General features: G+C 40.7%; 53 protein-coding genes and 1 riboswitch (2 of these 54 only partly in view). Of the genes, 41 read left to right on the top strand and 12 right to left on the bottom strand.

Translation table 11 applies throughout. The annotated features are described in order from the left end of the window. Together AC5WOE_RS14190 and AC5WOE_RS14185 are read right to left on the bottom strand one after the other, a co-directional pair. Nucleotides 1-1,392: the 5' portion of a spore germination protein gene (locus AC5WOE_RS14190; RefSeq protein ID WP_496049217.1), read on the bottom strand. Its footprint begins 177 nt before the window's first position; 1,392 of the gene's 1,569 nt are visible here — the first part of the coding sequence; the start codon lies at nt 1,390-1,392; its stop codon lies off the left edge, out of view. A 33-nt stretch (nt 1,393-1,425) separates the two neighbouring features. Then, nucleotides 1,426-1,563, bottom strand: coding sequence for a hypothetical protein (locus AC5WOE_RS14185; RefSeq protein WP_496049216.1), 138 nt, complete (start codon nt 1,561-1,563; stop codon nt 1,426-1,428). Nucleotides 1,564-2,103: 540 nt separating this feature from the next. Here AC5WOE_RS14185 and tig point away from each other — a divergent pair. The 10 genes from tig (at nt 2,104) to AC5WOE_RS14135 (ending at nt 14,584) form a co-directional block, all read left to right on the top strand. Beyond that, nucleotides 2,104-3,396: a trigger factor gene (gene tig / locus AC5WOE_RS14180; protein ID WP_496049215.1), complete on the top strand. Its 1,293-nt coding sequence runs from the start codon at nt 2,104-2,106 to the stop codon at nt 3,394-3,396. A 106-nt stretch (nt 3,397-3,502) separates the two neighbouring features. Then, nucleotides 3,503-4,069 (top strand): ATP-dependent Clp endopeptidase proteolytic subunit ClpP, encoded by a 567-nt coding sequence (gene clpP / locus AC5WOE_RS14175; RefSeq protein WP_496049441.1) that lies wholly within the window; start codon nt 3,503-3,505, stop codon nt 4,067-4,069. A 22-nt stretch (nt 4,070-4,091) separates the two neighbouring features. Then, complete coding sequence (gene clpX / locus AC5WOE_RS14170; RefSeq protein ID WP_496049214.1) at nt 4,092-5,357, top strand: ATP-dependent protease ATP-binding subunit ClpX; 1,266 nt, start codon at nt 4,092-4,094, stop codon at nt 5,355-5,357. 433 nt (nt 5,358-5,790) lie between these two features. Next, nucleotides 5,791-6,927 carry a lipid II:glycine glycyltransferase FemX gene (locus AC5WOE_RS14165; protein WP_496049213.1) on the top strand — a complete coding sequence of 379 codons (1,137 nt, stop codon included), beginning with the start codon at nt 5,791-5,793 and terminating at the stop codon, nt 6,925-6,927. Between the two features lie 96 nt (nt 6,928-7,023). Then, entirely contained in the window at nt 7,024-8,739 is a 1,716-nt protein-coding gene (lonB, locus tag AC5WOE_RS14160) for an ATP-dependent protease LonB (RefSeq protein WP_496049440.1), read from the top strand. Nucleotides 8,740-8,783: 44 nt separating this feature from the next. Further along, entirely contained in the window at nt 8,784-11,126 is a 2,343-nt protein-coding gene (gene lon, locus AC5WOE_RS14155) for an endopeptidase La (protein WP_496049212.1), read from the top strand. Beyond that, nucleotides 11,107-11,706, top strand: coding sequence for a ribosome biogenesis GTP-binding protein YihA/YsxC (gene yihA, locus AC5WOE_RS14150; RefSeq protein WP_496049211.1), 600 nt, complete (start codon nt 11,107-11,109; stop codon nt 11,704-11,706). Before lon ends, yihA begins: the two co-directional genes overlap by 20 nt. A gap of 33 nt (nt 11,707-11,739) precedes the next feature. Beyond that, complete coding sequence (locus AC5WOE_RS14145; protein WP_496049210.1) at nt 11,740-12,822, top strand: D-alanine--D-alanine ligase family protein; 1,083 nt, start codon at nt 11,740-11,742, stop codon at nt 12,820-12,822. Between the two features lie 90 nt (nt 12,823-12,912). Next, entirely contained in the window at nt 12,913-13,827 is a 915-nt protein-coding gene (locus AC5WOE_RS14140; RefSeq protein ID WP_496049209.1) for an ABC transporter ATP-binding protein, read from the top strand. Continuing rightward, the gene (locus AC5WOE_RS14135) at nt 13,820-14,584 is read left to right on the top strand and encodes a DUF2705 family protein (protein ID WP_496049208.1); all 765 of its coding nucleotides are present in this window, start codon (nt 13,820-13,822) and stop codon (nt 14,582-14,584) included. Before AC5WOE_RS14140 ends, AC5WOE_RS14135 begins: the two co-directional genes overlap by 8 nt. Before the next feature lie 41 nt (nt 14,585-14,625). Here AC5WOE_RS14135 and map read toward each other — a convergent pair whose 3' ends face one another. After that, entirely contained in the window at nt 14,626-15,369 is a 744-nt protein-coding gene (map, locus tag AC5WOE_RS14130) for a type I methionyl aminopeptidase (RefSeq protein WP_496049207.1), read from the bottom strand. Between the two features lie 10 nt (nt 15,370-15,379). Further along, a complete protein-coding gene (locus AC5WOE_RS14125; protein WP_496049206.1) occupies nt 15,380-15,850 on the bottom strand; it encodes a hypothetical protein in 471 nt (156 codons plus the stop codon). Between the two features lie 171 nt (nt 15,851-16,021). Between AC5WOE_RS14125 and hemA the strand changes: the two genes are divergently transcribed. Genes hemA through ahbA form a run of 7 tightly spaced genes read left to right on the top strand, consistent with a single transcriptional unit; the run spans nt 16,022 to nt 23,333 of the window. Then, nucleotides 16,022-17,350 carry a glutamyl-tRNA reductase gene (gene hemA, locus AC5WOE_RS14120; protein WP_496049205.1) on the top strand — a complete coding sequence of 443 codons (1,329 nt, stop codon included), beginning with the start codon at nt 16,022-16,024 and terminating at the stop codon, nt 17,348-17,350. 10 nt (nt 17,351-17,360) lie between these two features. Then, nucleotides 17,361-18,179, top strand: a complete 819-nt coding sequence (locus tag AC5WOE_RS14115; RefSeq protein ID WP_496049204.1) for a cytochrome C assembly family protein — start codon at nt 17,361-17,363, stop codon at nt 18,177-18,179. A gap of 15 nt (nt 18,180-18,194) precedes the next feature. After that, the gene (locus AC5WOE_RS14110) at nt 18,195-18,860 is read left to right on the top strand and encodes a precorrin-2 dehydrogenase/sirohydrochlorin ferrochelatase family protein (protein WP_496049203.1); all 666 of its coding nucleotides are present in this window, start codon (nt 18,195-18,197) and stop codon (nt 18,858-18,860) included. Continuing rightward, on the top strand, nt 18,848-19,756 hold the full coding sequence (hemC, locus tag AC5WOE_RS14105) for a hydroxymethylbilane synthase (RefSeq protein ID WP_496049202.1): 909 nt from the start codon (nt 18,848-18,850) through the stop codon (nt 19,754-19,756). Before AC5WOE_RS14110 ends, hemC begins: the two co-directional genes overlap by 13 nt. Before the next feature lie 14 nt (nt 19,757-19,770). Beyond that, nucleotides 19,771-21,285, top strand: coding sequence for a uroporphyrinogen-III C-methyltransferase (gene cobA, locus AC5WOE_RS14100; protein ID WP_496049201.1), 1,515 nt, complete (start codon nt 19,771-19,773; stop codon nt 21,283-21,285). Nucleotides 21,286-21,311: 26 nt separating this feature from the next. Then, nucleotides 21,312-22,289: a porphobilinogen synthase gene (hemB, locus tag AC5WOE_RS14095; RefSeq protein ID WP_496049200.1), complete on the top strand. Its 978-nt coding sequence runs from the start codon at nt 21,312-21,314 to the stop codon at nt 22,287-22,289. A gap of 3 nt (nt 22,290-22,292) precedes the next feature. After that, nucleotides 22,293-23,333, top strand: a complete 1,041-nt coding sequence (gene ahbA, locus AC5WOE_RS14090) for a siroheme decarboxylase subunit alpha (protein WP_496049199.1) — start codon at nt 22,293-22,295, stop codon at nt 23,331-23,333. Nucleotides 23,334-23,517: 184 nt separating this feature from the next. Here ahbA and AC5WOE_RS14085 read toward each other — a convergent pair whose 3' ends face one another. Both AC5WOE_RS14085 and AC5WOE_RS14080 read right to left on the bottom strand, forming a co-directional pair. Then, on the bottom strand, nt 23,518-24,285 hold the full coding sequence (locus AC5WOE_RS14085) for a MerR family transcriptional regulator (protein ID WP_496049198.1): 768 nt from the start codon (nt 24,283-24,285) through the stop codon (nt 23,518-23,520). Beyond that, complete coding sequence (locus tag AC5WOE_RS14080; RefSeq protein ID WP_496049197.1) at nt 24,260-25,189, bottom strand: DUF2268 domain-containing putative Zn-dependent protease; 930 nt, start codon at nt 25,187-25,189, stop codon at nt 24,260-24,262. The genes AC5WOE_RS14085 and AC5WOE_RS14080 overlap by 26 nt, the downstream gene beginning before the upstream one ends. Nucleotides 25,190-25,530: 341 nt before the next feature. On the opposite strand from AC5WOE_RS14080, the gene AC5WOE_RS14075 reads away from it, so the two are divergent. From AC5WOE_RS14075 to AC5WOE_RS14025, 11 genes are all read left to right on the top strand, one after another. Further along, nucleotides 25,531-25,680: a hypothetical protein gene (locus AC5WOE_RS14075; RefSeq protein ID WP_496052843.1), complete on the top strand. Its 150-nt coding sequence runs from the start codon at nt 25,531-25,533 to the stop codon at nt 25,678-25,680. 246 nt (nt 25,681-25,926) lie between these two features. Next, nucleotides 25,927-26,913, top strand: a complete 987-nt coding sequence (locus AC5WOE_RS14070; RefSeq protein WP_496049195.1) for a thiamine pyrophosphate-dependent dehydrogenase E1 component subunit alpha — start codon at nt 25,927-25,929, stop codon at nt 26,911-26,913. A 13-nt stretch (nt 26,914-26,926) separates the two neighbouring features. Beyond that, on the top strand, nt 26,927-27,925 hold the full coding sequence (locus tag AC5WOE_RS14065; protein WP_496049194.1) for an alpha-ketoacid dehydrogenase subunit beta: 999 nt from the start codon (nt 26,927-26,929) through the stop codon (nt 27,923-27,925). A 3-nt stretch (nt 27,926-27,928) separates the two neighbouring features. Further along, nucleotides 27,929-29,158, top strand: coding sequence for a dihydrolipoamide acetyltransferase family protein (locus tag AC5WOE_RS14060; RefSeq protein WP_496052842.1), 1,230 nt, complete (start codon nt 27,929-27,931; stop codon nt 29,156-29,158). 66 nt (nt 29,159-29,224) lie between these two features. Next, on the top strand, nt 29,225-30,181 hold the full coding sequence (locus AC5WOE_RS14055) for a sugar-binding transcriptional regulator (RefSeq protein ID WP_496052841.1): 957 nt from the start codon (nt 29,225-29,227) through the stop codon (nt 30,179-30,181). Between the two features lie 97 nt (nt 30,182-30,278). Continuing rightward, complete coding sequence (locus AC5WOE_RS14050) at nt 30,279-30,677, top strand: transcriptional regulator GutM (RefSeq protein ID WP_496049191.1); 399 nt, start codon at nt 30,279-30,281, stop codon at nt 30,675-30,677. Between the two features lie 42 nt (nt 30,678-30,719). Next, complete coding sequence (gene srlA / locus AC5WOE_RS14045) at nt 30,720-31,268, top strand: PTS glucitol/sorbitol transporter subunit IIC (RefSeq protein WP_496049190.1); 549 nt, start codon at nt 30,720-30,722, stop codon at nt 31,266-31,268. A 21-nt stretch (nt 31,269-31,289) separates the two neighbouring features. Next, nucleotides 31,290-32,279 carry a PTS glucitol/sorbitol transporter subunit IIB gene (gene srlE / locus AC5WOE_RS14040; protein WP_496052840.1) on the top strand — a complete coding sequence of 330 codons (990 nt, stop codon included), beginning with the start codon at nt 31,290-31,292 and terminating at the stop codon, nt 32,277-32,279. Between the two features lie 20 nt (nt 32,280-32,299). After that, nucleotides 32,300-32,707 carry a PTS glucitol/sorbitol transporter subunit IIA gene (locus AC5WOE_RS14035; protein ID WP_496049188.1) on the top strand — a complete coding sequence of 136 codons (408 nt, stop codon included), beginning with the start codon at nt 32,300-32,302 and terminating at the stop codon, nt 32,705-32,707. A 24-nt stretch (nt 32,708-32,731) separates the two neighbouring features. Beyond that, on the top strand, nt 32,732-34,033 hold the full coding sequence (locus AC5WOE_RS14030; protein ID WP_496052839.1) for an NAD(P)H-dependent oxidoreductase: 1,302 nt from the start codon (nt 32,732-32,734) through the stop codon (nt 34,031-34,033). Nucleotides 34,034-34,096: 63 nt separating this feature from the next. Then, nucleotides 34,097-34,426, top strand: coding sequence for a bh protein (locus AC5WOE_RS14025; protein WP_496049186.1), 330 nt, complete (start codon nt 34,097-34,099; stop codon nt 34,424-34,426). 181 nt (nt 34,427-34,607) lie between these two features. On the opposite strand, the gene AC5WOE_RS14020 is transcribed toward AC5WOE_RS14025, so the two are convergent. After that, nucleotides 34,608-35,162, bottom strand: a complete 555-nt coding sequence (locus tag AC5WOE_RS14020; protein ID WP_496052838.1) for a hypothetical protein — start codon at nt 35,160-35,162, stop codon at nt 34,608-34,610. 286 nt (nt 35,163-35,448) lie between these two features. Then, nucleotides 35,449-36,093 (bottom strand): hypothetical protein, encoded by a 645-nt coding sequence (locus AC5WOE_RS14015; RefSeq protein WP_496052837.1) that lies wholly within the window; start codon nt 36,091-36,093, stop codon nt 35,449-35,451. A 538-nt stretch (nt 36,094-36,631) separates the two neighbouring features. Between AC5WOE_RS14015 and AC5WOE_RS14010 the strand changes: the two genes are divergently transcribed. Beyond that, nucleotides 36,632-37,036 (top strand): hypothetical protein, encoded by a 405-nt coding sequence (locus tag AC5WOE_RS14010; protein WP_496052836.1) that lies wholly within the window; start codon nt 36,632-36,634, stop codon nt 37,034-37,036. Between the two features lie 287 nt (nt 37,037-37,323). Here the strand turns inward: AC5WOE_RS14010 and AC5WOE_RS14005 are convergent, their stop codons facing one another. Next, nucleotides 37,324-37,797: a hypothetical protein gene (locus tag AC5WOE_RS14005; RefSeq protein WP_496049182.1), complete on the bottom strand. Its 474-nt coding sequence runs from the start codon at nt 37,795-37,797 to the stop codon at nt 37,324-37,326. Between the two features lie 218 nt (nt 37,798-38,015). After that, nucleotides 38,016-39,149: an NADH-dependent flavin oxidoreductase gene (locus AC5WOE_RS14000; protein WP_496049181.1), complete on the bottom strand. Its 1,134-nt coding sequence runs from the start codon at nt 39,147-39,149 to the stop codon at nt 38,016-38,018. 144 nt (nt 39,150-39,293) lie between these two features. Between AC5WOE_RS14000 and hemL the strand changes: the two genes are divergently transcribed. From hemL to zwf, 3 genes are all read left to right on the top strand, one after another. After that, nucleotides 39,294-40,631, top strand: a complete 1,338-nt coding sequence (gene hemL / locus AC5WOE_RS13995) for a glutamate-1-semialdehyde 2,1-aminomutase (RefSeq protein WP_496049180.1) — start codon at nt 39,294-39,296, stop codon at nt 40,629-40,631. Nucleotides 40,632-41,046: 415 nt separating this feature from the next. Further along, nucleotides 41,047-43,053, top strand: coding sequence for a glucose-specific PTS transporter subunit IIBC (gene ptsG, locus AC5WOE_RS13990; RefSeq protein ID WP_496052859.1), 2,007 nt, complete (start codon nt 41,047-41,049; stop codon nt 43,051-43,053). 323 nt (nt 43,054-43,376) lie between these two features. Beyond that, entirely contained in the window at nt 43,377-44,867 is a 1,491-nt protein-coding gene (gene zwf, locus AC5WOE_RS13985; RefSeq protein WP_496052835.1) for a glucose-6-phosphate dehydrogenase, read from the top strand. A 44-nt stretch (nt 44,868-44,911) separates the two neighbouring features. Here zwf and gnd read toward each other — a convergent pair whose 3' ends face one another. After that, complete coding sequence (gene gnd, locus AC5WOE_RS13980) at nt 44,912-46,327, bottom strand: NADP-dependent phosphogluconate dehydrogenase (protein ID WP_496052834.1); 1,416 nt, start codon at nt 46,325-46,327, stop codon at nt 44,912-44,914. Nucleotides 46,328-46,543: 216 nt separating this feature from the next. Next, the gene (locus tag AC5WOE_RS13975; protein WP_496052833.1) at nt 46,544-47,041 is read right to left on the bottom strand and encodes a cysteine dioxygenase; all 498 of its coding nucleotides are present in this window, start codon (nt 47,039-47,041) and stop codon (nt 46,544-46,546) included. Nucleotides 47,042-47,242: 201 nt separating this feature from the next. On the opposite strand from AC5WOE_RS13975, the gene AC5WOE_RS13970 reads away from it, so the two are divergent. The 9 genes from AC5WOE_RS13970 to murD form a co-directional block, all read left to right on the top strand. Then, nucleotides 47,243-48,148, top strand: a complete 906-nt coding sequence (locus AC5WOE_RS13970; RefSeq protein ID WP_496052832.1) for a LysM peptidoglycan-binding domain-containing protein — start codon at nt 47,243-47,245, stop codon at nt 48,146-48,148. Between the two features lie 16 nt (nt 48,149-48,164). Further along, nucleotides 48,165-49,097: a phosphotransferase gene (locus AC5WOE_RS13965; RefSeq protein ID WP_496052831.1), complete on the top strand. Its 933-nt coding sequence runs from the start codon at nt 48,165-48,167 to the stop codon at nt 49,095-49,097. 114 nt (nt 49,098-49,211) lie between these two features. Beyond that, nucleotides 49,212-49,427 carry a hypothetical protein gene (locus AC5WOE_RS13960; protein ID WP_496052830.1) on the top strand — a complete coding sequence of 72 codons (216 nt, stop codon included), beginning with the start codon at nt 49,212-49,214 and terminating at the stop codon, nt 49,425-49,427. Between the two features lie 70 nt (nt 49,428-49,497). Further along, a riboswitch (SAM riboswitch) is annotated at nt 49,498-49,605 on the top strand. Nucleotides 49,606-49,670: 65 nt separating this feature from the next. After that, nucleotides 49,671-49,970 carry a hypothetical protein gene (locus AC5WOE_RS13955; RefSeq protein WP_496049173.1) on the top strand — a complete coding sequence of 100 codons (300 nt, stop codon included), beginning with the start codon at nt 49,671-49,673 and terminating at the stop codon, nt 49,968-49,970. 358 nt (nt 49,971-50,328) lie between these two features. Next, entirely contained in the window at nt 50,329-52,245 is a 1,917-nt protein-coding gene (locus AC5WOE_RS13950; protein ID WP_496052829.1) for a stage V sporulation protein D, read from the top strand. A 284-nt stretch (nt 52,246-52,529) separates the two neighbouring features. After that, nucleotides 52,530-54,014 (top strand): UDP-N-acetylmuramoyl-L-alanyl-D-glutamate--2,6-diaminopimelate ligase, encoded by a 1,485-nt coding sequence (locus tag AC5WOE_RS13945; RefSeq protein WP_496049171.1) that lies wholly within the window; start codon nt 52,530-52,532, stop codon nt 54,012-54,014. Beyond that, nucleotides 54,004-55,383 (top strand): UDP-N-acetylmuramoyl-tripeptide--D-alanyl-D-alanine ligase, encoded by a 1,380-nt coding sequence (locus AC5WOE_RS13940; RefSeq protein ID WP_496049170.1) that lies wholly within the window; start codon nt 54,004-54,006, stop codon nt 55,381-55,383. The genes AC5WOE_RS13945 and AC5WOE_RS13940 overlap by 11 nt, the downstream gene beginning before the upstream one ends. Before the next feature lie 79 nt (nt 55,384-55,462). Further along, nucleotides 55,463-56,425 carry a phospho-N-acetylmuramoyl-pentapeptide-transferase gene (gene mraY / locus AC5WOE_RS13935; protein ID WP_496049438.1) on the top strand — a complete coding sequence of 321 codons (963 nt, stop codon included), beginning with the start codon at nt 55,463-55,465 and terminating at the stop codon, nt 56,423-56,425. Beyond that, nucleotides 56,422-57,671, top strand: the 5' portion of a protein-coding gene (gene murD, locus AC5WOE_RS13930; protein ID WP_496049169.1) for a UDP-N-acetylmuramoyl-L-alanine--D-glutamate ligase. 106 nt of this gene lie beyond the right edge of the window; only the first 1,250 of its 1,356 coding nucleotides appear in the window; the start codon lies at nt 56,422-56,424; its stop codon lies beyond the right edge, outside the window. The genes mraY and murD overlap by 4 nt, the downstream gene beginning before the upstream one ends.

Here is a 57,671-nt window from a genome sequence, read left to right as displayed (position 1 = left end):
TAACAGAAAAAAGAGAATAACCCCATAAAGTCCCCAGATACCAGCACAAAACATCGCCCCGAAACGCAACATCCGGAGGGAAATACCAGCTCCATATTGAGGGATGGCAAAAGAGGAGATGGCAGTTATCGCAACGATAATGACCATAATTGGACTGACAATGCCAGCGTTTACTGCTGCTTCGCCTACAACCAATCCACCTACTAGCCCTACGGTTTGTCCAACAGGTCGCGGTAATCGCAATCCTGCTTCCCGTAAGACTTCAATAGCGGTCTCCATAAGTAATGCTTCTATAAGAGAAGGAAAAGGCACACCTTCACGTGTTGCAGCGATAGAGATTGCTAATTTTGTAGGAATGAGTCCTTGATGGAAAGAAATAAAAGAAATATAAATAGATGGAAGAAACACGGTGACAAATGCAGCTAAATAACGAAGGATACGGATAAGGGAACCAGGAATCCAACGCTCATAATAATCTTCTGGAGATTGTAACAGCATGGAAAAAGTAACCGGAATAATCAATGCAAACGGAGTTCCATCTAATAGAATGGCGACTCTTCCTTCTGTTAATGCTGCGATAACTCGATCTGGACGTTCTGTATTTTGAACTTGTGGAAAAATAGAGAAATGATCATCTTCGATAAATTGCTCAACATACCCAGACTCTAAGGCAATATCGAGATTAAATTTTTCTAATCTTTTTTTGGCGATAGTCAGTAAATCGGGATTGGTGATTCCCTCCATATAAACAAGCAACAATTTTTTTTTCGATCGCTGTCCCATTTCATATTCCAGCATGGTGAGAGCAGGGTCCGGCAATCCCCGTCGCAGTAATGCTCGATTATCTGCTATGTTCTCATTAAAGCCTTCTCTTGGTCCCCTTACTAATGCTTCTGTAATTGGTTCTTCAATGGGACGTGATTTATAAGCAATAGTTCCTAAAAGAAAAATTGTATTGATGCTGTTTATTAATAAGGCGGTAGAGCCACTAAGAATCGAAGTGATGACGTTATCGAAGCAGTTTTCTTCTTTTACCTCACTTAGAGAGATAACATTATTATTTATCCACTTTTTTAAATGATCGTGGTCATCAAGCTGTTCTTCTGAATAAATGGTAGATAAATCATAAATCATGGATTTTAAAATTTGATCTTGGATCAAGTCTTTATCTACTAAACCGTCAACATAGACAATAGCTGCTTGTAATTTTGTCGTACCGAGTTGAAACGAACGAAAGATTACATCTGTATTATGGCCAATGCTTTGTTTTATTTGTTCTATATTTGCTTGGATATCCTCAGATACGTGGTGAGATTTCACTTGTTGCGGTTTCTCTTCGGTCCTGTTGGTGTCTTTGTCTTTATTTCTAGAACTTTTTTGCCGGTCTTTCATCGTAATCCCCCTTTCGTTTCAAAAAGTAAACATTTATTCCGAAGTAGAATTCTTCAAACTAGCATGCAACCAATCGTATAACTTTTGTATTCCTACTGGGATGATAAAAGTAACCAAAGCACCAACCCAAATATTCCACTTGAGTAGATTTGAAAAAAAACTCTCAAACATGTTTTTTTGCACCTTTTTCTTTCTTTGTAAGATATATATAATATTTTTTATCTTGCGCTAGTAATGAATGCTTTATGTAAAAAGGATAAAAAATTCTAAGAAGACTAGGGAAAACCATAGCATAAGGTGATCATTTATCTGAATAGTATGTTTCCCCTAAAAGAGCAGGGAATCTGAGTTCATCAATGAGTTAAATTTTTCCAAAAATGGACTTTGGAAGGAAAGTTAAGCTCGGGTACAACATAGCCTGTAGGGAATACAATGGGGTTAAGGCAAAGTTTATGTTATGAATTATGCTGGATTCGAAGGTTTTTTTGCTGCTTTTATCGGCATAAACGAAATAATAGGAGGCAGAAAATTGTTCCATCTTCTCACTTTCCTATATTTGTTGTAAAATAAACGTTATCTGGCCATATACATACTGCTAAAAAATACCCATTGAGGTTAATTTATTGCGCTTACCCATGAACGTGTTTATAATGGAATGGTTGTAAGTGCTGATACGGCAAAGATTTTATGGACTTGTAGGAGGTTCTTTCGATGACAGCTAGTTTTGTAAAGAGTGATAATAACCAAGTGGTTTTAACGGTAGAAGCACCAGAAGAAAAGGTGTCTCAAGCCCTAGACCAAGCATTTAAGAAAGTTGTAAAGAAAGTAAATGTACCAGGATTTCGTAAAGGAAAAATCCCACGTCAAATATTCGAAAAACGATTTGGTATAGAGTCTTTGTATCAAGATGCATTGGATATACTTTTGCCTGAGGCATACGAAGATGCGATTAAAGAAACCGGGATTGAACCCGTTGATCGTCCAGAAGTAGATGTGGAACAATTGGAAAAAGGAAAATCCCTTATTTTCACAGCGACTGTTACAGTTAAACCAGAAGTAAAATTAGGGGAATATAAAGGGATTGAAATTGAAGAGAAAGATTTCTCCGTGACAAAAGAAGCAGTGAACGAAGAACTGGAAAAAATGCAAAAGCAACAAGGAACATTGGAGCCTGTTGAATCCGGGGCAGTAGAAAATGGCGATACTGTTGTCATCGATTTCGAAGGATTTGTTGATGGAGTTGCTTTTGAAGGTGGTAAAGGGGAGAATTATTCTCTAGAAATTGGTTCTAATACTTTTATTCCTGGCTTCGAAGAGCAACTCATCGATCTGGAGCTCGGAGAAGAAAAAGACGTAGATGTTACTTTCCCAGAAGATTATCGTGCGACAGACCTTGCTGGAAAAGTTGCTACTTTCCGAGTGAAACTGCATGAAATTAAGCGTTTAAATCTTCCAGTACTAGATGATGAGTTTGCTCAAGATGTTAGCGAAAAAGAAACATTAGCAGAACTAAAACAAGATTTGGAGCATAAACTAGAAGAGCGACTCAATAAAGAAGAAGAAGAGTACATTCGCAATCAAGTGGTGGAAGTTGCTTCAAACAATGCAGAGATAGATATTCCAGAAGCGATGATTGATCATGAAGTAGAGCACATGTATGGTCACTTTGTACAAAATCTAGGATACCAAGGTCTAAACATCGAATTGTATACGCAGCTTACTGGTCAATCCGAAAGTGACATTAAGGCTCAAATGAATGAAGATGCGAGCAAAAAAGTACGTGCTGATCTCGTAATTGAAGCTATTTCTCATGCAGAAAACGTAGAAGTATCCGAAGAAGAAGTAGAGGAAGAAATCGTCCAAACCGCTAAAGAAATGAATCGTGATGTGGAAGAGGTAAAAGATATTATCAATAAACAAGGTAATATTGAATCATTACGTGAATCTCTAAAGCGTAAGAAAACTATCGATCTACTTGTATTGAACCGTAAAAATACGGCATAATGGAATAAGGAGATTGTTCATTTCAAGGCACGGTTCTCACGTGCCTTGTTCTGTAGCATTGTCGCATTTCTTAAAAATGAGGTGTTAACCTGTGCCTTTGGTTCCAATGGTAGTGGAGCAATCTAACCGTGGCGAACGAGCTTACGACATTTATTCCCGTTTGCTTAAAGATAGGATTATTTTTATCGGTAGTCCGATTGATGACAACATAGCAAACCTAATAGTCGCGCAACTCCTGTTTTTAGCAGCAGAAGATCCAGAAAAAGATATCCACATGTACATAAACTCTCCAGGGGGAAGCGTAACAGCAGGGATGGCTATTTTTGATACGATGCAGTTTATTGCACCGGCAGTATCCACTATGTGTATTGGTCTTGCAGCAAGTATGGGAGCATTTTTGCTTGCAGCGGGCGAAAAAGGAAAGCGATTTGCATTGCCAAACAGTGAAATTATGATTCACCAACCACTTGGTGGCGCAAGAGGACAGGCATCAGATATTAAAATTCATGCAGATTGGATTCTTCGTACGAAAGACCAATTAAATCGTATTCTCTCGGAGCGCACAGGACAATCATTAGAACAGATTGCCAAGGATACGGATCGAGACAATTTTATGAGTGCAGAAGAAGCAAAAAAATATGGACTAGTAGATGACGTACTAGTACGTATCTAACATCGAAAGGGGTGAACCGATCTTGTTCAAATTTAATGAAGAAAAAGGTCAATTAAAGTGCTCTTTCTGTGGAAAGTCCCAAGATCAAGTGCGAAAATTAGTAGCTGGACCTGGTGTCTATATTTGTGATGAATGTATCGAGCTTTGTAATGAGATTGTGGAAGAGGAACTAGGTAGTGAAGAAGAATTAGATCTTAAAAATTTACCTAAACCTCAAGAAATCAGAGATATTCTAGATCAGTATGTCATTGGTCAAGAATTAGCGAAAAAGTCGCTCTCTGTAGCTGTATACAACCATTACAAGCGAGTAAACTCTACATCAAAAACAGATGATGTGGAACTATCCAAAAGTAATATTTTATTACTTGGACCAACAGGTAGCGGGAAGACCTTGCTAGCGCAGACCATGGCTCGAATTTTGAATGTGCCATTTGCCATAGCAGATGCCACTTCTCTTACTGAAGCAGGGTATGTAGGAGAAGACGTAGAGAATATTTTGTTAAAATTAATCCAAGCTGCTGATTTCGATGTGGAAAAAGCAGAACGTGGAATCATTTACATTGATGAAATCGATAAAGTTGCTCGTAAATCGGAAAATCCTTCTATTACTCGGGATGTTTCCGGTGAAGGGGTACAACAGGCACTTCTAAAAATTTTAGAAGGAACCGTTGCAAGTGTTCCACCTCAAGGTGGTCGTAAGCATCCACACCAAGAATTTATCCAAATTGACACCAGTAATATTTTGTTTATCTGTGGTGGTGCATTTGATGGATTGGAAACATTGATCAAACGCCGCATTGGTAAAAAAGTTATTGGTTTTGGATCAGATATGCAAAATGCGAGCCTAAAACCTGGAGAATACCTCAAATTGGTTCTTCCAGAAGATCTTTTAAAGTTTGGGTTAATTCCAGAGTTTGTAGGCCGACTGCCAGTTGTGTCTACTTTGGAACCCTTGGATGAACATGCGCTCATTCAAATTTTGACAGAACCGAAAAATGCTTTGGTCAAACAGTACAGTAAATTGTTAGAGATGGACAGCGTAGAACTTCATTTTGAAGGGGAAGCTCTAGAAGCTATTGCTGCGGAGGCAATTAAACGAAAAACGGGTGCTCGTGGATTACGTGCGATTATCGAATCCATTATGCTTGATGTCATGTTTGATTTGCCATCGCGTGACGACGTGACCAAGTGCTCCATCACAAAAGAATCTGTTATAAACAAAGAAGCACCAAAATTAACTACCCGAGAAGGAAGAGTTGTTAATAAAAAGAAAGAAGAGTCCGCTTAAATTGTTTCTGAGTGATCCTATTTAAGGATCGCTTTTTTTTCGTTCCTATGGTCAGATTTTTTTGACATTATTTCCGCAGGGGATTAAAATGAATCACTAATAGAGGCGATAATGATCAAACTAAAAATAGCTAAATAATGTAAATTTGATCATATTTTAGTGAATATTGGATCATATTAGAAATTATGAAAATATTATAATATCATTCATTTTGTATAGGAAAAGAAAGAATATTCGTCTATTTGTAGCTGGATTTGTATGTTGTGTGTAGGGTGCTGTTCATTTTTTGTGTCCAATTTGTGTATGATGTGCTAAAATGAAATAGCTATTTACAGACAAGTACAAATAGCAGTTCTACCTAATAATCGGGTGAACTGTTTTTTAATGGTATTAGGGGATAGAAGCAACTGCATCAGAGAAAGGCGTGAAATCGTTGTTAAAATTAGTGGTGGTAGACCGAAACAGTTATATGAATTTCGTAGAAAATCACCCATTGCGAAACTTTTTACAGTATCCTTCATGGTCTGATTTAAAATCAGAGTGGAGTTGGTCAAGTGAGTTTTTAGGTTGGATGACCAAGGACGGAAAAATGGTTGGTGGAACGAATGTACTATATCGCAAAGTGCCTGGGTTAAATAAATTTTTAGCGTACATACCACGTGGTCCTTTGATTGACTGGTTTTCAACTGAATATAGTTTGAAAGATTGGTTTCACATCTTGTTCCGTCATTTGAAACAACGAAATGTTTTTAGTGTGAAAATTGACCCGCCTCTTGTTAGAAAAAAATGGTCCAGTGATAGTATTACTAATGGAATGCTTCAATTTCAAACGCATGGTTTAAAAAATAAAAAGATAACCGATTTGCCTCCCACTCAGGTTTTTCGTGAGGTTGAGTTTATTCAACAAGAATTAAATGAGATGGGTTGGCGCCAGAAGATCGCTCAAGATAGTTTTGATACCGTACAACCTAACTTTGTTTATCGTTTGGATTTAGCAAACAAAGGACTAGATCAAATATTTGCATCATTTCACCCCATTTGGCAGAAGAAAATTAACCAAGCAGAATGGGAAGGTGTGGAGGTAAGTGTGGGGAATTTGCAGGATATTCGCGAATTTCATGCTCTTCTGGCACAAGAAGCAAAACATGATCAAAAAGAATCCCGAGATATCGAATATTTCCAAAAAATGGTAGATAAATTATCAAAAGAAGACCCTACTCGAATTCGTATTTATTATGCTCGACAAAATGATCAGTTACTAAGTGCATCTTTGGCGATCCGTGTGAGTGGACAAGTTTGGGATCTGTATAGCGCTCATCTTAGGAAGACAGATCATGCTGCGAGCTATTTGCTCCGCTGGAAAATGATTCAAGATGCACATTCCAAGGGAGATCATACTTTTGACTTTCGAGGAGTCAGTATCTGGCTTGATGAAAAACACCACGAATTTGAACTGCTCAAGTTCAGAGTAGGATTTAATGGTGATGTCTGTGAATTAATTGGAGAGTGGGACTATCCTGTTATTCCAATGTTGCACTGGGCGTTTGATATGTATATGAAAAAACGGTAATCCATAGCAAAGAATCATTTATCTTAAGGAAATATTCTTTCCCTTTTCGGTGATACTAAAGGAAGAGAAGGACTTTAGGGGGAAAGGATGTCCTATATGAATTGGACTACCATTGTGATGGTTTTACAAGTATTCTTTTCAATTGTAATTGGGTTGTATTTCTTCAATCTCTTAAAAACACAGCAATCAAGCAAAAGTGCAGTTGATAAAGAATCCAAAAAAGAAATTGAAAAATGGACGAAAATGCGGAACATCTCGCTTACGGAACCACTCGCAGAGAGGACTAGGCCTGTAGGTTTAACCGATATTGTCGGACAAGAAGAAGGGCTTCGAGCATTAAAAGCGGCTCTTTGCGGACCTAATCCACAACATGTTATTATTTATGGACCACCTGGGGTCGGAAAAACTGCTGCAGCTCGTGTGATTTTAGAAGAAGCGAAGAAAAATGACCATTCGCCTTTTAACGAGAGTTCAAAATTCGTGGAACTAGATGCTACCACTGCTAGATTTGATGAACGTGGGATAGCAGACCCGTTGATTGGTTCTGTGCATGATCCTATTTATCAAGGTGCAGGAGCAATGGGAATGGCTGGAATCCCGCAACCAAAGCCAGGTGCAGTTACAAAAGCACATGGTGGTATTTTATTTATCGATGAAATTGGCGAACTGCACTCCATTCAGATGAATAAGCTTTTAAAAGTATTAGAGGATCGCAAGGTGTTTTTGGAAAGCGCTTATTATAGCCGTGAAGATAAGAACACTCCTCATCACATTCATGATATCTTTCAAAATGGTTTACCAGCTGATTTTCGTCTTATTGGCGCTACTACACGAGTACCAGATGAGATACCAGCTGCAATTCGTTCGAGATGTATGGAAATTTATTTTCGTCCATTATTAGCTAGTGAAATTCGAAAAATAGCTGAACAGGCATTAGAACGCATCTCGTTTGCTTATGATCCTGATGCAATACGAGTTTTAGAGAGATACGCTAGTAGTGGACGTGATGCTGTAAATATGGTGCAAACTGCTGTAGGATTAGCGATGACAGATGGACGGAAACGGATCGAAACATCTGATCTTGAATGGGTAGTGCATGTTAGTCAATTAAGTCCGCGACCAGATTTAAAAATGCCAGCCAAAGCTCACATTGGACTTGCCACTGGGCTAGGTGTGTTTGGTCATCATACTGGTATGATTCTGGAGGTGGAAGTGACAGCCACCAGAGCTAAAAGTGGTACTGGATCGCTCCAAATAACCGGGGTAGTAGATGAGGAAGAGCTCGGAGGCAATAGGAGAACATTGCGGCGAAAAAGTATGGCACGTGGTTCCATTGAAAATGTACTTACTGTACTCCGGAGAACAGATATTAACCCAGAATCATACCATCTGCATGTTAATTTTCCCGGGGGTATACCACTTGATGGTCCTTCGGCAGGTATTACAATAGCTACTGCTATTTACTCTGCTGTACAAGGAATTCCGATTGATAATGATTTAGCGATGACAGGTGAACTGAGTATTCATGGAAATGTGAAACCAGTAGGTGGTGTCATTGCCAAGGTAGATGCTGCAAGGCAAGCAGGCGCAAAGCGTGTTTTTATTCCAAGTGATAATATGCAATCACTTTTTGAAGAACTAGATGATGTCAAAGTAATTCCTGTCAAAACTTTGGAACAAGTGATTGAGCTTGCTTTTTCATCCCCGCAAAAAGAGGTCGAAGATATTACCACTTTAGGGAATGCTTGGGCAGCAGATAGTATTATTCCTTCTATGGAATCTACCTTTGATTGGACAAACAAAAACGAATAAGATAAAATTCTTCAAGATAAAGCTGGCAGCATGGAGGTGCAGAAATGGCTCAACAAGAACAAGAAAAAACCTATCCACTTCTCCCATTACGTGGACTATTGGTTTTTCCCAGTATGGTACTCCACCTAGATGTAGGTAGAGAAAAGTCAATAAGCGCGCTGGACCAAGCAATGGTTGAGGAGAACCACATCTTGTTAGTAACTCAGCAAGATGCTCAGATAGAAGAGCCAGCTCAAGATGATTTGTTTGCTGTCGGAACGATTGCAAAAGTAAGGCAAATGTTAAAATTGCCTAATGGTACGGTTCGAGTGTTGGTAGAAGGTATAACCCGTGCTTCTATCCAATCACTAACCAATAACGAATCCTATCACGAAGCGAATGTGGTAGAAATCTCCGATGATGTTGAAGTTGATCAAGATATGGAAGCATTAATGCGTTCTGTACTCGATCATTTTGAACAGTATTTGCGTTATTCTAAAAAGTTATCTGCAGATACTTATCAGACTGTGGAAGACATAGAAGAACCAGGGAGATTAGCTGATACAATTGCATCCCACCTTCCACTCAAATTGACAGATAAGCAAGCGATTTTAGAATTACCAACCGTAAAAGAACGTTTGGAGAAGTTGCTTGGTCTTCTTCATAATGAGAAGGAAATTTTGCAACTAGAGCGTAAAATACATGCGCAAGTAAAGAAACAAATGGAACAAGCGCAAAAAGAATACTATCTTCGAGAACAGATGAAAGCCATCCAAAAGGAATTGGGTGATAGAGAAGGTCGTTCTGGTGAAGCAGAAGAACTTCGCGAACAATTATCCAAATTGATGGCACCAGATATTGTAAAAGAAAGAGTGTCCAAAGAAATTGATAGACTTGAGAAAACCCCCACAACTTCAGCTGAAGGGGGAGTAATTCGCAACTACATCGATTGGCTTTTGGATCTTCCTTGGGAATATCAAACAGAAGATCGACTAGATATCAATGAAGCAGAAAAAATACTAGATGAAGATCACTATGGTTTGGAAAAACCAAAAGAGCGAATTCTGGAATATTTGGCTGTTCAACAGATGGTGAAGAAGCTAAAAGGGCCTATTTTATGCCTGGTTGGTCCTCCTGGAGTAGGGAAAACCTCTTTAGCAAAATCAATAGCTCGATCCTTGAATCGTAAGTTTGTTCGTATTTCCCTTGGTGGTGTACATGATGAAGCGGAAATTCGCGGACATCGACGAACTTACATTGGTTCATTACCTGGACGTATTATCCAAGGAATGAAAACAGCAGGTTCTGCTAATCCAGTATTCTTACTAGATGAGATTGACAAAATGTCCAATGATTTTCGTGGAGACCCAGCTTCTGCATTGTTAGAAGTATTAGACCCAAATCAAAACTCTACTTATAGTGATCACTATATTGAAATTCCATATGATCTATCAAAAGTAATGTTTATTACTACTGCAAATACAATGTATAGTATCCCACGTCCTTTGTTGGATCGGATGGAAGTCATCAATCTTTCTGGTTATACGGAATTAGAAAAGGAACAAATTGCCAAAACCTATTTGATCCCAAAACAACTAGAAGAGCATGGATTAACAGAAGAAATGCTGACGATTGATCCGGAAACCCTTTTAGCTATTATTCGCTACTATACCCGTGAAGCAGGGGTTCGTAGTTTAGAGCGAGTTATTGGTACACTATGCCGAAAAGTAGCTAGAGATATTGTTTCAGGTAAAACGGATCAAATCGTGGTAGATGAAGAAAAATTACAAGATTTGCTTGGACCCCATAAATTCCGTTATGGTCGAAGAGAATCAAAAGATCAAGTTGGAATGGCTACAGGTTTAGCATGGACGGAAGTTGGTGGTGATACGCTGGCAATCGAAGTCACACTGCTTCCTGGTAAAGGTAAATTGACCTTGACTGGTCAACTTGGAGACGTGATGAAAGAATCGGCTCAAGCTGCATTTAGTTATATACGTTCACGTGCCAAAGAGTTGCAGATCCCTGAAAACTTTCATGAAGAAAACGATATCCATATCCACGTACCAGAAGGAGCAATCCCAAAGGATGGTCCATCTGCGGGGATTACGATGGCAACAGCTCTCGTTTCTGCACTTACTAATACTCCTGTATCTAGTAAAGTGGCGATGACAGGGGAAATAACACTTCGTGGACGTGTACTTCCAATTGGTGGTTTAAAAGAAAAATCTTTGGCCGCACACCGTGCAGGGATAGAGCATGTTATCTTCCCAGAAGAGAATCAAAAAGATTTAGTGGATATCCCAGAGAGTGTACAAAAAGATCTTGTCTTTACACCAGTGTCTCATTTAGATGAAGTATTACAGATTGCATTAATGAGGGAATACGATGAAAATCACACAGGTTGAATTTATGACCAGTGCAGTGCTACCGGAACAATATCCAACGGAGAATAGGCCAGAGATTGCACTCTCTGGCCGTTCCAATGTTGGTAAATCTTCTTTGATTAACTGCTTGGTCAATCGGAAAAATATTGCTCGAATTAGCTCCAGACCGGGGAAAACGCAAACGATTAATTTCTTTTTAATCAATGAAGAGATCGTTTTTGCAGATGTTCCTGGATATGGATTTGCGAAGGTGTCCAAAAAGGTTCGGGAGTCTTGGGGTAAAATGATGGAAACTTATTTTACCAATCGGGACAATCTTATGAGTGTTATCCAAATTGTTGATCTGCGTCACCCCCCGACAAAAGACGATCAGAGTATGTATCAATTTTTAAAACATTATCAAATCCCAGTGATTATTGCAGCTACAAAGGCAGATAAATTGCCGCGGAGTAAATGGCACAAACATCTAAAACAAGTAAAAGAAGTTTTGCAGATGGATTCATCCGATACTTTAATCCTATTTTCATCCGAGACAAAAATGGGTAGAGATGAACTATTGGCGGAAATAGAAAAGCGAATAGTTGGATCGATAGCAGAATAACATTAAATATTAGTAGGAGAAAGTTGGGGGATCATGAGCAAAAAAAAATGTGTGGCAATTGTTTTTGGGGGCAAATCTGGGGAACATGACGTGAGTCTATTGTCTGCTTCTTCTGTGCTCCAAGCGCTTGATCGATCCAAATATGTACCATTACTAGTAGGTATCAGTCAAACTGGTGAATGGCTTACTGGAGAAGAAGTATCTACTTATTTGAGTAACCATTTAGATACAGTGTTTTTGGACCAATTAAGGCTGGAACTACCAGGTGTAGAAAGTTATCGAGGTAACACTTTTCCATCCGTAACTTTTGAATTAGCTGATGTTGTATTTCCAGTATTACATGGAACTTTTGGAGAAGATGGCACGATACAAGGAATGCTTGAGATGTTAAATTTCCCTTATGCCGGAGCAGGGGTACTTGCATCCGCAACTGGGATGGATAAAGCAATCAGCAAAGTGCTCTTCAAAGATGCAGGTTTAGTACAAGCGAAATATCTCGTAGCCCAATTTTCTGAGTCATCCGAAGCAATTATTCAAAAAGTGGAACAGCTGCTAGGGTATCCATGTTTTGTGAAACCAGCAAATTTAGGCTCAAGTGTTGGTATTTCCAAAGCCGAGAATAGAGATTCTTTGGAGATTGCGATCTCTACTGCTCGAGAGTATGATCGGAAAATCGTGATTGAAGAATTTGTTCCAGCACGTGAAATTGAAGTAGCAATATTGGGAAATGAGAATCCAAAAGCATCCAATCCGGGTGAAATCATTTCTTCCAATGACTATTATGACTATGAAGCCAAATACATAAGTGGTACTTCACAGATGCAGATACCTGCTGTCTTACCTGAGTCTACATTGGAACAAATAAAAGAAATGGCAATTACCGCATATCAGGCAATAAACGGAAGTGGGCTGGCCCGAGTAGACTTTTTCGTTCATAAAAATAGCGGTCAAATTTATATTAATGAAATCAACACGATGCCAGGTTTTACTGCATATAGTATGTATCCGAAAATGTGGGAGGAATCTGGTTTAGCCTATACAGACCTTATTACGGAACTGATTGAATTAGGGATACAACGCCATCGTTTAAAAGTAGCTCTAAATACTAGTAGATGATGATATAAGCATGTGTCTAGGACATAAAGAGGGTTCCATTTGGAGCCCATTTTTAATAGGATGTAAAAAAGGGGACAGAGGGGTTTTTGGATGACAAAGCAACCTGTTGTGCAATTAGAAAATATTTCAAAAGTAATTGGAAATAAAATGATCATTGATCAGCTGTCATTTGAATTATATCCAGGAGAAGTAGTTGGTTTTTTGGGTCCAAATGGAGCAGGAAAAACAACTACCATCCGTATGATAGTAGGGTTGATGACTCCGACATCAGGGAAAATATTGATCGAAGGGATTGATATTGACCGAGAGTTTGAAAAAGCAATCCGTCATGTGGGAGCGATTGTAGAAAATCCAGAGCTATATAAATATATGTCTGGTTACAATAATTTGGTGCACTATGCAAGAATGGTAGATGGAGTTACAGAAGAGAGAATAGAAGAAGTCATCGAGCTAGTAGGCTTACAAAGTAGAATTGAACAGAAAGTAAAAACATATTCTTTAGGTATGCGCCAGCGTTTAGGACTAGCACAAGCCCTTTTACATAAACCGAGACTGCTCATATTGGATGAGCCGACAAACGGGCTTGACCCTGCGGGGATACGTGAATTTCGAGACTATTTGCGGCAGGTCGCAGATCAAGAGGGAGTTTGTGTACTTGTTTCCAGCCATTTGTTGTCCGAAATTGAATTGATGTGTGATCGTACACTCATCATACAATCAGGAAAATTAATTGGAGAAAAACAAATACATGTAAAACAAGAAAAATCATCTGAACGACAGATTGTTCGGTTTGAAGTTTCTCCTGTGGATCAAGCTATTCCCTTGTTGGATTCTACCTATCAAACTGTTGTTGGCGGTTTTGAAGTGGAGATTGATCACGATGCCGTTCCAGTTCTAGTACAAAAGTTGGTGGCAGCGAATATCCAGATATTTGCGATAGAGACAAGAGTAAAATCACTAGAAGATGAGTTTTTGGAGATCACAGGGGGGAAATCGGTTGATTAAATTTATTCGTCTCATTCAAAATGAAAACATGAAAATGTTTAGCCGTGTGAGCAATTGGGTGATGGTCGGCTTCTTTTTTCTCGTCATCTTATTTAATGTGGCGATGACACCAGCTGATCTGCCTAACGCATCAGTCGAAGATCAGTTCTCCTATTTTTTGAGCAGCTCCGATTCTCCGCTCATGGTTATCACTGCACTATCGATTATTTGGGCGTCAAGTATTATGGCAGCGGAATTTTCGTCTGGTACGATTAAACTACTCCTCATTCGTCCTGTCACCCGTGTAAAGATACTGTGGTCCAAATATACACTAGTTGTGATGTATGCTTTGGGAATGACTCTTATTTATTTTTTACTGACCGTTCTGTTTGGTTATCTTCTATATCCAGACGTTTCGTTTCCAAATGAAGCCATAACTACTTTAGCTAAAATTTCAGGGCTGTCTTTTATTGAATCATTATTTATGATTACTCTTACCTATTTTATCGCAGTTACTTCTTATAATCGATCGTTGGCTCTAGGTATTTCCTTATTTCTCTATCTTATGAGCTCTGTACTTGCTTTTGTGTTACAAACCAAGCCATGGTCCAAATATTTATTCTTTACCCAATTAAACTTAACCAAGTATGCTTCTTTTGATGGTGGTATCTCAGCGATGAATACCTTGTCTTTTGCCTTATGTGTGCTCGGTGTATATTTCGTTTTATTTATTGCTGCGACTTGGATTACATTTTCAAGTCGTGATGTAGCAAGTTAATAAAAAACTTGTGCCAAATTGATCGACGGCACAAGTTTTTATTATTGTTCTGTTAAAATAATGGGACCATCTTTGGTGATAGCCAATGTATGTTCATATTGAGCAGATAAGCTCTCATCCACCGTCACTGCTGTCCATCCATCTCCTAGTACGCGGACATGATGTTTCCCTAGGTTCAGCATCGGTTCTATGGTGAAAACCATGCCTTCTGTAATGAGTGGACCGGTGTGCGGGGTTCCGTAGTGTGGGACTTCTGGTGGCTCATGCATGCGTTTGCCGATTCCATGTCCGATAAAGGGCCGTACGACGGAAAGTCTATTGGATTCTGCAAATGATTGGATCGCATGGGAAATATCTCCAATTCGGTTTCCGATCTGAGCCTGTTCAATCCCTTTATACAATGATTCTTTCGTTAATCGAAGTAATCGATCTGCTTCCTCACTCACTTCACCTACTGCATAGCTCCAAGCAGAATCTGCTAACCATCCATCCACGTTTACCACCATATCAATGGTAACAATGTCGCCATTTTGAAGCGTTTCTTTGCGAGGAAATCCATGACATACTTCATGATTGATAGAGGCACAAGTAGCATATGGGAAGCCTAAGTATCCTTTTTGTTCAGGAGTAGCGCCATGTTGTTCCAAGTAATCTTCGACAAATTGGTCGATCTCCCAAGTCGTGATGCCTGGGACAATGCGTTTGGAAATTTCCCGATGGCAAGAGGCGAGTAGTTGACCTGCTCGTTTCATTTTGTTTATTTCTCCCATAGACTTAATTCCCATTGTACTCCTCCTATTTTTTTACGATAAAGATTGCTCCAAGCCCAACAATGAAAATGGGCCAATATACATTTGTAAAAGTGGCGATTGGAGCTAAATAAGTAATATCTTTTAATCCCGGCCAAGCAAATACACCACTTAACAATAAGACGATACCAATGACTAAAGTTATGTTATTCTGATTCAAGATATATTGTAACATCAATGTTGCCCCAATCATAATGACGATAATACTCCAATGTCTGGGCCATGCAGCAACATATTGGAATCCCCATACGGTTATTCCGATCGTCGCAAAAATGCCGCCGAGTAATGTCAAATGACTTTGTTTTTGGACAAAAGAAAAGAAAATAAGGAATATACCCACTACAAATAGCAAAAAAGACCAGCTGAGGAATGAAGTTAATTTCGCCCAGTTAGCCTCTACGATCAATAGTATAACACCCATTAACACGAGAAAAAAACCAATCACACGGTTCTGCATGTGTAAGTCGCCCCTTAAGAAAAAACAATTATGAAAGTTTCTTTTCATCATATCACAGATGCTTCATGAGGTGTTCACAGTTGAAGATGGAGTTTGGTAAAGTTTGTGTTATAATGTGAATGGTTTTATGTGCGGTTCTATGTTCATTCTAAAGAATTGAGGTGAGAAAAGATGCATACCCTTGTTGTTGGTCTCAGTCATCAGACTGCTCCGGTTGAGCTTCGGGAGAAGTTTTCTTTTGATCTCGATCGAATTGCCATTGCTCTTCGATCCCTTCGAGATATGAAAAGTATGTTGGAGTGTGTGATTGTGAGCACCTGTAATCGGACAGAGTTATACATTGTAGCTGACCAGCTTCACACTGGGGAGTATTATGCCAAAGCTTTTCTCGAGAGCTGGTTTCGTGTCTCACGAGAGGAATTCGTTCCCCATTTGTATGTGAAGACTAATATGGAAGCAGTCAGGCATTTGTTTCGCGTAGTCTGTGGTTTGGAGTCTTTGGTTATTGGAGAGACACAAATTTTAGGTCAAGTCAAACAAGCTTTCCAGGCGGCTCTACAAGCAGGTACGACTGGCACTCTTTTCAATCATTTATTTAAACAAGCGATCTCACTAGGCAAGAAAGCACATACACAAACGGAAATCGGTCAAAATGCAGTTTCCGTGAGTTATGCAGCAGTGGAATTAGGGAAAAAACTGTTTACTTCCTTTGCTAAGAAAACCATTTTATTGGTTGGAGCTGGGAAGATGAGTGAACTAACCGCAAAACATTTTGGTGCTTCTGGAGTAAAAAATGTGATTGTTGCCAATCGAACTTTTACCAAAGCACAACAATTAGCTGCCGTATTTCAGGGGACTGCTTATCGATGGGAAGACCTTTCTCGGGCATTGCAGGAAGCTGATGTCGTAGTGAGTTCCACAGGAGCAAAACAGTTTGTCATCACTCGTGAAATGGTACAAGCGACATTAGTAAATCGTAAGAAACCTTTATTTTTTATTGATATTGCAGTACCAAGAGATATTGATCCAGCTGTTAATGAACTGGATAATGCATTTCTTTATAATTTGGATGACCTCGAAGAAATTGTGGCTGCAAATGTAGGACTGCGTGAGCAAGAAGCGATCCGCGTGGAAGCATGGATAAAAGAGGAACGAGCATCCTTCCAAGAATGGTTAGACACTCTTGGGGTAGTTCCTGTTATTCGTGCATTGCGCAGTAAATCATTGCAGATTCAAGCTGATGCGATGACAAAGATCGAGCGAAAATTACCTGATCTTACTGAACAACAAAGACGAGTGATCAATAAACAGACAAAAAGTATTGTGAGCCAAATGATGCATGACCCGATTATGCGCATGAAAGAATTAGCTAGTACAGAGGAAAAAGAAGTAGCATTACGATTATTTCAGCATTTATTTGCACTTGAAGTCGAAGATGAGCCAAAAGACCAAGAAGTAAAGAACGTGATGCCAAACGGTTTACCACTTCCGATGAACTAGGGGATTTGTTATGTTTACCGAGCGATGGGTTTTTGATTTTGTCCTTTATGCATATGTTTTAAGTTTGCTTTTTTCTTATGCAACCCTGCTCCGTCCCAACCGACAAGCAAGGATACTATCGAGTTCCTTGCTTATTGTTGTATGGCTCACCCTAACGATGGATATCGTTCTTCGGTTTTGGGCCAAAGGGAATATATATGGACATTTGGAGCCGCTAATGTTATATACATGGGCTTTAATCACGATCACCTTATGTATTTCCCTTGTATTTCAACTCGACTTGTTTGTATTTTGTGCAGGCTTGATAGGAATTACGGTGCTAACCATTCATTTGTTTGTATCAAAAGAAGTAGCACTGACAGCACCTCCTGGGGTGATTTCAGAATTGACGTTTGTGCATATTACCTTAGCCGTCAGTGCATATGCAACATTTTCTCTAGCTGGAATCTGTGCTATGTTGTACTTGATCAGCAGACGATTGTTGAAACAAAAAAAATGGAATTTACTTATGCGTAGATTGCCAAGCCTTGACCGGTTGGAGCAGTTTATGCTTTGGTTTGTTGGAGTGGGAGTAATGCTTTTGTTGGTATCCCTGATTTTAGGTACAATATGGGCATACCAAGTTTATGGACAACTTCACTGGATGGATATAAAAGTTATTGGTTCTCTGTTTCTATTTTTTCTTTATGCGGTTCTTTTTGGCATGGCTTGGAGAAGATGGATAGCAACACAGAAAGTTGCATGGTGGGTACTCATTTCCATGATTTTCGTAATTAGCAATTATTTTTTGTCAAAGGTTTACTTTTCTTTTCATCACTGGATTTCATAAAAAGAGGGGTACTTCATGGCACATTCTTACCCGATGATGGTTGATCTACAAGAGAAAAACGTATTAGTGGTCGGCGGCGGCAGAGTCGCAGAACGGAAAATCCAGTCTTTGCTACCAACAGGTGCTAGCATTATGGTGGTCAGTCCTACCATTACAGATGAAATTCGAAGGCTCACCAAGCAAAAAAAAATTCTGTTGCAATTGCGGGAGTATCAATCTTCGGATGGTGATGATTGCTTTTTTGTTATTGCAGCCACTAACCAAGCCTTGGTCAATCTGCAAATCTATGAAGATGCACAGAAGCGTAACCAATGGATCAATGTCGTCGATCAGCCTTCTCTTTGTAATTTTACTGTTCCATCTGTATTCAAACGAGGAAAACTGACCATATCAGTTTCAACGGAAGGTGCTAGTCCCTCTTTAGCAAAGCAAATAAGACATGATTTAGAATCTCAATTTGGTGATGAATATGCATTATTATTAGAAATAACGCAAGAAATTCGATCAAAATTGCAGTGGGAGATTGATGATTCGCAAACACGTTATCGATTAATGAAAGAACTAGTAAACGATAGATGGATTGAAGTATGTCGTTTGCGTCCTCATGCTGCAAGATCGGAGATGCTGGATTGGATAGACGCACAAATTCATATGAGAGGAGAAGCGAAATGCGGGAATTAATAATAGGAACCAGAAAAAGCCATTTGGCTATTACTCAATCCAATTGGGTGCGTACAAAATTGCTCGAACATAAGCCAGAACTCTCCATTGAATTGGAAAAAATCATAACCAAAGGCGATAAAGTATTAGATGTCACGCTTTCAAAAATTGGAGGAAAAGGATTATTTCTCAAAGAAATCGAACAAGCCCTCTTAGATAAACAAATTGATTTAGCAGTACATAGTTTAAAAGACATGCCTACCGAATTGCCAAAAGGATTGGTTATTGGGTCAGTTCCTATTCGGGAAGATGCACGAGATTGTTTGCTGTCGCGCGATGGGCTTACTTTAGAAGAGCTTCCAACAGGTTCTGTTGTTGGGACAAGTGGTCTTCGTCGGCAAGCACAAGTCTTATCCATCCGGCCTGACTTAGTTGTAGAACCGATCCGCGGTAACGTGGAAACACGAATCGCCAAATTGCGCGATGGAAAATTTGATGCTATTATTCTTGCGGTAGCTGGATTAAAGAGAATAAATTTATGCGATGAAATCAGTGAGTATTTATCCATTACTACCATGCTGCCTTGTGTAGGACAAGGAGCATTGGCGATCGAATGCCGTGAGGAAGATCAAGAGATGTTAACATTGCTTCAAGGAATTCATGATGAAGCATCTGGAAATGCTGTGAAAGCTGAACGTGCTTTTTTACAAGCGATAGAAGGGAGCTGTCATCTCCCTGTGGCAGGATATGGTATTTGGAAAGAAGATAAGGTTCACCTAACAGGATTGGTTGCTTCTCCAACAGGTAAACCTATTATTAAAGGGATAGAAATTGGTACAAATCCGATTGAAGTTGGGAAACAACTAGCTAAAAAGTTAATGGAACAAGGTGCAAAAGAGATTTTGGCCGCGGTATAGAGGAGTGCTTATAGATGAGTGCTATGGTTTATTTAGTAGGTGCGGGTCCTGGAGATCCAAAGTTGATCACGGTTAAAGGCAAAGAAGCGATCGCAAAAGCTGATGTAATTGTATATGACCGTTTGGCCAGCCCGCAACTGTTGCAAAATGCCCGTCCGGAAGCAGAGCGAATTTATGTAGGAAAGTTGCCAGACCGCCATACTTTAACCCAGGAAGAAATCAATCAGCTATTAGTTGAAAAAGCAAAAGCAGGCCTTATTGTTACTCGATTGAAAGGGGGAGACCCTTTTATTTTTGGTCGTGGAGGAGAAGAGGCAGAGACTTTAGTTGATGCAGGAATTCCTTTTGAAGTTGTCCCAGGGATTACTTCAGCTGTAGCAGTGCCAGCATATGCAGGTATCCCAGTTACGCACCGTGATTTTAACTCCTCCTTTTCTATTATTACGGGTCATGAACGGCCTGAGAAGACCGAGTCATCTATCAACTGGGAAAAGCTGGCTACTGCAACAGAGACGCTTATTTTTTTGATGGGTGTCTCGAATTTATCTTTTATTGTGAAACAACTCACGAAATATGGACGTGATGCACAAACACCAATCGCTCTGGTTCGCTGGGGAACGAGAATTGAACAGGAGACATTAGTTGGAACCTTATCTGACATCGTTGAAAAGGTAGAGGCAACAAAGTTTAGCTCTCCAGCGATCATTATTGTAGGAGAAGTAGTGAAACTTAGAGAGAAGTTATCATGGTTTGAAAAAAAAGCATTGTTTGGTAAACGAATATTGATAACGCGGGCGAGAAGTCAAAGCAGTGAACTGGCGGAAATGATAAATGAGCTTGGTGGCGAAGCGATTGAATTTCCAGTAATTCGGTTAGTCGAACCACACCACGGGGATGTTTTTAATGAGGCACTGCATCATATATCCGATTACAATTGGGTGATCTTTACGAGTGTAAATGGAGTAAAATACTTCTTTGATCGGATACGCAAACAAAAGATAGATATTCGTCAAATGACAAATGCAAGACTGGCAGCCATAGGTCCAAAAACGGCTGCTGCGTTAGAAGAGAAAGGACTCCTTGTAGAATCCTTACCTGAAGAATATAAAGCTGAGTCACTAGTTGAACGTCTGCGCCCGCTTGTAAAGGAAAGAGATAAAATCCTTTTGCCACGTGCAGATATCGCACGTGAAGTTTTGGCAGAAGGACTCCGTGAAATGGGCTGTGATGTGACCGAAGTCGATGCTTATGATACAAAAATAGATGCTACCAATGCTCATGGCATCGTGAAAATGCTTCAGCGGCAGCAGATTCATATCATAACGTTTACTAGTTCTTCTACGGTACGTAATTTCATACATGCCATCCGCCTTGCCACAACGGATATTCAAACCGTTTTGCAACATACAAAAATCGCTTGTATCGGTCCTATTACAGCGAAAACAGCAGAGAGCCTTGGCCTTAAAGTAGATGTAGTGGCAAAAGAATACACCATCGATGGCTTAGTACAAGCAATACAAACATTATAAACATTATAATTGGGGGAGGACTTCCTATGCAGTTTCACCGCCATCGTCGTTTGCGACGCAATCAAGCAATTCGTAACATGGTCAAAGAAAATCATGTTCGTGTTGAAGATTTTATCTATCCGATCTTTGTGGTAGAAGGGGAAAATAAAAAAGAAGAAATTTCTTCTATGCCTGGTGTATTTCATTTTTCATTGGACCGCTTAAATGAAGAAGTAGAGGAATTAGTTTCACTTGGAATTGTATCGATCATGATCTTTGGTGTTCCTCACGATAAAGATGAATGTGGATCATCAGCAGATGATGCACATGGTATCGTGCAGAAGGCAATTCGCCAAGTGAAAGAAAATTTCCCTGATTTATATGTGATGGCAGATACCTGTCTCTGTCAGTTTACTTCTCATGGGCATTGTGGTGTCGTAGAAGATGGAGAAATTGTAAATGATGCCTCGCTAGAGCGACTAGCAGCTACCGCTGTTTCTCAAGCTAAAGCGGGAGCAGATATGATCGCACCATCCAATATGATGGATGGATTTGTAGCTGCGATCCGCAAAGGATTGGATGAGGCCGGATTTGAAGATGTTCCGATCTTATCTTATGCTGTTAAATATGCTTCTGGCTTCTATGGACCATTCCGCGATGCGGTGCATAGTGCTCCACAATTTGGTGATCGCCGCACTTATCAGATGGACCCAGCAAATGCAAGAGAAGCACTGCGTGAAGCAGCTTCTGATGTTGCTGAAGGTGCAGACATGTTGATGGTAAAACCAGGACTTCCCTATCTAGACATTATTCATCGGGTATACCAAGAATTCAATCTTCCTGTTGTTGCGTATAACGTCAGTGGTGAATACGCGATGGTCAAAGCCGCTGCTATCAATGGCTGGATAGATGAAAAGAGAGTAGTAGAGGAAACATTGACTAGCTTTAAACGAGCGGGAGCAGAATTGATTCTCACCTACCATGCCAAAGATTTTGCCAAATGGTTAAAAGAAGGGAGTATATAAAACATGGATCATCTTGATCAAGAACTGCTGAACATACTCCAAGCTGGATTAGAGCTCGTTCCACAGCCTTTTCAAGCAATCGCTGATAAACTTGGAATACCAGAATCAGAAGTATTAGAACGTACCAAGAAATTAAAAGGGGATTCCATTCGTCAGTTATCTGCGATTTTTGATACCCGAACACTAGGATATAAATCAAGCCTTGTAGCGGCAAAAATTCCAGAAGATCGCTTGGATCAAGCAGCACAAATAATCAACCAACACCCAGGTGTTACCCATAATTACAAACGAAACCATGATTATAACCTCTGGTTTACGATTGCAGTTCCTCCAAACAGCAAACTCGGTTTAGAAAAAACCGTCGATTTGCTTGGGAGACTAGCAGGTGTTGATATCATAAGGCTGATGCCAACATTAAAATTGTATAAAATCGGTGTACAGCTAGACATGACTGGCAAAGAAGATACAACCAAAGCAAAAGCCAAACCGCAGTATACCGAAGCAGATCGACAAAATGCAGTGAAAGAAATTACTGATTTTGATATTGCTGTGATCCGCCAATTACAAAAAGATTTACCAATTGTTTCCCGTCCATTTGATGACTGGGCAAACGAAATTGGGGTAACAACAGAAGAACTCCTTTCTGCTGGTAAACAGATGATCGAGCGCAAACAAATGCGCCGTTTTTCCGCTGTTCTTAACCACCGCAAAGCAGGATTCCGTTTTAATGGGATGGGTGTATGGGCAGTACCAGAAGAAAAGACAGATGAAATAGGATATGAGATGGCAGCATTCAAAGCAGTGAGTCATTGTTACTTGCGTCCTACTTATCCGGATTGGCCATATACCATTTTCACAATGGTACATGGGAGAACACATGAAGAATGTGAAGATATACTGCAAGCGATCGAAGATGAAACAGGTATAAAACAACGAGCTACGCTATATTCGACCAAAGAGTATAAAAAAACGAGAGTTTCCTACTTTACACCAGAGATGGAAGTATGGGAAGGAAAAATTATCGAAGAAGGATTACATGTATAGCAGGAAAAAAACCACCTTTTCGTTATAGAGAAGGTGATGGGATAGCGTCTGGAAAACGAATACAACTTTAAGAAAGTTTTAATAGAAAGCCCAATTTCTCCATTTAAATGTGGAGAAATTGGGCTTTTTCGTTCGGAAAATCTATTCAATGGGTTTAAATTTTCAAGCTAGAAAAGTATGTGATTTATTCCTTTTTCTGGTTGATATGATGCATAATAGCGTTGTATAAAAAATCGGCTAAGTCTTCATCACTGAATTGATTGATATAACTTTTGAATCGATTATGAAATTTATACGTATTTGCAATACATGTTAATATCTCAGAGTCACAAACGATAGCTTGTTCTAGATTACTTTTCCATTCTGTAATTAATTGCTGTACTTCATCAGAAGAAGGAGACTGGTTTATACAGGATGCCATTCTTCTAAATACACTTTCCATGTTTTGCTCAAATACAGAGAATAAGTTTGCTTTTTCACTACGAGAGAGTTTTTCCAGTCTCCTCTCAAATTCTTTGTATTTTTCTGTTTCTCCATAGAAGAATTTCGCTTCATGAGCATACTGTTCTTGTAATGGTAAAATAGATGAATCATGAAAAATACGTAGGTTGTAGATATCTTTTCCAGATACATACTCGTCCAATGCAGTAATGATTGTTTCCAATCGTTGTTTTTTTAACAATAAAGTTTGGCTATGCTTTTTTAATAATTGTTTCTGTTCTTTCTTCGAAAGTTTCAAAATGTCCTTAATCTCTTGAAGGGAAAAATCCATTTCCTTTAAAAATAAAATGGTTTGTAGTTTTGCTAAACTATTTCTATCATAGAGCCGGTAACCATTTTCCGTAAGATGAGTTGGCTTCAATAAATTTATCTTATCGTAATAATGTAAGGTTCTTTTTGTTATGCCTGTAATTTGAACAATATCTTTAACTGCTAATAATTGTTTCTTCATCCCAAAATCCTTTTACTTCATCTAATATGACATTCGCTGGAGTAATAGTAGCTTCATAAATAGTTTTACCTGTTTTTTCTAAATAGTATTTGATTAAATAATATCCACAGGCATAACCGGCACTATAAGGCATATTAACTGGTGTAAAGTTTTGAAGTTTTGCTAATTCATCACCGTAAAGATACGGTGACAAATTCTCAAAGCCTCTTAGTTGTAATTTTTCCTTGAGCACAGGTTTAATACGCTTATTAAGAGTTTGCCTATCTGTTTTCGATACCCAAGGTCCGAGCATCTCCTCTCCAAAAATAGAAGTAGCATAGTTTTCTGCTAACCCTTCACTCACAACTAATTCACCTAATGTAACAGCAAAATGATCCCATTTAATAAATTGATAGCGGACGTTATGATTACATTCATGAGCTAAAGCTGCCTTCATTCGAGGTATGGTATATTCATTTGGCACAAGTGTACCAAAAATATAGCCAGGAATACCCCCATCGCCACTGTATCCCTCATTTATCATCAAGAAAGGGCTATTTTTATTCCCCAATAGAATAGTGAATAAATAATCAGATACACGGAGATTCACGCCATGTTCTGTAAATAAGCGAAAGCTTTTCTTAACTGCTTCTTCACACTCATCCCAAAAGGCATCGGACGAAATTAATTCTAATTCTGTTGAAATCTCATTGGTGATCTGAGAAGGTGTGATGTGCGTCATATTATTCAACATAATAACATCAAAACCATCGGGCTCCTCAGCTTTAAAAGGGATATGTTGTATTTCCCATTTTTTCATAAATGGAGTAAACATTTCTTGTCTGAATAATTCAACTTTTTCTTCTTGTGGAGCTTCTAAAACTTTACGATATATTTTATCTGATCGTAATGCTTTTATATTCACTTTTTTCACCTCTTATTTGATTTAGATAAAATTATGCACTATGACGTAACGTTACAGTCAAGGGATCTATTGAAGAATAAAACAGGGAGAGGATTGTTTTTGAAACATTATGATCTTCTGTATTTGGTCTACCTTTTTGAAAAAATTATTTCACGGTGTAAATCTTCCATATGCTAATTTTATTAAACTAAATTTTTCTGATAAAATGTAAATAACCCCGAAAGATGGGAGAATCAGCATGCAGAAAAGGACAGGTGAATTCAAAGGCGCCATCGAAAACAATTGTCGGTTCATCCGAGTAGATGTAGTGAACAACTCCTTTGGGGAGGATGTTTACTACAATGAGAGGGACAACGTTGTCTACTGTGGCAACGAGGCCTGCAAAGAGCACTACCAAGAAAGGAGCCAAGCCGCCTGATTCTGCACAAGCTGGATTTGTGCTCCTGGACAAAGGAACGCAAATCCGGCACAGAAAATCAATGTTATTTTAATAGATAGGGAAATCCACTGAAAAAAGGAGTGGGTTTTCTTTTTTTTGAAAATAACTCATAAAAAGGATGATTAAGTCACTGTACGAAAGGTAATACATCATTCTGTAGTTATTATTTAATATCTCAGAATCATTTAATTTTTAAGTTGCAACTTGACGTTCTATCTGCTGTGGCATATGATATTTACAAATGTAACTATAAAGAACAAATGTAAATAACCTTTTGTTAAGTGAGGTAGGAGGCAAAATGATGATATCAACTGAGATCCCAGCATCACTAACAACGAAACAAATCCTTGAGCTATATCATCAGATGTGGCTTATCCGTTATTTTGATGAAAAAGTAGATGAATTTTTTGCTCGCGGTGCCATACATGGCACAACTCACTTATGTGTGGGACAAGAAGCGACAGCAGCAGGAGCTTGTTATGTTTTAGACGCCAAAGATAAAATCACCAGTACACACCGGGGTCATGGGCATTGCATCGCCAAAGGTGCAGATGTCAATCGCATGATGGCTGAATTATTCGCCAAAGAAACAGGGTACTGCAAAGGGAAAGGCGGATCTATGCATATCGCAGATGTCGACCAAGGAAACTTGGGGGCAAATGGGATTGTCGGTGGAGGTATCCCAATTGCTGTAGGTGCAGCATTGACGTCTAAAATGAAAGATTTAGGCTATGTAGTATTGTGTTTTTTTGGAGATGGTGCAGCAAATGAAGGAAGTTTTCATGAGGCGCTTAATCTTGCTTCTATTTGGAAGCTGCCAGTTGTTTTTTTCTGTGAAAATAACCAATATGGTATGTCTGGACCAGTGAAAGAAATGGTCAACATTGAAAACATTGGAGATCGGGCAAGTAGTTATGGTATCCCAGGAAGAGTCATCGAAGGTAACGATTTATTTGCTGTGATGGAAGCAACACAAGAGGCTGTTCAAAGAGCAAAGGCAGGAGAAGGGCCGACGTTGATAGAGGCGAAAACATATCGCTGGAAAGGACATTCCAAAAGTGATGCAAAAAAATATCGAACCAAAGAAGAAGAACAATATTGGAGAAAAGAAAAAGACCCGATTTCTCTCCTAGCTGCTCGTATTCTCAGAGATAAACTTGCAACAAAAGACGAATTGGAAGCGCTTCAAATTCAAGCGAAAAAGCAAATTGAAAATGCAGTAGAGTTTGCAGAAAAAAGTCCAGCTCCTTCCCTATCAACACTAGAATTGGACGTATACGCTTAAAGGGGTGAGGAATATGAATACCAAAGATATGACCTTTTCGGAAGCAATCAGAGATGCTATTTCCTTAAAAATGAGAACAGATGAAGATGTATTTATGCTGGGGGAGGATATCGGAGTATATGGGGGAGCATTTGGTGTTTCCCGTGGTTTAATCGAAGAGTTTGGACCAGAACGAATCCGTAACACTCCTATTTCCGAGTCTGGAATAGCTGGTACGGCAGTTGGTTCAGCACTAACTGGGATGCGTCCTATTTTGGAATTGCAGTTTTCCGATTTTATCACGATTGCAACAGACCAGATTATCAATCAGGCAGCTAAAATTCGTTATATGTATGGTGGAAAAGGCAAAGTTCCCATGGTGTTACGAACACCTGGTGGGTCGGGTACGGGAGCTGCTGCACAGCACTCTCAAAGCTTAGAAGCTTGGATGGCTCATATTCCCGGATTGAAAGTAATTCAACCTGCGAGTGCTTACGATGCAAAAGGGCTGCTTATTTCGGCGATTGAAGATGATAATCCAGTTATCTTCTATGAACATAAACTGCTTTATGGAATGAAAGAACCTGTACCAGAAGGTCTTTATCGTATTCCTTTAGGAAAAGCTGAGATTAAAAGAGAAGGAACAGATGTCACCGTTATTGCTACTTCTGTGATGGTGCATAAAGCGTTGGAAGCAGCCAAGTCTTTGGAAGCTGAAGGCATCGATGTGGAGGTGCTTGATCCGCGTACGCTCGTTCCTCTAGATGAAGAATCTATTATTGCATCTGTTAGCAAGACTGGACGTGTTGTCATTGTACATGAGGCAGTAAAACGTGCTGGGTTTGGTGCAGAAATTGCGAGTGTGATTGTGGAAAGTGATGCATTTGATTTCTTGGATGCTCCTATTGAACGCTTAGGAGGAAAAGCAGTACCCATTCCCTATAATCCTGAGCTGGAAAAGCATGCTGTACCTCAAGTTTCAGATATTGTGGAAGCAGTTAAGCGAACACTTCAACGGGGAAAAGAGGTGTAGAAAATGGCCAAGGAAGTGTTTATGCCTAAACTTGGGATGACAATGGAAACGGGTACGATCATGAAATGGCTCGTAGAAGAAGGAGAAGCTGTTACAGCTGGAGACATTATTTTAGAAGTGATGACAAATAAGATCAATATAGAAGTAGAAGCTTATGAGACAGGAACCGTGTTGAAAATCCTCTATGAAGAAGGGGATGAAGTACCTGTCAATCAAGTGATTGCTTATATTGGCGAAAAAGGTGAAAAAGTAGGCGAATCTGCTAGTCCAAAGCCTGAAAGGGCTTCGGAATCTATGGTAGAGAAAGAAGAGCCTCTTGAGATCAAGGAAACCAAAATAGAGCCAAAAAGCGATAAACCACGCGCAACTCCTTCTGCACGAAAACTTGCACGTGAACACGAGATAGCTTTATCTGTTATTTCTGGAACTGGACCAAAAGGACGAATTCATCGAAAAGATGTCGAAACCTATCTCGCTAACCAAGTTTCTGCTTCGGATGTACCAATGAACGATCCATCTACAGAGAAAGTGCCCACATCTACTCCTGCAAAAGCAATCAAAGTGACGGGTATGCGAAAAGTAATTGGTGAGCGTATGCAACAAAGTTTTTCCGAGGCACCGCATGTAACCTTGCATAGTGAAGTGGACATGAGTGAAGCAATGCGTCTACGCCAACAATTGCTGCCAACAATTGAACAGAAAACGGGATTAAGACTTTCTTACACGGAGATTATTCTCAAAGCAGTAGGTGTGACATTGCGGGACCATCCTATGGTGAACGCTACTTTGGTAAAGGATGAAATTCATCTGTCCTCGCAAATTGATATAGGACTAGCAGTCAGTCAACCAAACGGGTTACTTGTACCTGTCATTCGAGAAGTAGATAAATTGGGGCTGACAGATCTTACTGAACAGAGCAAAACAATTGCTCGGGCAGCTCGAGAAGGAAAACTCCATCCGAATCAATTACAAGGCGGTACCTTTACCGTAAGTAATTTAGGAATGTATCGAGTGGATCAATTTACTCCGATTATCAATCTGCCTGAAACTGCTATTTTAGGTGTAGGACAAATAAAAGACCGTCCTGTAGGAGTAGATGGTGAAATTGTATTAAGACCTATGATGGCTCTAAGCCTTTCGTTTGATCACCGGACGATTGATGGAGCCCCAGCGGCTGCCTTTTTAACCCAGTTGGTAGAGACACTGGAAAATCCTGCGCATCTATTGATCTGATGTAAACAGGTCACTAGCAGATATGGTAAGATCAAATTACATTTCCATAGATTTGAAGGTGTTTCCATGATTAACGATGATGAGAAAAAGAAGCTGATTAAAGTTGCCAAAATGTATTATCTAGAAGAATTAACCCAAGCCGTAATAGCCGAAAAAATAGGAGTATCTCGCCCGATTATTTCGAAATTGCTGCAACAAGCAAAAGAAGAAGGCATCGTGAAGATTACGATTTTGGATGATGGATTTGATGTAATCGAACGAGAGCAAAAAATTGCGGCACAGTTTGGCTTAAGGGAAGTTATTATTACTTCCACGGAAAATATGAACCAAGAACAGGCTTTACGAGCTTTGGGGAAGGCGACAGCTAACTATGTAAGTAAATCGCTCAGATCCATTAAAAGGTTGGGTGTGTCATGGGGAAAATCTCTATTTGAGATGGTGAGGGAGTATCCGATTGAGCAGAGGAATGTGGAAGTCATCCCGTTAGTAGGTGGAATGGGTCCAAAAGAAGTGGCATTACATGCGAATCAAATTGCCTATGAGTTTGCCAAAAAAGTGAATGGTCAATCAGAATCATTGTATGCACCTGCAATGGTAGCAACAACTGAGCAAAAAGAAGGGCTTGTCAGTCTCCCGTTTATTTCTAGTGTTTTGGAACAAGGAAAGCAATGTGATATGGCAGTTGTTGGTATAGGAAATCCTTATGAACATTCTACCATGTATGAGATAGGTTATTTAAGTGATGCAGACATTGAAGAACTGAAACAAGCTAAAGTAGTCGGCGATATTAGTTCAAAATATATCTTGGAAAATGGAGAGCTGGCAGCCGTATCTATTAATCAAAGAGGAATTGGCATTGAATTAGAAGACTTAAAGAAAATAGACAAAGTGGTAGGGATAGCAAGCGGAGTTTATAAAGCAAATAGTATTTTAGCTGCATTAAAAGGCGGCTATGTGGATGTTCTAATAACCGATGATGAAACTGCAAACCAGTTGATCGAATCATTTGAAGATAAAAATTAGGTCATGTTCAAAAATTAAGCGTTTTCATTTCTTCTAAGATCCCGTATAATAGTATTTACAAATGTAATTGAACCGAACATTTGCAAAGGGTGATTCTATGGATCAATGGGGAATACTGATTATCTTTTTCGTATGTGCATGGATTCTTCAAGTGATTTTAAGTTATTACCAAAACCGACATTATGGACAAACTATCCGCCAGATGAGTGCAGATCATGATTCAGGATATCTGGGAGTAGGCGTTGTAAAAAAACGATTTGGTATCGGTTCTGTCGTCATACTCGTCTCGGATTTGTCTGGTTCGGTAGTAGATGCAAAAGAACTAACAGGTGTCACAGTCTTTTCTCGCTTTACCTCTAATCTCGAGTTACAGGGGAAGAAAATCGAACAACTCTTTTTTCTTTCTGGCAATGATCATCGTACGAAAGCCATACAAATGGCAGCAGATCAGATTGTGAACAAAAAGAATGAGCAACAGCAAGAAATAACAGATTGAAAAAGGTTTAGGAGATAAATCAACTTGAGGAGGTTTGGTCAGATGGATTTTTTAGTACACCTTGCTAAAGGATTTATTGGGATGTTTCAAGCTGGTGGAGCTCAATTTATGGGGCTAGCAAAAGGAATTTTACCTACCTTGATCTGTTTGATTGTAATTGTAAACGCTTTAATAAAATTTGTAGGGGAAGAACGAATCTACCGTTTCGCTCAGAAAACAACCAAATATGCAATTTTACGTTATACGATTTTCCCTATTTTAGCCGTCTTTTTCCTGACCAATCCAATGTGTTATTCCTTCGGAAAGTTTTTACCAGAGAAACAAAAACCAGCTTTTTATGATGCGGCGGTATCTTTTGTTCATCCGATAACTGGATTGTTCCCTCACGCAAATTCAGCTGAACTTTTTGTTTACCTCGGTATTGCCAGTGGGTTGACGACATTGCATCTCTCCTTGGAACCGTTAGCAGTTCGTTATCTATTAGTCGGGATTATCGTCATCTTGATCCGTGGATTAGTAACGGAATGGATCACGAACATGATGCTAAAACGTCAAAATCAATCTGCTCAAACGACCCAAACAACCACCTAAAATGGAAAGGGGTATATCCAAATGGCTAATTATTCAACAGTAAAAGTGAGTAAGGGAGCAGGTGGTTGGGGGACCGAATTGATCATTCAACCAACTGAACAGAAAAAATATATCGTTTCCGTTACAGGCGGCGGTATACATCCGATCGCACAAAAAATTGCCGAATTAACGGGTGCCGAAGCTGTAGATGGATTTCGAAACTCAATAGATAAGGAAAATATGGCTTGTGTCGTCGTAGATTGTGGAGGTACAGCACGCTGTGGAGTATATCCTAAAATGGGGGTACTGACCATCGATGTTTTACCGGTTTCTCCATCAGGACCTCTGGCTTCCTTTATCAACGAACAAAATTTTGTCTCTGGTGTAACCGGACAAAATATCACTTTGACAGATGATGCTGCTCCGTCCACAACGGTGGAAACGAGAAGCACCAAAGAAATCAAAGAAGATGCGAAGAAAAAGGCAGCTGAAATATATCCACAAAAAACCAATATCTTAGTCAAAATTGGGAGAGCAATGGGAAATGTTGTCGGGGTGTTTTATCAAGCTGGACGTGAAACGATTGATATGGTAATTCGCAATATCTTACCATTCATGGCATTCGTCAGTACCATTATTGGGATCATCACATATACCGGAATTGGTGATTGGATTGCCCATGTGGTAACGCCGTTAGCAGGAAATATTTTCGGGTTGATCATTCTGTCGATTATTTGTGCGATTCCTATCTTATCTCCGATGTTAGGACCCGGAGCAGTTATTGCCCAAGTAGTAGGGGTGCTGATCGGGGTGGAGATCGGAAAAGGGAATATCCCTCCACAACTTGCTTTGCCAGCGCTATTTGCGATCAACCCACAAGTAGGTTGTGATTTTGTTCCAGTTGGATTGACGCTGGGAGAAGCAAAACCAGAAACCATCGAAGTCGGTGTACCAGCAGTTCTGCTCTCCAGACAGTTTACCGGTCCTGTCGCTGTATTAATCGCTTATGTATGTAGTTTCGGATTGTATTAAAAAAGAATGGGCTGGTTTCCGTGAATGATTCCAGCCCTACTATTCCTGTGGCAGGTGAGTTTATGAGTGTACTTTTTGAAGTAACAGCAACCAAAATAGGGGAACTTGTCTCGAAGTTTGCAAAGGAAAAATTACTTATTTTATTTGACGAAAATGCACCTGAAGAACTACACGATATTACTGTATTGCATACAGATCGAAAAAACGCTGGAGAAATCACCTCAAAAGATGTGTTAGTGATCGATGGTCAATCGTTTCAAATTTCATTTGTTGGGGATACAGCCAATAAAACGATACAAGAATTAGGTCATGTCACGATAAAGTTTGATGGTGGACAAGGAGATTTACCCGGAACCATCTGCGTAGAAGACAAGCCCGTTCCAAGTGTACAAATAGGATCGAAGATTCAATTCATACGTCACGACTAAAACTACAACAAATGGGGTCATCTTATGCCAATTTATCATAAACTCGAAGCACTTGGACAAGAAGGAAATTTCATTCGTGTGGGACTTATTGGTGCCGGACAAATGGGCAGAGGTATGATCTCACAAATCGCAGCAATGAAAGGAATGGAAGTCGTCGCAACAGCTGATATCCAGACACAAAATGCTGTGCATGCTTATGAAAATGCAGGATATGCTAGTACTCAAATCGTTCAAACAGAAGAGATCGAGAAAGCAGAGCGAGCGATAGATGCAGGTCAAGTTGTCGTTACTTCCAATATGCAACTCGTATTACAGCTGCCAGCAGTCGATGTGATCGTAGATGCAACAGGGATTCCAAATCTAGGAGCAGAAATTGCTTGGAAATCTATATTGGCGAAAAAGCATATTGTGATGCTGAATGTGGAAACAGATGTCACGGTGGGGCCGCTTCTTCACCAGATGGCACGAGCAGCAGGTGTCGTTTATACAGGAGCTTCTGGTGATGAACCGGCAGCCATCATGGAGCTATATCATTTTGCCAAAACGATCGGTTTCGAGCCTTTGGTTTTGGGCAAGGGGAAAAATAATACGTTAAATCTTGAGGCAAATCCAGACTCTGCAAGAGAGCAAGCTTTAAAAGTAAATATGAATCCTAAAATATTAGCTTCTTTCCAAGACGGAACAAAAACGATGATTGAAATGACAGCTGTAGCAAATGCTACTGGTTTCCTTCCAGATGTACCTGGTATGCATGGACCAGAGGCAACCGTAGATCAATTGACAAAAGTGCTGCGGAAAAAAGAGGAAGGCGGCATCTTGCATTCCTATCAAACGGTAGAATTTGTGAATGGCATCGCACCGGGGGTATTTGTCATCGTTACTTCCGAACAGGAAGAAGTACACCGTGAAATGCAATATTTGAAAATGGGCGATGGTCCTAATTATGTCCTTTTTCGACCTTATCACTTAACGAGTTTGGAAACTCCTATCTCCATTGCAAAAGCGTACTTGGATAAAGAGGAATCCATCGTTCCTTATCATGGACTCGTTGCCGAAACTGTCACCGTCGCAAAGAAAGACTTGCGTGCTGGAGAGAGGTTAGATGGATTAGGTGGGTTTACTTCCTATGGTCAGATCATGAATGCGTCAGATGCGAAGAAGACTTATGCGCTTCCCATTGGATTAGCAGATTCTAGTCTCGTTGTCACAAGGGATATAAAAAAAGGGGAAGTCCTCACCTTTGACGATATTGAACAGACCAAAGTTCAAATGATTTGGGAACTGCGGCAATTGATGGAAAGAGATGCGTCTATTCGTAAGGCTTAACTTCTTTGTATGTTGCTGTATAATAAGAGTATTCCTATTTAGAATTGAATGGAGGGATGATAGGTGAGAGAGACACAAGAAACAACCGAATTTTTTTGCATCCGTTGCTCAGATGATACCCCTCATCGGATCACCTATTTTAATAATTCTATTTCCCATATCCATTGCGAGGTTTGTGGACGGAGTGTGGATGTTAAGGTAGATTTAAAACATGAAATCTATGAAGAACTAAAAAACCGGCTCACCACCAAACCGTCCCGAATCATGAAAGAGTACCAAGTCAATCGCGCATATTTTTTGCGGAAAATTCCACGTAGGATGCTCAAGAAGCCATTTCGATTGTACAAAGAAGCCAAAGAAGTAAAGTATTTTATCGGGAAGTATGCGAAGTAGGATAGATATCGTGCACACAATTCTAACCAAGGATTGTGTGTATTTTTTTGGGGAGAGAGATGTTTCTAGTGGAGAGATGTAGAGAGTTGTAAGAAAAAAGCAGCCTAAAACGGGCGGCGAACTGCGACCTTCCACTTGTGTGGAGGTGCAGCCCGCCGTGGCGACCGAGTGGACTAGTGCGTCATGCGTCGGCGGACTCCGTGGTGGAGCCCTGCCCGTCGTTGTCGCTCTGGTGCTCGTTCGCCATCTGGTCCATCACCGTCTGGACGATGTCCTCGAACAGCTTGGGGCCAACGAAGATGGTTCCCCGCCGAGGGACGATCTTGTTCAGGATGTAGTTGATCTCCCTCTGGAGCTTGCCGATCCAGTCGATGTGGATGTCCAGCCGTCCGTCGTGCTCGTTGAGCAAGTGCAGATGGGTGTTCAGCCGGTCGTCCTGTTCGGTGTCCTTCTTCTGCAGGTCCTTGATCAGGGAGAAGTGGGACTTCGGGTCGTAGGGGTTGATGACCTTGTTGACATCCTGACGCAGGTTGTTGATCTGCCACTGCTGCTCTCGCCGCCTGTTGGACTGCCAGATGAGCGCGGCCACCAAGCCGAGGATGATCAGCCCGCCGACCACCCAGATGCCCACTAGCCAGTGAGTTACCGTGTCGAGCCTGTTGGTCAAACACTCCGGCGTCTGGGTGTTGTCGTAGTAGCCGAGGCTGTCGTAGCCCTTGCCGCACTGCATGTCCATGATAGACTCGTCTTTCCGGGTTGGGTGAATGGAACCTTCGTACCCCTATTATAACAAACAAAATTGGAAAAGAATATTGATTTTTTTAGACTCTTATGTATATAAGGAAATTTACTATTTGGCTGAAGGAAATAGGAGATTTTGATTAAATGACTTGTTTTATATGTGAACTTGGGTTTTTAATAAAGAGAAATAAGAGGAGGAAAAGTGGTTTAAACGGGCGGCAGACTGCGCGCTCCCACAGTGTGGAAGTTCACAGCCTGCCGTGGCGCCCGAAGTCAGAGCGTCACTTCGATTCCTCCGTGATGGAGGAGTCGTCGGGGCTCTCCTTGTCGGAGATGTCCCCGGTGTCGCCCTTGGTCTCGGTCGCCGTCTGGCTCCGATCGACACCGTCGATGATGACGTAGTAGACGATCACGTCCAGACCACGTCGCACCGGCGAGCAGAGGTTCTGCGGGCGAAAGAAGAGATCCCGCCGCAGGTTGACGATCCGCCTCTCGAACCGATCGAAGTCCCCTTCCAGTTCGGAGACTCGCTCCTCCAGCCCGCCAGCCCGTACTCCGAGCTCCTCGATGTCATCGAGCTGGAGGTCGAGCTGCTTCTCGTGACTGTGGATGAGCCGATCTTGTCCGTCGATCCGCGACGTCTGGTCCGCGGACGTCTGCCGCAGTTCGCCGATCGCCGCCCACAGGGCACTGTTCTGGGCGTCCTTGGCTCGCAGCTGCTGGAAAAAAGCGTACAGCGCAAGCACCAGGCCGACGATCGCAAGGATGAGGACGATGATCAAGCCCCACTGCATGCTGACCTGCCAGCTCAGGTCGTTGATCTTGTTGCTGAGGTAGTTGAGCCGCTCGTTCTGGATGTAGTTCGTCCAGTCGAGTTTGCGGAGGGTGTCCGTCAACCATGGCCACGGGAACGAGCTGTCGTCCATGTTCGGCCACAGGGAGGGTACGGATTCCATGGTTGGACCTAGCCTTTCTTCGGTGTCGATGCCAGATTGTATTCACATTATAGCAAACAAAATTCAAATATAATAATGAATTCTTATTTGTTGTGTATATAAGAAAGAGGATGGACATCATTGTTTTACAATTAATGGGATTGATTTTGCCAGTAGGGGTTCCCATACCACTTCGGAAAAAACACACGTTTAGTATTCCTATAACTTTAAAGAATTGCATGTTAAGGGGCTTGGAATCTAACATATCTGAATTGTCTAAACATAAAATACAAGCATATAGTAAGATGAACATATGGAATCTAATGAATAACTAGTTTAATTAAAATCGGCTATAGATTTGGAGGTAATACAAAAGATGAAGTCATTTCATATGAAATTACCCCTATTCAATTGTAGTAGGGGCCCCTTTAATATATATGATGATCAGGGAATCAAAATTGGGGACGTGCAACGGTATTCTTCTAATAACATTTTTCAGCGATTAAACATAAACATACTGAAGACAGCTATGAATTGGCTAGGGTCTGATGTACTTACTAGGGGAAAAGAAGAGATAATTGTTAAAGCTGAAGAAAGAAGTTGGAAGAAGGCACAATCGAAAGAAAGACTTACAGAATTGGATGTAACAATAAACAATAAGAACGAATCTTTCAAGGGAGTATGCAAGTTTGGTATTAAAAGTGTTACTTATGAAAGAGATGATTTAACTATTATTATTCGGTATAGCAGTGAATTAAGTAATGAGAATCTTCTTTTTATAGATCAGAGTAAAAAGGAAGTCATCGCTGAAGTAGGGACTACAAAGTTCCGTAACTATACAATTTATCAGTATAGTGAAGGGATCAGTATTTATGAAATTGCCTGTCTATACTTTTTGCTCTTTAGTACTGCAGATAGCATCTATCGTCCCTAGGGATTTGTTTTATCAGGATTAGTCCCGGTATGTGCTAAAGATATGAAGATTGGGTATAAAAAGTAAGTAGTACAAAGAACCGACTCCTTAATGTGTATTTTTCCCGAATTGATACGGTGACTCCAGTAGGTGTTTTTTTATATAACATATCCCTCCATTTCTTGTAGTTGGGGGGATTTCTTTGTTAAATTGGAGGAATAAAGGGAAAGAGGGGGATAAAAACGGCGGCGGACTGCGTGCTCCCACATATGTGGAAGCCGCAGCCCGCCGTGGCGCCGAAGAGGTCATCAGAGATGCTTCGGTTCCTTCTGGTCGGAGGAGCCGTCGGTGGCCTCCAAGCCGGAGTTCTGCTCGGTGCCGTCCTCGACCACCTCCACGTACTCCCGGATGGCCTCCCGGAGCTCCCGGATCTCGTCGCCGAGACCGTGGTGGGTGCCGGAGAGACTGCCGAGCCGGTCACCGACCCCGCTCATGGTGTTGTTGAGACCCTGGAGGGTTCCCGCGATGTCGTTGAGGGCTCCGTGGATCGCCGAGTCCGCCGTCTGGGGCCTGCTGGCTTCCAGAGCGGAGATCCTGTTCTCGAACTCGTTCAGCTTCTCGCGGTCGGTGTACAGCTTGAACACCGCGTAGCCGAGGGCGGCCACGAAGATCACGAGGAGCACCACCAGGATGGCGATGGTGTCGAGCCGGTTGTCGATGCCGTCGAGCCGGCCGTCGATCCACAGGAACTTGTCCGTGAACCACTGGGAGGTGCTGTCCATGAGAGGACCTAACCTTTCGTCGGGTTGACCAGTTTGTACTCAAATTATATCGGAAAAGGTTTATAAAAGCTATTCCATTTAGATAATAAATATTCGTTCGTGTATAAACGATTCTCATCATTTCTTACACACTAGTCACGATGAGAAAAGTTATATATAGCTGGAGATAATAAAAAAACAGTCCTGCAATCAAAACCTTTGCAAGACTGTATCCATTGTTACTGCCTCTCCAAACTACCCTCTTCTTGCTCCATCGTAACCCAGCCCAAACTCGTAATCATATTCCACTGTACATCTGGAATTTGTAATCGCTCTTGATCATTAGGGGACAGAGTTGTTTTGATTTCGCTCTCTCTGCCTTCTTTGACCTTGTTTACCCAATCTGGCTCCAAGAGTAATTCCCGTCCTATCGCTACTAGAAGTACTCCTGTATCCAGTGCGCGTAAAGCATCTTCTGGAGTATACACACCGCCAACTCCAATGATAGGCACTTGATGACCCACACGTTCTTGAATGATCTCCAACCGAGATCTTGTATCTTGCACACCATGACGGGGTGGAGTCCAAAAGTGATTCAAGGAGATATGGAGATAATCAAGTTGTTTCGTAACTAGTATATCGATCATAGACAAACTGTCAGCCATAGTGATACCAGGTGTCGTCGTTTCCTCTGGAGATATCCGGTATCCTACAATAAACGGCCTTTTGGCATGTTGATCAACGGTTTGTTTTACTTCATCGATGATTGCGAGTGCAAATTTCATCCGATTTTCGCGCGTTCCACCCCAGTCATCAGTCCGTTTATTGGCATGAGGAGAGAAAAATTGTTGAATCAGTCCACCATTAGCGCCATGTATTTCTACTCCGTCAAATCCCGCTTTAATCGCTCTTTTTGTCGCCTGACCAAAAGCCTTCACGATTTCAATTATTTCTTTGTCGGCTAATGCACGTGGTATAGGAGCGTCTTCTCTTTCTTCGGGAACATCACTCGCACTTACCACTTCTCCTCCTTCGACCGCGGAAGATTGTCGACCTCCGTGAAAGATTTGCAGAATTGCTTTTGCTCCTTCCTGTTTAATGGTGGCAGCGAGTTTTCGTAAACCGGGAATCATTTCATCACTATGAACTCCTGGTCCCATTGGTATTCCACCATTTCTCATCACATAAGTTCCTGCTGTGATCACTGCACTTACACCGTTTGCACGTCGGGCATAATAGTTTAATTCTTTGTTGGAAATAGAGCCGTCTTCATGGGAAGCCATATGTGTCATAGGAGCCATAATGATTTTATTTTTTAATGTAATGTCTCCTAACGTTACTTGTTCAAAAAGTTTTTTGTAGGATGGATTCATATTCGAATGTTCCTCTCGTGTTTTGATAAATCAATCATAATATCTCCATTCGATAAAAAAAAATATATATTTGTTTATAGATACATTCCTTTGAGTATATGAAAATAAGAAGGGTGATCACTCTTTTACCTTTTTGAAATGAACATGTTACAATGGAATCATCATGTGTGGCATTTGAGAGGAAGTGTAGAAGCATTGTCAAGAAAGTATGATCGATCAAAAGAGCAATTTGAAAAAGTACTCCCCCTTATACCTGGTGGTGTGAATTCACCTGTTCGCGCATTTCGTTCAGTGATGGAGCATCCGATCTTTGCGGAAAGTGGCGCAGGATCAAAGTTAACCGATATCGATGGAAATACATACATAGATTATATTTGTTCTTGGGGACCGCTAATTTTAGGTCACTCTCATCCTGATGTAGCAGCAGCTTTGCACGAAGCAGTGGAGAAAGGGACAAGCTTTGGTGTGCCAACTATGTTAGAGACCGAAATGGCAGAGTTGGTCAGAGAACGTGTGCCGTCAGTGGAAGTGGTGCGGATGGTGAACTCTGGAACAGAAGCGACAATGAGTGCTTTACGATTAGCTCGGGCCTATACAGGTAGGAAAAAAATCCTCAAGTTTGAAGGGAGTTATCATGGACATTCCGATAGTTTGCTGATCAAAGCAGGGTCAGGTGTTGCTACGTTGGGATTGCCAGATAGTCCTGGGGTTTTAGAACATACTGCTCAGCATACGTTGACAGTTGCTTATAACGATCTTGCGAGTGTGGAGCTTGTGTGTGAAGAAGTAGGGGAAGATATTGCAGCTATTATTGTGGAGCCAGTCGCTGGAAATATGGGTGTTGTGCCGCCGCAGCCTGGTTTTCTGGAAGGTCTTCGCAGTTTAACGGAGCAGTATGGGATTGTCTTAATTTTTGATGAGGTGATGACTGGCTTTCGCGTAGATTATCACTCTGCTCAAGGCAGATATGGAATTACTCCGGATTTGACGACAATGGGCAAAGTGATCGGTGGAGGACTACCTGTCGGAGCATATGGGGGAAAAGGGGAGATCATGCAGATGATTGCTCCAGCCGGCACGGTGTATCAAGCAGGAACACTTTCTGGAAATCCCTTAGCAATGGCGGGTGGAATCGCAACTCTAAAACAATTATCTCCACAGTCCTATGAGCAATTAGAACAGTTTGGACAGATGATGGAACAGGGATTGAGACAAAATGCGAAAGAAGCTGGTGTTCCCTATCATATTAATCGAGTGGGATCGATGGTCTGTCTCTTCTTCACAAATGAAAACGTAATAAGTTATGACCAAGCAAAAACAGCAGATACGAACTTGTTTGCAAAGTATTATCGAAACATGTTAGCAGAAGGAGTACTATTGCCGCCTTCTCAATTTGAAGGGATGTTCCTCTCTCTTGCCCATAGTGAGGAAGATATCAACCAAACATTGGAAGCGAATCGCAATGCATTAAAAAATCTATAGAAAAAATACGGTAAAACAGGCTGTTTCTCTTATAGGGACAGCCTGTTTCCCTTTTTGTTATGCTAAATTTATATATTTTCATTATTGATTTATTAAATTGATTATAGTTTAATCATAGATGTGCCTTGAATTTTGAGATTACATACAGGAGGTTAATTGTAAGCGCATACTTTATTGCGCATATATGAAAATTTTATCGTCTTATACGTGTGACTGATTCGATCAGGCATGAGTAGAAAATATCATTGTGGTGAACGCTAATGGGTATATGACTACCATTGGAAATTAGCCAAATGATTTACTCGTGATCTGGTTTTTTTGCATTTATACCATTTTTGGATATTACTTTAGAAAGGGTGTTTCATTCGTGTTTAAAGAGCTTTTTGGTAAATTACAAAAAGTTGGGAGAGCACTGATGCTGCCTGTTGCTATTTTGCCAGCAGCTGGTATTTTGCTCGGTGTAGGTACAGCCTTACAAAATCCCACACTAATACAATTTATACCTTCCTTGAATTCCACATGGATTCAGCTGGTTTCCAACGTATTGTCATCAGCTGGAGATATTATATTTGGTAATCTCTCTCTCTTATTTGCCGTAGGAGTTGCCGTAGGACTTGCAGGTGATGGAGTAGCAGCACTTGCAGCAATTGTGGGATATCTCATCATGAATAAGACGATGAGTACCATTTTAATTGCCACTCATCAGTTGGACCCTGCGAAAATCGCCAATAACCCTGCATATGCTAGTGTACTCGGAATCCCGACCTTGCAGACAGGTGTATTTGGAGGGATAATCGTGGGAGCCTTAGCAGCGATTATGTTTAATCGCTATTACAAGATTGAACTTCCTTCCTATCTAGGTTTCTTTGCTGGAAAGCGATTTGTCCCCATTGTAACTGGCTTCTTTGCCGTAATTTTGGGTGTTCTTTTGATCTTTATTTGGCCGCCGATCCAGCATGCCTTAAATGCATTTTCGACCAACATGGTAAATGCTAACTTAACCTTATCTGCATTTGTGTTTGGTGTTATCGAACGTTCTTTGATTCCATTTGGACTGCATCACATTTTTTATGCTCCCTTTTGGTACGAATTTGGTACCTACGTCACCAAAGCAGGGCAATCTGTACACGGGGATCAAAATATTTTCTTTGCTCAATTAAAAGATGGTGTAAAACTAACAGCTGGAACATTTATGGTTGGGAAATTCCCATTTATGATGTTTGGATTGCCAGCAGCCGCCCTTGCTATGTATCACGAAGCCAGACCAGAGCATAAAAAATATGTGGCTGGGATTATGGGCTCAGCTGCTTTAACTTCATTTTTAACTGGGATCACGGAGCCAATTGAGTTCACTTTCTTATTTGTGGCTCCTGTATTGTTTGCCATTCATGCAGTGTTTGCAGGTTTGTCCTTTATGGTAATGCAATTGCTCAATGTAAAAATTGGGATGACATTCTCAGGTGGTGTGATCGATTATCTCTTGTTTGGGGTACTTCAAAACCGGACTGCATGGTGGCTTGTTATCCCAGTAGGTCTCGTATTTGCGGTTATTTATTACTTTGGATTCCGCTTTGCAATTCGAAAGTTTGATCTTAAAACGCCTGGACGGGAAGATCCGAAAGAAGAAAACAATCCATCCGCTGCCAAAGTAGTTACTGGAAAGAATGAATTGCCAGGTCAAGTACTTGCTGCCTTAGGTGGAAAAGAAAATATTACTCACTTAGATGCCTGTATTACACGGTTACGTGTATCGGTTCATGATGCAAAAGATGTGAATAAAGACAAACTCAAACAACTTGGTGCAGCTGGGGTGTTGGAAGTTGGTAACAATATTCAGGCGATCTTCGGTCCGAAATCGGATACACTAAAAGGGCAAATCCAAGAGGTAATGGAAGGTCGTGCCCCAGCCAATCCGATTAATTCAGAGGAGATCGCGAATACGATGACGACTGCCCCTGTCGAGGGTAAACTCGATGAGTTTGTAGCTCCAGTGGAAGGAAAGGTTGTACCGTTATCAGAAGTTCCAGATCAAGTATTTTCCCAAAAAATGATGGGAGACGGATTTGCTATCCTACCTTCAAATGGAAAGATAGTAGCTCCATGTGATGGGAAAATTGAAACACTATTTCCGACCAAACATGCAATTGGCATTACTTCTACATCAGGGCATGAGATTATGATTCATATTGGGATTGATACAGTAGAACTGAAGGGAGAAGGTTTTACTGCTCATGTCTCTCAGGGAGATCAAGTAAAAAAAGGACAGCATCTGCTTGATGTCGACCTCGACTTGTTGAATAAGAAAGCTCCTTCTACTATCACTCCAATCATTTTTACCAACTTAAAAGAAGGAGAAAAAGTGACCATCTTAAAACAAGGAACGGTAAAATTAGAAGAAAATCAAATCGTAAAGATAGATTAAGGTAGAATAGGGGAAGGAAGACCTGCTGCGCGGGTTTTCCTCTTCCTATTTCTTTTGTTAGTATTCACTTTGTAGCAAACATGAAAGCGACCCTAATTGAGCAAAAATAAATACAAGTAATCCTAAGCGAAGATATGCACCTAAGGGACAAGTCTCGCTACGTCGCTATGCTCCTAGTCTCGCTTTGCATGACTGGAGCGTCCTTTTTGTTTTTACAACAGACGTGGAAGGCATGCCTATCAAGCGAGTTTGGAACTAGGTATTAGTGGATTTGCTCATTTGGAGGACTTATTCTTTCTTATCAAAATGAGGTGTAAAACTTTATGTCAACTCAGCCAAAAGCAATTGTGGTGATCTTTGGTGCTACAGGTGACTTAGCGAAGCGCAAATTGTTCCCTTCCCTGTACAAACTGTATAATGCTGACAAACTTTCCGAAGACTTTGCAGTAGTAGGTGTAGCCAGAGGCGAGATGTCCAATGAAGACTTTCGTCAAAGTGTCATAAATTCTGCTGAGAAAATCGAAGGAAAGATAAAGGATATAAACGATTTTGCTTCCCATTTCTATTTCCAGCCAGCAGATGTAACAGATAAAAAATCTTTTGATACCATGCAAACTCTGCTGCAAAAACTGGATGACCAATACCATACGGAAGGCAATCGTATGTTTTATCTCGCAATGGCACCACAGTTTTTTGGTACGATCTGCGAAAATTTAAAATCAAGCGGTTTGACGTCAACAGATGGCTGGAGTCGTGTGGTCATCGAGAAGCCATTTGGTCATGATTATGAATCTGCAAAAGACTTAAATGATCAAATTGGCCGAGTATTTAACGAAGATCAAGTGTATCGAATCGATCACTATTTAGGTAAAGAGATGGTGCAGAACATTACTGTCATCCGCTTTGCAAATGCCATCTTTGAAGAACTATGGAACAACCAATATATTTCCAACATCCAAATCACTTCCAGTGAAACATTGGGTGTAGAAGATCGCGGCAGATATTATGAATCATCTGGGGCTTTACTTGACATGGTGCAAAACCATATGCTGCAAATGGTAGCACTGCTTGCGATGGAGCCTCCTATCAATTTGACACGAGATGAGATTCAAAGCGAAAAAGTGAAAGTATTGCGCGCATTGCGGCCATTTACAGAAGAAGAAGTAGAACAATACTTCGTTCGGGGACAATATGGGAAAGGATGCATCGAAGATCGTGATGTAATCGCTTATCGGGAAGAAAACAATGTCGATCCAAACTCTACAACCGATACATTTGTTGCTGGGAAACTAATGATCAACAATTATCGGTGGGCGGGTGTTCCGTTCTATATTCGTACCGGAAAACGAATGAAAGAAAAATCAACGAAAATTGTCGTGCAGTTTAAAGATTTACCAATGAACCTTTACCGGGATAGAAGTCATCCGCATCCTAATTTATTGGTGATCCATATTCAACCAGATGAAGGGATGACACTGCATCTTAACGCTCAGCAACGCACAGGAGAAGAAGATTCCTTACCTATTCAGTTACATTATTGCAGCAACTGCGATGATAAAATGAATACACCTGAAGCATATGAAAGACTTTTGTATGATTGTCTATTGGGGGATGCGACCCACTATACCCATTGGGATGAAGTATCCATCTCATGGAAGTTTGTCGATACGATTTCCAAAGCGTGGAACAAAGACAAAGATGTTACGTTTCCTAATTATGAAGCTGGGTCGATGGGCCCAATGGAATCCGATCAACTCTTAGCAAGAGATGGATTCTTTTGGTGGTCGGTTGCAAGTAAGCCATCCAATTCTTAAAGCATTAAAAAAGAGGTTGTAGGATTATCCCTACAACCTCTTTTCTATTTCTCCATCCATTCTGTATGGAAAGTACCTTCTTCATCAATCCGTTGATACGTATGGGCTCCAAAGTAATCTCTTTGCGCTTGTAAGAGATTAGCAGGCAGTGTCTCTGTCCGATAACTATCATAATAAGCGAGTGCGCTGTAAAAAGATGGAGTCGGAATCCCATTTTCAATCGCAATGGTGATCACATGTCGAAGCGCAGATTGGTATTCTTCGGCAATATTTTTAAAGTATGGGTCTAATAATAAATTTGTTAAGTCTGGTTCACGCTCATATGCGTCACTGATTTTTTGCAGGAATTGTGCGCGGATAATACATCCCCCACGGAAGATCATCGCGATATTTCCGTATGGCAAATCCCAGTTATATTCTTTTGCAGCAGCACGCAGCTGACTGAAGCCTTGAGCATAAGAACAAATTTTGCTCATATACAACGCTTTACGAATCGCTTCAATCAAACCTTTTTTGTCACCTTCATACCGTTTAATTGCTGGACCTTGTAATACTTTACTCGCTTTCACTCGTTCTTCTTTCATGGAAGAGATGATACGGGCGAAAACCGATTCGGTTATGATGGAAAGGGGTACACCAAGTTCCAATGCATCTTGACTTGTCCATTTTCCAGTCCCTTTTTGGCCAGCAGTATCTAAGATGACGTCGACAAGGGGTTTGCCTGTCTTCTCATCTATTTTGGTAAAGATATCAGCCGTGATCTCAATGAGATAACTATCTAGTTCTCCTTTGTTCCACTCTGCAAATACGTGATGTAATTCCTCTGCCTCAAGGCCTAGTACATGTTTGAGAAGGAAGTAAGCCTCCGAGATCAACTGCATGTCTCCATATTCAATCCCATTGTGTACCATTTTTACATAGTGTCCAGCGCCATCGGGACCAATATAAGTACAACATGGATCACCGTTCACTTTTGCGGAGATGGCAGTCAAGATCGGTTCTACTAGTTCATATGCTTCTTTTTGTCCACCGGGCATGATCGAAGGGCCATGCAGTGCTCCTTCTTCTCCACCGGATACGCCTGTTCCAATAAAATGAATCCCATCTGCCTCTAACTCTTTATTACGGCGGATGGTGTCATGGAAATAGGTATTTCCACCGTCAATCAATACATCGCCTTTATCTAATAGAGGTTTAACTTGTTCGATCGTAGCATCTGTTGGGGCACCAGCTTTGATCATCATTAAAATTTTGCGGGGTTTTTCGAGGCTCTGCACAAATTCTTCTATACTATATGTACCAACGATATTTTTACCAGCTGCATCTTTTTGGACAAAAGGATTGATCAAATTTGTAAAGTTATCAAATACTGCGACCGAATATCCACGACTTTCCATATTTAAGGCAAGGTTTCTGCCCATAACGCCTAAACCAATAACACCCATCTGTTGTTGTTTCATCTCTATGACCTCTTTCTTGATCTAGTAAATCAAGTGCTCATTTCTTGAAAATAACATATTGATGTATTAAGTTTCAAGTGAGTATGCAACTCAAAAAGACAAGTGGAAATCCTGACAGACTGTACCACTTGCTTATGTTTTGAAGAAGATAGGAACTTTATACCAAGCATATTAGAAGCAGTCTAGACAGATAAGTATGTACTTCGTACTTATTTTTTATGAGGAGATAGTATTTTCCAAGTGTGTTTCATTATAAATGTGGTTATTTTCAATGGGCGGGGAGTAGACGTGGAAAGTGATCAAAGGTTGGTTTCTCGGATTGTACATGGAGTGAATTTGGTCTTGGGTTACGGTAAAATACTCATTTTGTTTATATCTCTCTTCTTTTACCTGCCCAGGTGCCTCAGTAGATTGTTTTATTTGATAGATACGATTATATAATGTGCCATCGACTACTTTTACACAACAAAAAGATTCCCCATGATCGTGTATGGGAGTTTCAATTTGTGGAGGAATTTGCAGAATGATTACTTCAAAAAGTTCGGATCGAAAGATAACATTTCTTCCATATTGCAGAGGGGGAGCTGGAGATGTGATGTAAGGGGAGATCTGCGGGTAAGTAATATTCCACCTGCGCATTTCTTGTTCTACTGCCGAGGGGCTTGGATGAGTGATAGGCAATAACCAATTGGGCAATTGAGCGGTCAAATCCATACTTGTTCCTCCTCATATTTCAGCCGAGAAATCCATATACGTTTAATGTATGTGGATGAGATGAAATCATGATTTGACCTCCAAGTGATGAGAAGACAATTTTACATAGCTGTTAACATTTTGTCCGATCTAGTGATAACTCTTTTATCTCGTACATATATTTCAGCATAAGGGCTTGAAAGATAGAAGGAGGGAGAACAGGTGGAGCAACTTCGCTTTAATATTTCAGAAAAGATTCGTCTGCATCCACAGCAAGCAGGGATAAGTTCGCTTCTGGAATTGGATTTATATCCCGATGTGGAGATCAAAGATGAAGGGCAGCATCTTAAAATTCACGGTTATCTTCGGCTGAATGGCACCTATGAAGGGGATATCGATGAAGAAGCAGATGTTTCTGATTATGATCCTTATGAAAGAGAGGGGGAAGAGATTGCCTATGTAATTCCTGTCGAAATTACTCTGCCTCGTGACCGTGCAGAACTAGCAACTGTCTGTGCAGAAGTAGAATCTTTTGATTACCAGATCTTATCACCATTTGAATTACAGATTGAAGCAGTTCTGATGATAGACGGGATATTGCCAGAAGCCGAGGAAGAAGAATTGATCACAGAGGTTTCTGAAGATCAGCAAGAAGAGATAGAAGAGAAAAAAGAGATCGAGTCCCCCACTTTTGCAGCTCAGCCTGCCAAACCAGAGCCAGAACAGGTAGAGGCAAAAAAAGAACAATCCAAACCCAAAGAAGTTGAACGCACCATACATCGGGAGACAAGAAAAATAGCAAAAGAACAAGTAGGCGAAGAACCACCATCACAAGAAGCCTTTCAACCTCAGCTTGTGATTGAAGAAGGACAACAAGAGGAAGAAATCAAGGAACCAAGTAATACAGAGGAAGAAGTTCGTGGCAGAGAATGGAGCAGGTGGTTGGTAGGAAATAGAGAAGAATCGTTTACTTCCTTAAAAATGGTTATTGTCCAAAAAGACGAGACGATCGATACATTAGCTGCCAAGTATGATGTTTCTTGTAATGCGATTATTAGAACGAATCAGTTCCCAACAGATCGTTTAGTGGAAGGTCAAATCGTAAAAATTCCGGTGAAGCGGAGCTAGGGAAGGAGGGCTTTCGATGTGGGAAGTGATTCATGCATTTGGATGGGACCCTTCTTCGGTGCAACATCGGGCTGGAGTATGGGAGGTTGCGGATGGAGACCAAAAATATGCGCTGAAAGAAAGTCATGCACCGAGAGAAAAACTGTATGTACTGCACCGCATGTTAGAACAAGTTCGCACAGCTGGATATCCTCATCTGCTTCCGTGGGTTCCTACAGAGGATGGAGAAATAGTCGTTTCTGCTTATGGAAGCCAGTGGTATGCCACTCCATGGCAAGAGCCTGCTGATGATCATGTATCGGCAACAGAGCTGGCATCATCCTTAGGGCGCTTTCATCGTTTAGCAGAACCTATAGCAGCACAGTTTCCCAAGTTGCACCAAGTCATCGATCCAGATCTAAAAGAGTCTTGGGAACAGCGAAAGACACAAGTATCTAGTTGGCAAGAGACGTTAGAAGAAGGAGAAGCAAAAATATCCGAACAATCTGCTCAGCTCTCCCAAAATGGATTTACGTTTGCTATCCAAGGAATCGATCGTTATCTTCAAGTGGAAAAAGGAATTGCCCCGAGATACACGATATGTCATGGTCGGGTTCATCCTTCTAATGTACTCACAAGTGAGGAAGGATTGTACTGGATCGATTTTGACCATGCTGCGCTAGATACACCCATAAAAGACCTTGCTACTTTAATACATCGATATCCAGAGGAATCTCCCGCAGAAATACTAGCAGCCTATGAACAAGAAAATAAACTATTGCCGAAAGAAAAAAGACTTCTAGCTGTCTTTCTCTCCTATCCCGAACGATTGGTTCGTGCGGTAGACAGACAAGAAGAATTAGTAGACGTTTCAAGTGAATATGCCCATATCCAAGAATGTCAAAAACTAATCAAAAAACTATGGCCGGCAAAGAAGAAGTCAAGGTCCAAACCAAAACGAAATCGATAATCCTAACGAGGGAAACCTCGTTTTTTTATGCCAAGAGGACGGGCTAGTATATATTCAAACATTATGGAAAACATAGGTAATGATTTGAAGTATCTAAAATCGGAGGATTATAGTATGGATAAAATGTGTATGAATATGATGATGATGGTCATGATGGAGGATATGATGGGAAAAATGAGAATGATGACCATGATGATGAACAAAATGCAAGAAATGAACACGATACCAGAAATGGACATGGATATGATGATGAACAAAATGCAAGAGTCAGATGAAATGATGACAAAAATGATGAGTATGATGCGAACAATGAAAGAAAAATCGATGTAGTTATTTACAATTAAAATAATTACATATATAATCAACAACAAATCAACCAAAACGAAAAAAATCGAAGGATCTCTTATCAAGAGAGGTGGAGGGATTGGCCCTATGAAACCTCAGCAACCTCAGTCAACAGACTGTATGGTGCTAAATCCAACAGAGTAGAAACTCTGAAAGATAAGAGGAGGACCTTTCTAACTAGAAAACCTCTTCTTAAAGAGGTTTTTCATTTGTTAGGGAGGTAAAATCATGATTCAGTTAAAAGAAACTTGGATAAACGATTATTTAGACTTGTATTTATATGCAAAAGAAATCGGCGATCAAGAATGGCAAGCTGAAATTTTACAAAAACTGAATTTCACAGACAAAGATTTATTTCTCTATCATTTATGGGCACAATTCGATGCTATAAATACGCAGTTGTTGTTAAGTTATCAACAACTAAGAAGTGCATCGGATGCTTTTGAACAGGAACAACTATGGGAGAAAGTATGGAGTTTAAAAATGGAACGTATTACCTTGTCCCGAAAAATTCGTTCTTTTTGGTAATAGAGAAATATGGTTGTGAAACAGCTGAAGTCAAAAACAAGATGAAAATGAAATAGATAATACATACGAGGGAAACCTCGTTTTTTATGTGAAGATGTGGAGTGTTTGTTTCATTTTCTGACATTCGTACTTCCCTTTACTTAAAAAAGAATAGCCTCCTAATTACCTCAAACGACCAGTATGTTCCACATCTCACTCAATAGACGAAGATGTGGGATTTTTTACGTTTGAGTCTTTGAATATAACATTCCGTTGAGCAAGTTTGATAGGAAATCCCTAAATCATAGAAATGATGATTCTTTTTTACCCTTTGTCCACATAAATTGAAATAAAGGATAGTGGAAAAGGATGAAGAGACGTGAAAGCGCTATTGGTTACGCACAAAAAACGCTTATTCATTATATTTTCAATTGCACTGTTTGTACTGATCGCGTTGCTCGGTCGTCTTACTTTTGTGCAGTTGGTACAAGGGCCTTGGTTGACAGGGAAAGCGGAAAATCTTTGGGGCAGGGATATTCCCTTTGCGTCAAAGCGTGGACGCATCTTGGATCGCAATGGGGAATTGATTGCGTATAATATCAGTTCGCCTTCGGTGATGGTCGTACCAGCTCAGATCAAGGATAAAGATGGAACAGCTTATAAACTAGCAAAAATATTAGGTGTGCCAGAAGAAAAGATTTTGCCGTTTGTAAAGAAAAGACAGCTTATCGTTCGGATTAATCCCTATGGGAGAAAAATATCAGAAGCAAAGGCAGAAGAGATTCAGGGGTTACAATTACCAGGGGTAGTAGTTACAGAAGATAGCAAACGTTATTACCCTTATCAAAGTTTAGCTTCCCACATCCTTGGCTTTACTGGAATTGATAATCAAGGGTTAGCAGGATTGGAATTGGAGTACAACAAGCAATTACAAGGTACCCCGGGATATATTTCGTTTAGTGCCAATGCACGTGGAGAAAAGTTGCCAGGAGGGGTAGATCGCTTCACACCGCCAAAAGACGGGATGGATTTAAAGCTTACAATTGATCTAAATATTCAACAAATCATCGAACGAGAATTGGATCAAGCAATGGCGCAGTATCATCCAGAAAATGTGATCGCCATTGCGATGGACCCCAAAACAGGAGAAATACTGGGGATGAGCAGTCGCCCCACTTATCGGCCAGATCAATATAGAACAACAGACCCATTGATCTACAACCGCAATCTGCCAATATGGAAAACGTATGAGCCGGGTTCGACATTTAAAATTATTACCTTAGCAGCCGCTCTGCAAGAGAAGAAAGTAAACTTACACGAAGGATTTTTCGACCCCGGTTTTATTGCTGTAGGCGGGGCACGACTTCGCTGCTGGAAGTCTGGCGGACATGGCTCGCAAACCTTTTTGGAAGTCGTAGAAAATTCCTGTAATCCCGGATTTGTCACCTTAGGCCAACGGCTTGGAAAACAAAAACTGTTGTCCTATATCCATCAATTTGGGTTTGGGCAGAAAACAGGAATAGACCTTAATGGAGAAGCAAAAGGAATCTTGTTTAAACCTTCGCGTATGGGACCAGTGGAGCTTGCAACTACTGCATTTGGTCAAGGGGTAGCAGTGACTCCGATTCAACAGGTGGCCGCTGTAGCAGCAGCTGTCAATGGCGGGAAATTGATGGTTCCACATCTTGCCAAGCAATGGATAAATCCAGAAAATGACCAAGTTGTAAGCACCATTAGCCCTGCTGTAAAAAGACAAGTTATAACAGCAGATACATCTGCTGCTGTACGGGCGGCGTTAGAAAGCGTTGTTGCCAAAGGATCAGGTCGTAAGGCATTTGTAGATGGCTATCGTGTTGGCGGGAAAACTGGAACAGCGCAGAAAGTAGGGCCGAATGGCACCTATCTTCAAAATAATCACATCGTTTCGTTTATTGGATTTGCTCCTGCTGATGATCCAAAGATTGTGGTGTATTTAGCAGTTGACAATCCAAAAGGTATCCAATTTGGTGGGGTCGTTGCTGCTCCTATCGTAGGAAATATTATTGGAGATACCATGCGGTATATGAAAGTACCAAAACGAAAAAATCAAATTGAACCAGAAGAAAATCCGCTTTATGATACGATTGTCACCACTCCAAATTTTGTTGGTCAAGATATTGATAAGATCAAAAATAGTTTGTATACAATACCAATTGAAACAGTAGGAAAAGGAAAATTGGTCATCAGCCAAATCCCACGTCCAGGAGAGCGGGTAAAAAAGGGTACTTTGATTCGGATGTATTTAGGGGACAAATAAATTAGCGGCTTCCATCTGTGTTTTTACAATGAGGTGGAAGCCTATTGTTGTTTCACAATATGGTTATATTTCGATTCGTTGCTTGTTTCGTCACTCTCCCTCAAGGGATTTTTTGCGTGAATTATGTTAAAATGGGTGTCATGATTGCCAGGACCCCCATACCTGGTTTTTCTATTGTTACACTTATCGTTTATTTTAAGTGTAGCTAAGCCTCTTTCAGAGTCTTAAAGGCAAGACACAATGCCAAGTTTTCTTGACAAGTGGAGTGGGAGGTTTACCTTATAATGAAATTAAGTGAACTAGTAGATGTATTACATGTAAAAGAATGGACAAATCCAAGTGATGAGCAAATCACCGGAATCGAAACGGATTCGAGAAAGGTGAAGCAAGGAGATTTGTTTATTGCTCTTCGCGGGTTTACGGTGGATGGTCATGACTATATCCAAACTGCTGTGGAAAATGGTGCTGTAGCAGTACTTGTAGAAGAATCTGTGGAAACGACTGTTCCGATGATTCGAGTGCCAGATACTAGAAGAGCAATGGGCTTTTTGGCAAACACCTTTTACCAATTTCCATCAAGACAATTAAAATTAATCGGAATAACAGGAACTAACGGTAAAACAACTACTTCCCACCTGATCGAACAAATTTTAACGTCTGTAGGGAGGGAGACCGGGATTATCGGCACAATTGGGGTGAAGATCAAAGATAACGTTATCCCAGTTAAAAATACCACCCCTGATGTGGTCGATCTGCAAAAGAGTTTACGTTATATGGTGGATGAAGGAGCCGAATATACGGTAATGGAAGTTTCATCCCATGCTCTGCATTTGGGAAGAACGAGGGGCACTCATTATCATATCGCCGTTTTTACCAATTTAACGCAGGATCATCTCGATTATCATGAGACGATGGAACAATATCGAGAAGCAAAGGGTCTTTTATTTAGCCAATTGGGCAATGATTACACCCCTGAAAAAGACAAAACGCAAGTAGCAGTGTTAAATGTGGATGATGCCGCTTCCAGTTATTTTGCTACAATCTCACCAGCTCAGGTCATTACATATGGCATTTCGGAACAGGCCGATGTTCGAGCAGTGAATATCGAGCATCGAGTAGATGGTGTGTCTTTTGAGCTGCATACCTATCAAGGTAATGTATCCATTTGTCTGCCTCTATTTGGTACGTTTAATGTCTATAATTCACTAGCAGCTGCTTCTGTTGCTCTAGTCGAGGGAATTGATTTGACGAAAATTAAACAAGCATTAGAATCGCTTACAGGAGTAGATGGCCGCTTTGAATCGGTGCAAGCTGGACAGGATTATACGGTATTGGTCGATTATGCCCATACCCCGGATAGTCTTCAAAATGTTCTAACAACTGCTAAATCTTTTGCGAAAGGAAAAGTAATTTGTGTGGTGGGTTGTGGAGGAGATCGGGATCGTGGTAAAAGACCATTGATGGCAAAGATAGCTACCGAAATTAGTGATTTCACAGTTATAACTTCCGACAATCCAAGAACAGAAGAGCCTAAGGCTATCATTGCAGATATGATAGAGGGTGTTTCTACTTCTTTACAAAGGTATATGACGATCGAAGATCGCAAAAATGCGATTGAACATGCCGTGCAGTTAGCAAAACCTGGTGATGTGGTGCTAATTGCGGGAAAAGGGCACGAAACATATCAAGAAATAAATGGTGTTCGCTATCCATTTGATGATCGAAAGATAGCTTATGAGGCAATAAAGGGTGAACAGCATGGAACGTAGAATAAATTGGATACTAGAGACCGTGTCAGGAAGCTATGAACATAAAGAGGATGATAGAGAAACTCTTTTGGCAGCAGGAGTATCAACGGATACCCGAATACTGACAGCAGGGAATCTGTATATCCCACTTATTGGAGATGTGTTTGATGGGCATCAGTTTATCGATAAAGCGGTAGAAGCAGGTGCAGTTGCGTCATTGTGGCAAGAAGATCGTGCTTTACCTGATGTATCGATTCCACTGATTGTCGTGCCAAATACTTTATTGGCAATGCAACAATTGGCAGAGCGTTATCTAACGGAAACATGTTGTAGAATAGTTGCGATTACAGGCAGCAACGGCAAAACAACAACAAAAGATTTGGTTGCAAGTGTTTTAACCACAACTTTTGAAGTACATAAGACAGCTGGAAATTTTAACAATCATATTGGTCTTCCGTTGACGGTATTGCAGATGCCAGAGACAACAGAAGTTGTCGTACTCGAAATGGGCATGAATCACATTGGCGAAATATCAGAGCTCTCTAAATTAGCCAGACCTGATATCGCGATGGTGACAAATATAGGAGAATCTCATATCGGTTATCTCGGTAGCCGAGAAAAAATCGCTCAAGCAAAGTTAGAGATTTGTGATGGTTTATCCAAAAATGGAACCTTACTATTGGATGGGGATGAGCCATTGTTAAAGAAGGACATTCCTTTTAGTAATATCGTTTCCATTGGCTGGAACAAAAAGTGTAAAGAGGGTCCAGAAGATGTACAGAGTCTAGGACTTACTGGCTGGACTTTTTCCTCCCGTAAGACAGGACACCATTACACTTTGCCATTGTTAGGCAGACATAATATCAAAAATGCTTTATTTGCGATTGAGACTGGGAGATTACTAGATATTCCAGAAGAAGATATAGCAAAAGGTTTACAGGCTGTTCCTGCAACACCGATGAGGTTAGAAGTGGCAGTGGCGAAAAATGGGTTGAAAGTGATTAATGATTCCTATAATGCGAGCCCTACTTCGGTAAATGCAGCGATTGATATTTTAGCAGAAGTAGAGCCTGAGTTAGAAAAATGGGCACTTCTTGCAGGAATTGAAGAATTAGGAGACGAGGGAAAATCCTATCATGAGCAAGTTGGAAAATATGCTGTTACCAAGAATCTTGCAGGATTGATAACAATAGGGGCAAAAGGGTTATGGATTTATGAAGCTGCCAAGCTTGCTTCTCCTAATCAAATGCAACTGAAGCATTTTTCGACCAATGAAGAAGCTTTTTCCTATCTTGATCAGGAAGGAAATGAAAACATTCTTCTTTTAGTAAAAGCTTCAAGAAAAGCTGGATTAGATCGTATTGTGAAACAATTAGTAGAGGGAGCGTAGAGTGGTGGCAAATATCGATATACGAATTATACTCATTCCACTCGCAGTAGCATTTGGGATTGGCGTACTTCTTGGTCCAATGATTATTCCAACACTACAGCGATTGAAATTTGGTCAAAGTATCCGGGAAGAGGGACCAGAAGCACACTTAAAAAAGGCTGGAACACCGACAATGGGCGGGACGATTATCCTCATGTCTGTGGTGTTGACAGCACTGCCATTTAGTAGTTTTATACTCTTAAATAATTCGAAACCGATTGTAAACTCAGACTTGTTCTTTCTATTGTTTGCAACTCTTGGATACGGAATTATAGGTTTTTTAGATGATTATATAAAAGTAGTAATGAAACGTAGCTTAGGATTGACAGCCAGTCAAAAACTGCTTGGTCAATTGTTCATTGGTATGGTGTTGTTTTGGGTTTTGATTGAAGTACGAGTACTTCGTATCGATTCAGGTGGAAGTTCTAAATTTATTTTTAACGTAGATATACCAGGAACAGATTGGACGATCCAGCTTAACTGGCTCTACTTACCATTGTTGTTAATTATGATGATTGGTGCTTCAAATGCTGTTAACTTGACAGATGGATTAGATGGATTATTAGCAGGAACCGCCGCAGTGGCATATGGTGCTTATGCCATAATCGGGATGGTACAAAGCAATTATACCGTTGCTATTTTTGCGATTTCCGTAGTTGGAGCACTTCTTGGATTTCTGGTGTTTAATGCACATCCTGCAAAAGTATTCATGGGGGATACAGGTTCACTTGCACTTGGGGGAGGACTTGCAGCTCTAGCGGTTATCACCAAGACGGAGTTATTGTTACCGTTGATTGGTGGCGTATTTGTAGCTGAAGCGTTATCTGTCATGTTACAGGTTCTTTCTTTTAAAATACGTGGGAAACGGATTTTTCGCATGAGTCCCTTGCATCACCACTTTGAACTCACAGGCTGGTCTGAGTGGCGTGTTGTTACGACATTTTGGTTCGTAGGTTTATTCTTAGCTGGTGTTGGTATTTACCTTGAGGTGTTTGTTCGATGATCAAAAAAGAAGATAGAGTATCTGTGCTTGGACTTGGAAAAAGCGGAGTTGCCGCAGCCAAGTTGTTGGCGAAAATAGGGGCAAAAGTGGAAGTTTTTGAACAAAAAAAAGCCCCTTCTGACAGCCCTGAAGCGATAGATCTCCAAAACCTAGGTATTCCTGTTCATTTTGGGGCACCAGTCGATCAGATTATTCATGATCAGATCGACTGGCTGGTAAAAAATCCTGGTGTACCATACAGTAACCCAGCTGTTCAAAGAGCAGTAGAACGATCAATTCCTGTCATAACAGAGGTAGAATTAGCATCATCTGTATTAGATGTTCCCATCATTGGTATAACAGGTTCAAATGGCAAGACTACCACTACTACTATCGTTGGTGAAATGTTGGATAAGTCGAATGTACCTGCCTTAGTTGCTGGTAATATTGGACGTGCACTATCAGATGCAGTGGAGGATATATCAGGAAAGAAATGGATCGTTACAGAATTGAGTAGTTTCCAATTAAAAGGGACCAAAACGTTTCATCCCCAAATTGCAGCATTACTCAATATTGTTCCCGCTCATTTGGACTATCATCAAAGCATCGAAGATTATGTAGCGAGTAAGGCGAAACTCTTTCAAAATTTAGATACTCCAGATATCGCTATTTTTAATTTTGATAATGAGTTATGCAGGAAAGTAGCTAACTCGCAAAAAGGTAGCATCTATTGGTTCTCGATCGAAGAGGAAGTAGAAAGAGGACTATTTGTGCGAGATGGATGGATGATCGCTCGTATGAATGGTGAAGAACAAGCAATTATGCCGCTATCCGAAATAGCTCTGCCAGGGGACAGAAATTTGGAAAATGCTTTGGCAGCGACGGCTATTTCCTTAGCAGCAGGGGCGAAGAAGGAAGCGATCCGCGGTGTACTGCAATCCTTTACTGGAGTAGAACATCGTTTAGAATATGTTTCGACAAAAAATAATGTACGTTATTATAACGATTCAAAAGCGACAAATGCCCAAGCTGCTATTACGGCACTGACAGCATTTAGTGAACCCTTGATCTGGATCGGCGGTGGATTAGATCGTGGTGTAGGCTTTCAAGAATTGGTTCCCTTTTTACGTGAGCATGTAAAAGTTGCAATTGTGTATGGAGAAACCGCATCCATCCTAGCAGATCGGGCAAATGATGCGGGAATCATCAAGATTGTGCATGCAACAGATGTAGAAGATGCTGTACATCATGCAAGCAACATCGCTAC

The sequence above is a fragment of the Shimazuella sp. NTD248 genome, from assembly GCF_059510395.1.
This window is presented reverse-complemented; position numbering and strand designations above follow the sequence as displayed.

What these genes read in the sequence shown, in the direction of transcription:
- AC5WOE_RS14185 (WP_496049216.1), bottom strand. Translation starts at nt 1,563, where the DNA reads ATGTTTGAGAGTTTTTTTTCAAATCTACTCAAGTGGAATATTTGGGTT.
- tig (WP_496049215.1), top strand. Translation starts at nt 2,104, where the DNA reads ATGACAGCTAGTTTTGTAAAGAGTGATAATAACCAAGTGGTTTTAACG.
- clpP (WP_496049441.1), top strand. Translation starts at nt 3,503, where the DNA reads ATGGTAGTGGAGCAATCTAACCGTGGCGAACGAGCTTACGACATTTAT.
- lonB (WP_496049440.1), top strand. Translation starts at nt 7,024, where the DNA reads ATGAATTGGACTACCATTGTGATGGTTTTACAAGTATTCTTTTCAATT.
- lon (WP_496049212.1), top strand. Translation starts at nt 8,784, where the DNA reads ATGGCTCAACAAGAACAAGAAAAAACCTATCCACTTCTCCCATTACGT.
- yihA (WP_496049211.1), top strand. Translation starts at nt 11,107, where the DNA reads ATGAAAATCACACAGGTTGAATTTATGACCAGTGCAGTGCTACCGGAA.
- AC5WOE_RS14145 (WP_496049210.1), top strand. Translation starts at nt 11,740, where the DNA reads ATGAGCAAAAAAAAATGTGTGGCAATTGTTTTTGGGGGCAAATCTGGG.
- AC5WOE_RS14140 (WP_496049209.1), top strand. Translation starts at nt 12,913, where the DNA reads ATGACAAAGCAACCTGTTGTGCAATTAGAAAATATTTCAAAAGTAATT.
- map (WP_496049207.1), bottom strand. Translation starts at nt 15,369, where the DNA reads ATGGGAATTAAGTCTATGGGAGAAATAAACAAAATGAAACGAGCAGGT.
- AC5WOE_RS14125 (WP_496049206.1), bottom strand. Translation starts at nt 15,850, where the DNA reads ATGCAGAACCGTGTGATTGGTTTTTTTCTCGTGTTAATGGGTGTTATA.
- hemA (WP_496049205.1), top strand. Translation starts at nt 16,022, where the DNA reads ATGCATACCCTTGTTGTTGGTCTCAGTCATCAGACTGCTCCGGTTGAG.
- AC5WOE_RS14115 (WP_496049204.1), top strand. Translation starts at nt 17,361, where the DNA reads ATGTTTACCGAGCGATGGGTTTTTGATTTTGTCCTTTATGCATATGTT.
- AC5WOE_RS14110 (WP_496049203.1), top strand. Translation starts at nt 18,195, where the DNA reads ATGGCACATTCTTACCCGATGATGGTTGATCTACAAGAGAAAAACGTA.
- hemC (WP_496049202.1), top strand. Translation starts at nt 18,848, where the DNA reads ATGCGGGAATTAATAATAGGAACCAGAAAAAGCCATTTGGCTATTACT.
- cobA (WP_496049201.1), top strand. Translation starts at nt 19,771, where the DNA reads ATGAGTGCTATGGTTTATTTAGTAGGTGCGGGTCCTGGAGATCCAAAG.
- hemB (WP_496049200.1), top strand. Translation starts at nt 21,312, where the DNA reads ATGCAGTTTCACCGCCATCGTCGTTTGCGACGCAATCAAGCAATTCGT.
- ahbA (WP_496049199.1), top strand. Translation starts at nt 22,293, where the DNA reads ATGGATCATCTTGATCAAGAACTGCTGAACATACTCCAAGCTGGATTA.
- AC5WOE_RS14085 (WP_496049198.1), bottom strand. Translation starts at nt 24,285, where the DNA reads ATGAAGAAACAATTATTAGCAGTTAAAGATATTGTTCAAATTACAGGC.
- AC5WOE_RS14075 (WP_496052843.1), top strand. Translation starts at nt 25,531, where the DNA reads ATGAGAGGGACAACGTTGTCTACTGTGGCAACGAGGCCTGCAAAGAGC.
- AC5WOE_RS14070 (WP_496049195.1), top strand. Translation starts at nt 25,927, where the DNA reads ATGATGATATCAACTGAGATCCCAGCATCACTAACAACGAAACAAATC.
- AC5WOE_RS14065 (WP_496049194.1), top strand. Translation starts at nt 26,927, where the DNA reads ATGAATACCAAAGATATGACCTTTTCGGAAGCAATCAGAGATGCTATT.
- AC5WOE_RS14060 (WP_496052842.1), top strand. Translation starts at nt 27,929, where the DNA reads ATGGCCAAGGAAGTGTTTATGCCTAAACTTGGGATGACAATGGAAACG.
- AC5WOE_RS14055 (WP_496052841.1), top strand. Translation starts at nt 29,225, where the DNA reads ATGATTAACGATGATGAGAAAAAGAAGCTGATTAAAGTTGCCAAAATG.
- AC5WOE_RS14050 (WP_496049191.1), top strand. Translation starts at nt 30,279, where the DNA reads ATGGATCAATGGGGAATACTGATTATCTTTTTCGTATGTGCATGGATT.
- srlA (WP_496049190.1), top strand. Translation starts at nt 30,720, where the DNA reads ATGGATTTTTTAGTACACCTTGCTAAAGGATTTATTGGGATGTTTCAA.
- srlE (WP_496052840.1), top strand. Translation starts at nt 31,290, where the DNA reads ATGGCTAATTATTCAACAGTAAAAGTGAGTAAGGGAGCAGGTGGTTGG.
- AC5WOE_RS14030 (WP_496052839.1), top strand. Translation starts at nt 32,732, where the DNA reads ATGCCAATTTATCATAAACTCGAAGCACTTGGACAAGAAGGAAATTTC.
- AC5WOE_RS14020 (WP_496052838.1), bottom strand. Translation starts at nt 35,162, where the DNA reads ATGGACATGCAGTGCGGCAAGGGCTACGACAGCCTCGGCTACTACGAC.
- AC5WOE_RS14015 (WP_496052837.1), bottom strand. Translation starts at nt 36,093, where the DNA reads ATGGACGACAGCTCGTTCCCGTGGCCATGGTTGACGGACACCCTCCGC.
- AC5WOE_RS14010 (WP_496052836.1), top strand. Translation starts at nt 36,632, where the DNA reads ATGAATTGGCTAGGGTCTGATGTACTTACTAGGGGAAAAGAAGAGATA.
- AC5WOE_RS14005 (WP_496049182.1), bottom strand. Translation starts at nt 37,797, where the DNA reads ATGGACAGCACCTCCCAGTGGTTCACGGACAAGTTCCTGTGGATCGAC.
- AC5WOE_RS14000 (WP_496049181.1), bottom strand. Translation starts at nt 39,149, where the DNA reads ATGAATCCATCCTACAAAAAACTTTTTGAACAAGTAACGTTAGGAGAC.
- hemL (WP_496049180.1), top strand. Translation starts at nt 39,294, where the DNA reads ATGTTACAATGGAATCATCATGTGTGGCATTTGAGAGGAAGTGTAGAA.
- ptsG (WP_496052859.1), top strand. Translation starts at nt 41,047, where the DNA reads ATGCTGCCTGTTGCTATTTTGCCAGCAGCTGGTATTTTGCTCGGTGTA.
- zwf (WP_496052835.1), top strand. Translation starts at nt 43,377, where the DNA reads ATGTCAACTCAGCCAAAAGCAATTGTGGTGATCTTTGGTGCTACAGGT.
- gnd (WP_496052834.1), bottom strand. Translation starts at nt 46,327, where the DNA reads ATGAAACAACAACAGATGGGTGTTATTGGTTTAGGCGTTATGGGCAGA.
- AC5WOE_RS13975 (WP_496052833.1), bottom strand. Translation starts at nt 47,041, where the DNA reads ATGGATTTGACCGCTCAATTGCCCAATTGGTTATTGCCTATCACTCAT.
- AC5WOE_RS13965 (WP_496052831.1), top strand. Translation starts at nt 48,165, where the DNA reads ATGTGGGAAGTGATTCATGCATTTGGATGGGACCCTTCTTCGGTGCAA.
- AC5WOE_RS13960 (WP_496052830.1), top strand. Translation starts at nt 49,212, where the DNA reads ATGGATAAAATGTGTATGAATATGATGATGATGGTCATGATGGAGGAT.
- AC5WOE_RS13955 (WP_496049173.1), top strand. Translation starts at nt 49,671, where the DNA reads ATGATTCAGTTAAAAGAAACTTGGATAAACGATTATTTAGACTTGTAT.
- AC5WOE_RS13945 (WP_496049171.1), top strand. Translation starts at nt 52,530, where the DNA reads ATGAAATTAAGTGAACTAGTAGATGTATTACATGTAAAAGAATGGACA.
- AC5WOE_RS13940 (WP_496049170.1), top strand. Translation starts at nt 54,004, where the DNA reads ATGGAACGTAGAATAAATTGGATACTAGAGACCGTGTCAGGAAGCTAT.
- mraY (WP_496049438.1), top strand. Translation starts at nt 55,463, where the DNA reads ATGATTATTCCAACACTACAGCGATTGAAATTTGGTCAAAGTATCCGG.